This is a genomic window from Brachybacterium sacelli (genome assembly GCF_017876545.1).
Lineage (GTDB): Bacteria > Actinomycetota > Actinomycetes > Actinomycetales > Dermabacteraceae > Brachybacterium > Brachybacterium sacelli.
On record NZ_JAGIOD010000002.1, the window covers coordinates 1,136,510 to 1,192,631 of the forward strand.

Here is a 56,122-nt window from a genome sequence, read left to right on the forward strand (position 1 = left end):
GCGCTAGCCTGGGCGTATGACGACCTACGTGCTCACCGCCATCGGGGACGACCGGCCCGGACTCGTCGCCGCCCTCGCCGCAGCCGTCGACGAGCACGGCGGGAACTGGGTGGACAGCCAGCTCGCCCTGCTGGCCGGGAAGTTCGCCGGCATCGTCCAGGTCGACCTGCCCGATGCCGAGGTCGAGAACTTCCTCACGGCGCTGCCCGCCCTCGCCGATGCGGTGGGACTGGCCGTGGAGGCCACCGCTGCGGAGGCGGGGGCATCCCCGACGACCGGGGCCTCCGGGTCCGTGGGGCTCCCCTTCCAGCTGCGCCTGCTGGGCCAGGACCGCACCGGCATGGTCCGCGAGGTCACCTCCGCCCTGACTTCCCAGGGCGCCACCATCGACGCTCTGCGCAGCTGGACCCGCGAGGCTCCCGAGGGCGGTGGGATGCTGTTCGAGGCCGAGGCCGAGGTGCGTCTGCCCGGCGACGCCGCGGCCGAGAAGGTCCGTGAGGCGCTCGAGCGCATCGGCGCGGAGCTGATGGTCGACCTCGAGCTCGACGCCGCCGACTGAGCCGGCCAGGGGCGATGCCCCTCCCAATTATGGAACATCGACGTTTCGTAATGTGTTTTCCTTCGGTATTCCCCGGGACTCAGGTCCCGGAGTGCGGGGCGGGAGGAGAATCTGCGGGAGAATGCGTGCTTTCTGGGACCGAAGTCCTCTAGTGTGGGGCCACGGGTCCTGGATGCTGGCTCCAGCCGATCCCTGAGTCGCGCGGCGTCAGGATGTCCCGGGCCCCGCACTCGCCCCGAGCGTGGAGAACCGCCGATGACATCGCCCCTCTCGTCCTCGTCGACACCGACCACCGATCCTGCCGCTGTGCCTGCTGGCGCTTGGCGTGCATTGGTCCTGGTCACCATCGGGTTCGGCATCAATTTCTGGGCCTGGGCGCTGCTCAGCCCGCTGGGACCGGTCTACGTCGAGCGCGGTCTGACCGCGGATGCCTCGCTGATCGTCGCGATCCCCGTGCTGGTGGGATCCCTGGGCCGCATCCTCATGGGAGCGCTCTCGGACCGTTTCGGTGCGCACGCCATGTTCCCCCTGGTCTCCCTGATCACCGTCATTCCTGTGCTGTTCCTGGGGTTCGTCGGGCAATACACCTACCCCACCCTGCTGGTGGGCGGATTCTTCCTCGGAATCGCCGGGACCACCTTCGCGATCGGCGTCCCGTACGTGAACTCCTGGTTCCCGCCCGCCAATCGCGGGATGGCCACCGGCCTGTACGGCGTCGGCATGGGAGGCACCGCGATCAGCGCCTTCACCACCGTCCCGCTGGTCGGCGCGGTGGGGGACCGCACCCCCTTCGTCCTCACCGCCGCGGCGCTGATCGCCTTCGCCGTGGTCGGCTGGCTGATGATGCGCAACGCCCCCACCTGGGAGCCCTCGCACAAGTCCATCGTGGCCCAGTCCGTGGCGGTCATGAAGCTCACGGTGACCTGGCAGGCCTGCTACCTGTACGCACTGTCCTTCGGGGGATACGTCGCCTTCTCGGTCTTCCTGCCCACGATGCTGCAGAACTGGTACGGGCTGCAGGCCACCGACGCCTCCTTCCGGATGGCCGGGTTCGTGATCGTCGCGGTGATCATGCGCCCCCTCGGCGGCATCCTCTCCGATCGCCTCGGCGCCTCCCGGACGCTGCTGATCTCCTACAGCGTGGTCGCCCTGGCGGCCCTCATGCTCGCCTTCCAGCCCCCGCTGATGCCGGTGGGGACCGTCGACTTCATCGTCATGGCGGCAGGGCTCGGCCTCGGCTCCGGTGCCGTGTTCGCCCTGGTGTCCCAGACCAGTGATCCCTCGGTCGTCGGCTCGGTCACGGGCTTCGTCGGCGCCGCAGGCGGCCTGGGCGGATTCGTCCCGCCGCTGGCGATGGCCGCGGTCTACAGCTTCAGCGGCAGCTACTCCATCGGGATCCTGCTGCTGCTGGTGGCGACCCTCGGCGCCGTCGGCGTGACCGTCATGGTCTCGCGCGGTGCCCGGGCGTCCGTCACAGACGCGTCGAGCACCACCTAGCGCGCCCTCCGCTCGCGCCCGTCGCCCCGTCCCGCAGAGGAGATCACCCATGACAGTCCACGATCCCGACACCCGCCGGACACCGCAGGATGCCGACCAGGGGGAGAAGGCCGCTGCCGGGGTCGACTCCCCGTTGTTCGACGCCCTCATCGGCGCACGGAAGATGTTCAGCCGCTCGGAGAAGATCTCCGAGGACAGTCGCGAGACCCACCGCGTGGGCGGCCGCAGCGGGGACTCCTTCTACCGCGAGCGCTGGAGCCATGACAAGGTCGTGCGCTCCACCCACGGCGTGAACTGCACCGGCTCCTGCTCCTGGAAGGTCTACGTCAAGGACGGTGTGATCACCTGGGAGTCGCAGGAGACCGATTACCCCTCGGCCGGGCCGGACAAGCCGGAGTACGAGCCCCGCGGCTGCCCCCGCGGCGCCTCCTTCTCCTGGTACACCTACTCGCCGACGCGGGTGCGCTACCCGTACGTGCGCTCCGAGCTGCTGCGGCTGTTCCGCGAGGAGAAGGCGAAGGCTCCGGGGCACGACCCCGTCGAGGCGTGGAAGGCGATCGTCTCGGACCCCGGCAAGGCCATGCGCTACAAGCGGGCGCGCGGCAAGGGCGGCCTGGTGCGGGCCTCCTGGGACGAGGCGGTCGAGATGGTCGCCGCGGCCTACGTCCACACCGTCAAGGAGCACGGGCCCGACCGGGCCACCGGGTTCTCGCCGATCCCTGCGATGAGCCAGGTCTCCTTCTCCTCCGGCGCCCGCTTCCACCAGCTCATCGGCGCCTCGATGCTGTCCTTCTACGACTGGTACGCCGACCTGCCGCCCGCCTCCCCGCAGGTGTTCGGGGACCAGACCGACGTGCCGGAGTCCGGCGACTGGTGGGATGCCGCCTACCTGATCATGTGGGGCTCCAACGTCCCCCAGACGCGCACCCCCGACGCGCACTGGATGACCGAGGCGCGATATCGCGGGCAGAAGGTCATCTCGGTGGCCCCCGACTACGCCGAATCCGTCAAGTTCGCCGACGAGTGGCTCGCCCCGCACCCCGGGACCGACGCCGCGCTGGCGATGTCCATGGGGCACACGATCCTGCGCGAGTTCTACGTCGACTCTCCGGTGCCCTACTTCGTGGCGTACTCCACGCAGTACACCGACCTGCCCTTCCTGGTCCAGCTCGAGAGCCGTGAGGACGGCACGCTGGTGCCCGGGAAGTTCCTGGTCGCGACCGACCTCGGCAGCGGGCACACCCCGGAGGCCGATACCGAGCACGCCGACTTCAAGCCGATGCTCTATGACCTGGCCTCCCAGGCGGCCGCCGTGCCGAACGGGACCCTCGGACACCGCTTCTCGGCCGACGGCGAAGGCCGCTGGAACCTCGAACTGGGAGAGCTCGACCCGGCGCTGAGCCTGCTGGGCCATCACGAGGACGTCGCCGAGGTGCTGCTGCCCCGCTTCGACACGGCGGGCCAGGGCGGCCGCGGCGACGTCCCCCGCGGCGTGCCCGTACGCAGGATCGACGGGCACCTCGTCACCACCGTCTTCGACCTGCTGCTGGCCGAGTACGGTGTGGGACGCGAGGGTCTGCCGGGCCGGTGGGCGCGCGGCCTCGACGACGCCGACGCGCTCTACACGCCGGCCTGGCAGGAGGGCATCACGGGCGTCCCCGGTCCGGCCGCGGCCCGCATCGCCCGGGAGCTCGCCCAGAACGCGATCGACTCCGGCGGTCGCTCGATGATCATCATGGGCGCGGGGACCAACCACTGGTTCCACTCCGACACGATCTACCGCTCCTTCCTCACGCTGACCAACCTCTGCGGCACCCAGGGCGTCAACGGCGGCGGTTGGGCCCACTACGTCGGCCAGGAGAAGGTGCGCCCGATCACCGGTTGGTCGCACCTGGCCAATGCCCTGGACTGGTCGCGGCCGCCCCGGCAGATGTGCCAGACCACGTACTGGTACATGCATGCCGACCAGTGGCGGTACGACCGCTTCGGCGCGGACACCCTGGCCGCGACCACGGGCGCCGGCTCCTTCGCGGACATGACCTCCGCCGACGCCGTCGCGCTCTCGCAGCGGCTGGGCTGGCAGCCCTTCTACCCGCAGTTCGACATCAGCTCGCTGGACGTCGCCGACCGCGCGGCAGAGGCAGGGCGGGAGACGGTGCCGTGGCTCGTGGACTCCCTGAAGGACGGGACCGTCAGCTTCTCGGCCGAGGACCCCGACGCCCCGGAGAACTTCCCGCGGATCTGGTCGATCTGGCGCGCGAACACGCTGGGCTCCTCCGCGAAGGGCGATCAGTACTTCTTCCGCCATCTGCTGGGCGTGGACAGCGCCGCCGCGGAGGAGGAGACGCCCGAGCAGTTCCGCCCTCGCAGCGTGCGCTGGCGGGACGAGGCCCCGATCGGAAAGGTCGACCTGCTGCTCACCCTCGACTTCCGGATGACCAGCCACACGCTGCATTCCGACGTGGTGCTGCCGGCCTCCACCTGGTACGAGAAGCACGACCTCTCCACCACCGACATGCATCCCTTCGTGCACTCCTTCAACCCCGCCATCTCCAATCCGTGGGAGTCGCGCACCGACTGGGAGACGTGGTCGGCGATCGCGGAGCGCTTCAGCGCCCTCGCCGAGACCCACCTGGGCACGCGCACCGATGTTGTCGCCTATCCGCTGCAGCACGACTCCCCGGGGGCGATGGCCACGCCGCACGGGCGGGTGCGGGACTGGAAGAAAGGGGAGTGCGAGGCGATCCCTGGTCTCACCATGCCCGCCCTGGTGGAGGTCGAACGCGACTACACCCGGATCCACGCCAAGTACACCTCGATCGGCCCGCTCCTGGAGGAGAAGGGCATGGCCACCAAGGGGCTCACCTACGACGTGAAGGAGTTCGTCCAGGAGCTCGGCCGGCTCAACGGCGTCCACCGCACCGGGCCCGCCGCGGGCCGCCCGAAGCTGGAGACGGATCTGCAGGCCTGCGAATACATCCTGGGGCTGTCGGGGACGACCAACGGTCGCATGGCCACGGAGGGGTTCAAGACCCTCGAGAAGCGCACCGGCACCCGCCTGCACGACCTCGCGGCCGAGCACGAGGGCAAGCAGATCCACTTCGCCGACACCAAGGCGGCACCGGTCCCGGTGATCACCAGCCCCGAATGGTCGGGATCCGAGAGCGGAGGGCGCCGCTACAGCCCGTTCACGATCAACGTCGAGCGCAAGAAGCCCTGGCACACCCTCACCGGACGCCAGCACTACTACCTCGACCACGACTGGATGCTCGAGATGGGGGAGGCCCTGCCGGTCTTCCGCCCGCCGCTGGACATGACCGCGCTGTTCGGCGAGCAGCCGGTCGGTGCGAAGGACGAGGCGGGGACGTCCATCTCCGTGCGTTACCTGACTCCCCACAACAAGTGGGCGATCCACTCGATGTACATGGAGAACTTCTTCATGATGAACCTGTCCCGCGGCGGACAGACCATCTGGATGAGCGTCGAGGACGCGGAGTCCGTGGGCATCACGGACAACGACTGGATCGAGGCCGTCAACCGCAACGGCGTCGTCGCGGCCCGGGCGGTGGTCAGCCACCGCATGCCCCGGGGCACGGCGTTCATGCACCACGCCCAGGACCGCACGGTCAACGTGCCGCTGACCGAGCGGGACGGCAAGCGCGGAGGCATCCACAACTCGCTGACCAGGATCATGATCAAGCCCTCGCATCTGATCGGCGGGTACGCGCAGCTGTCGTTCGCCTTCAACTACTACGGACCGACGGGGAACCAGCGCGACGAGGTCACGATGATCCGTCGGCGCACCGCCCCCGTCGAGTACTGAGCCCCGGACCGAAGACGCTGAGAGAAGGAGAGCCGCGATGAGAGTCATGGCCCAGATGTCGATGGTGATGAACCTCGACAAGTGCATCGGCTGCCACACCTGCTCCGTCACCTGCAAGCAGGCATGGACCAACCGCTCCGGGACCGAGTACATCTGGTTCAACAACGTCGAGACGCGCCCCGGCCAGGGATATCCGCGCGGGTACGAGGACCAGGAGAAGTGGAAGGGTGGCTGGGAGCTCGGGAAGAACGGCCGGCTCAAGCTCAAGGCGGGCGGCCGCCTCACCAAGCTGATGCAGCTGTTCTCCAACCCGAAGCTGCCGGGCATCGAGGACTACTACGAGCCCTGGACCTACGAGTACGACAACCTGCTCCACGCCCCGGCGCAGCAGGACACCATCCCCACCGCGCCCCCGAAGTCCCTGATCACGGGCGAACGCACCCAGATCCAGTGGTCGGGGAACTGGGACGACGACCTCGGCGGCACCTATCTGCACAAGGACAAGGACCCGATGCTCAAGGGCATCGAGGAGAAGGTGCAGTTCGAGTTCGACCAGACCTTCATGTTCTACCTGCCGCGCATCTGCGAGCACTGCCTGAACCCCACCTGCGTCGCCTCCTGCCCCTCCGGCGCGATCTACAAGCGCGAGGAGGACGGGGTGGTCCTGGTCGATCAGGACGGATGCCGCGGCTGGCGCATGTGCATCACCGGCTGCCCGTACAAGAAGATCTACTTCAACCACCGCACCGGAAAGGCCGAGAAGTGCACCTTCTGCTACCCCCGCCTCGAGCAGGGGGAGCCGACGGTCTGCGCGGAGACCTGCGTGGGGCGCCTGCGCTACATCGGACTGGTGCTGTACGACGCCGACCGCGTCACCGAGGCGGCCTCGACCAGCGACGAGAAGGATCTCTACCGCGCCCAGCGCGACATCATCCTGGACCCGCATGACCCCGAGGTCGTGCGCGGGGCCGAGGCCGCAGGCATCCCGCACGACTGGATCCTGTCCGCGCAGAGATCCCCGACCTACCGGCTGATCAAGGACTACGAGGTCGCCCTCCCGCTGCACCCGGAGTACCGGACCATGCCGATGGTCTGGTACATCCCGCCGCTGTCGCCGGTGGTGGACGTGGTGCGGGACACCGGCTACGACGCGGAGGACGCCGAGAGCCTGTTCGCCGCGATCGACGCGCTGCGTATCCCCGTGGAGTACCTCGCGAACCTGTTCACCGCCGGGGACGTGCCCACCGTCGAACGGGTGCTGTACCGGATGGCGGCCATGCGCTCCTACATGCGCGACATCAACCTCGAGCGGGAGCCGAAGGAGGGTATCGCCAACGCCGTGGGCATGAGCGGCGAGGAGATGCAGGAGATGTACCGTCTGCTGGCGATCGCGAAGTACGAGGACCGCTACGTGATCCCGGTGGGGCATCACGAGTCCGCCCACGATCTCGAGTCCACCGGCACCGACTGCCCGCTGAACGAGCCGGGCGGGCCCGGGATGAACATGTCGCTGCCGGAGGAGTCGTTGGGGATGGCCGGGCCGGGGTACGCCACCAAGCGCCAGGAGGACGGGCCGGTCGACCGGCCCGAGGGCGTGCGCATCAACCTGCTGAACTGGGACGGCAAGGGCAGGCCCGAGGGGCTGTTCCCGGAGCCCTCCCCGGGGAGTGCGTGATGGGTGCGCTGGCCAGACTCCTCTCCCGGCGCTCCGACACCGAGGCGGGGCCGAGGAAGCCCGGTCCGCTCCGGGCGCGGGGCCCGCGTGACCTTCTGCACGCCTCGGGGATGACCACCGAGCAGCTGCGGGTCACGTGGATCGCCGTGTCCTGGCTGCTGACGTACCCCGACCCGGGCGCGCTCGAGCGCTACGGCGCGCTGCGGGAGCTCGCCGCCTCGCTGCCGGAGCCGGCGCGCTCCGGTGTGCGGGGCACCCTCGCGGCGCTCGAGGGGAGGGACGCGGTGAGCATCCAGGAGGACTACGTGGACACCTTCGACACCCGCCGCCGGGGATGCCTGCACCTGACCTACTTCAGCCACGGCGACACCCGCCGCCGCGGCATGGCTCTGCTGCGCATCAAGCAGGACTTCCGCGCCGCGGGCCTGGAGATCGGCGCCGACGAGCTGCCCGATCACCTGCCCGTGGTGCTCGAGTTCGCGGCCGGCCACGACGCCGAGCGCGGCGCGAAGATCCTGCGCGCGAACCGTCCCGGCGTGGAACTGCTGCGCCTGCACCTCGAGGAGATCGGCTCTCCCTGGCACGGGGCGCTGGTGGCCCTGTGCGCGACGCTGCCGCGACTGGACGCCGAGGACCGCGCTGCCGTGCTGAAGCTCGCCCAGGAGGGGCCCGAGGAGGAGACGGTGGGGCTGGACGGTTACGGCCTGGACAGCGACGCGGCGGACCTGGCCGGCCAGACCTCCGCCGCGTCCCCTCCCGATTCCTGCGGGTCCCATGCGGCGGCGCCCGGACCTGTGCCGGTGGACCTGATGAGAGGACGACCCTCATGAACGACGCGACGACCCTCCAGCTGCTGCTGTGGGTGGTGTATCCCTACATGGTGCTCGCCGTGTTCGTCCTCGGGCACGTCTGGCGCTTCCGCACCGACCGCTTCGGCTGGACCACCCGATCCAGCCAGATCTACGAGTCGAAGCTGCTGTCCATCGGATCGCCGATGTTCCACTACGGGATCATCGGGATCTTCGTCGGGCACGTCGTGGGGCTGGGGATCCCGAAGTCCTGGACCCGGTTCCTCGGGATCTCGGATCACATGTACCACCTGATGGCGGTGACCATCGGCCTGGCGGCGGCGGTGGCGTGCGTCGGCGGGCTGCTGATCCTGCTCTACCGGCGCCGCACCAACACCAGGGTGTTCGGAGCCACCACCGCCGGGGACAAGCTCATGTACCTGCTGCTGGCGCTGACCATCGTGTGCGGCGTGCTCGCCACGGTCGTGCACACCACCTTCGGCGCGTACGACTACCGCGAGGGCGTCTCGATCTGGTTCCGTCAGTTCTGGACCCTGCGGCCCTCCACCGAACTGATGTCTGCGGCCCCGATCTTCTTCCAGCTGCACATCCTGACCGCCCTGACACTGTTCGCGATCTGGCCGTTCACGCGCCTGGTGCACGTCTTCGCGGCACCGGTGGGCTACCTGACCCGGCCGTACATCGTCTACCGCAGCAAGGACCCCCGCAAGGAGGCCCAGCGCCGCGGCTGGGAGAAGGTGAAGTTCTGATGGCGGCCAAGCCCCCGGTGACTCTCCAGGACGACTGGGGGACCGCGCTGCTGCCCTGGCTGCGACGGGTCGCGGACGAGCTGGACGTCGGAGGCGTCGATCTGGACGTGGACCGGGTCCACGAGATGACCGGCGTCGTGGCCGAGGACCTGCAGCGCTCCATGGCCCCGATCTCGGCCTTCCTGGTCGGGGCCGCCGTGGCGCGCGGTGCCGGTCTCGAGGAGGCGTGCCGGGCAGTCGAACAGCTGACGCACGCGGACGTCGCCACCGGCCGCTGAGACAGCACCAGGAGGATCGTCATGACCGCACGCCGCTCCGAGGACGCCGACCGCGATCGCAGCCGGGACGGCGCCGACGCGGCGGCCTACTGGACGCCGCAGCGGCGCCGGGAGGCGCGGCCGGCCCCGTGGGAGAAGGTGCCCTCGCCCGAACCGGAGCACGAGGAGCCGGAGCAGGGCGAGGCAGGCACCAGCGGTGAAGCTTCGCGGAAGGAGCGCTCGCCCCGATCGAAGTGACCGGGAGGTCACCCGGTACTTTCGTCCCATGGTGTGAACGGGATCACTGCGCCTAGCGTGGCCCCCCGGTTCTTGAACCGCTCCCGTTCCCCTCCGAAAGGACCTCACGGTGATCCCTTCCCCGGAATCCCAGGACGACCGCACACCCCTCCTCGGCCGCTGCGCCCGGACCGTCGGCGGCGTCGCCTTCGTGGCGGCGCTGACGCTCGGCGGAGCCGGTCTCGCCACCGCCGAGCCCGCCGATGACGGCGATCTCGAGAGAACGACCCTGTCCTCCGGCGCACAGGAGGGCGCCGTCGAGTACTGGACGGCCGAGCGCATGGAATCGGCGACCCCGGCGGATGAGCTCATCGCCGACCAGGCGGCCCCGGACGGGCAGGTCGCCGCCTCCGCGACCGAGAGCATTCCTGCCGTCGGCGCCGACTCCGAGGTCCGGACCGCACAGCGCAGCGCCTCGGGAGCGGTCGACGCCGCTCAGCCCGCAGCGGGCACCGACCACATCGGCAAGGTCTTCTTCACCGTCGAAGGCGTCGACTACGTGTGCTCCGGCAATGCGGTGGCCTCCTCCAACGGCTCCACCGTCTCGACGGCAGGCCATTGCGTGCACGAGGCCGGCACCTGGGCGGACAACTGGGTCTTCGCCCCGGGCTACGCGCAGGGGTCGACCCCGTACGGCCTGTGGGGCGCCTCGGACCTCTACGCCACCGACCAATGGGTCGCCACGGAGGACATGAACTACGACGTGGCCTTCGCGATCGTCGAGCCGGAGAGCGGTGCCGCGACCCTGACCGAGGCCGTGGGCGGGTCCGGCATCGAGTTCAACACCGAACGCGGAGCGCTCTACACCTCCTACGGCTACCCGGCGGGGGCCCCCTTCGACGGCGAGAGCCTCGAGCAGTGTCAGGGCCAGGGTGTCGATGACACCATCGGCGGCACGGATGACCAGGGAATCGACTGCGACATGACCGGTGGCTCCTCGGGCGGCCCGTGGTTCGCGGGCGACGGCCCCTCCGGGATGCAGGTCTCGGTCAACAGCTTCGGCTACTCCTCGCAGCCGAACGTCATGTACGGGCCGTACCTGGGTGACGTGGCGCAGGAGATCTACGAGGCCGCCGCGGCCGCCTGAGCGGAATCATCCGGCTCCCGCCGCGCCCGGACCGACCGCGATGCGATGCCACTGGTGCGAACCGGACAAAAGCGGGTATTCTCGTCTCCGTTGGTGCTGGATCCGATACCAGGCCTGTGAAAGGTGCCGAAGATGTCCCCTCTGAGTGTGACCACGTCCCCCCGTTCCTCCGTCCCGACCCGGCTGAGCCGTAGCGCACGCGTCCTCGGCGGCGCTGCTCTCGCTGCCGGCCTGACCTTCGGTGGGGCGGGCCTGGCCTCCGCGGTGGAGGTGAATCCGCAGTCGGCCTCGCAGCGCTTCGTCGAGGTCACCCCGCAGGTCGAGGTGAACCCGCAGGTCGAGGTGAACCCGCAGTCCACCGTGACACCCATGGTGGAGGTGAACCCGCAGTAACCGGCCCCAGCCGTTCAGCGATCCGCGAGGTCACCGACGTGAGTGATGGCGAGCACCGGCTCGCCCGCCTCGTCGGTGGCCTCGAGGTCGAGTTCGGCCTCGATCGCCCAGTCGTGGTTGTCCTCGGGGTCGGCGAGCACCTGACGGATCCGCCAGAGCTTCGATTCCTCCGTGATCTGCAGGAGCTGCGGTGAACGCGCCGGGCCGTCGATGCCCACGTCGTCGTAGGTGTCGTAGTAGCTGTCCATGGCCTCCGCCCACCGCGCACGGTCCCAGCCGGCGGCGCCGTCGAGCTCGGCGAGGCGCTGCTCGCGCTCGAAGGCGAAGTGCTCCACGCGCTGCCACATGGCAGCCCTCACCATGGTGCGCAGCACCTTGGTCTGTGCCGACAGGCCGCGGGGAGAGCTCGGGCGGATCTCGCTCGCCCCGTCGGCCTCCACGTCCTCAGGATGGGAGAGGGCCTCCCACTCGTCCAGCAGCGAGGAGTCGATGCCGCGCACCAGCACGCCGAGCCATTCGATGAGGTCCTCGAGCTCCTCGGTGCGCAGGTCCTGGGGGATGGTGCGCCGCAGGGCCTGATAGGCGTCGGAGAGGTAGCGCAGCACGACGCCCTCGGAGCGCTGGAGCCCGTAGCGCTGGACGAACTCGCTGAAGGTCTGACCGGTCTCGTGGATCTCCCGGACCACCGACTTGGGGGAGAGGTCCTCGACCCTCACCCAGGGACGAGTGCGGGCGTAGATCTCCAACGCGGCCTCGAGGTCCTCCTCGAGGGGCTTGGGCCAGGTGACCTCGTCGAGCTGGGCCATGCGCTCGGTGTACTCGACCCCGTCGGCCTTCAGCTCGGCCAGCAGCTCGCCCTTGGCGGCATTCTGCTGGGCGAGCAGGATCTGTCGCGGGTCCTCCAGGATCGCCTCGAGGATCGAGACGGTGTCCATCGTGAGGGTGGAGGATTCCTCGTCGAGCGTGTCGATCATGGCGATCGCGAAGGGGGCCAGCGGCTGGTTCATGGTGAAATCGAGCTGCAGGTCCGAGGTCAGGACGATGCGTCGGCCGAGATGGTCCGGCTCCGCCAGCACCTCGATGATCTCGGCGTCCCGCAGGCCCTTGAGGATCGCGAGGGCGTCCCGCAGGAGCTTCAGCTTCTGGGTACGAGTCTGGTGGCTGGTCATGATCAGGTGGCGGCCCGCGGCGACCGCGTCGCCGGGCCGCGAGATCAGGGCCAGCGCCATGCCGGCGGTGATCTTCAGATGGGGCCGCAGTGCCTCGGGGCCGTTCTCGACCAGCTTGGTCATGTTCGCCTCGGACCAGGTGACCGCGCCGTCGGGGATCCGGGGCTTGGGCTCCTTCTTGCGCTTCTTCGCATTGTTGGGGGCCGCGCCGGCTTCTTCGCGCGCCCGGTGCTTGGCCCGCTCGCGCTCGAACTCGATGGTCCACGTCGGCGCCTGCACCACGACGTGGCCGATGGTGTCGAAGCCCGCGCGGCCCGCGCGGCCCGCGATCTGGTGGAACTCGCGGGCGTTGAGCAGCCGCGACCGGGAACCGTCGAACTTGACCAGCCCCGTCAGCAGCACGGTGCGGATGGGCACGTTGATGCCCACCCCGAGGGTGTCGGTCCCGCAGATGATCCTCAGCAGACCGGACTGGGCCAGCTTCTCGACCAGGCGGCGGTACTTGGGGAGCATGCCGGCGTGATGGACGCCGATGCCCTCGCGCACGAGCCTGGACAGGATCTGCCCGAAGCCCTTGGAGAAGCGGAAGTCGCCGATGATCTCGCGGATCCGCTCCTTCTCCTCGCCGCTCAGGATCTTCTGACCCAGCAGCGCCTGAGCCTGCTCGAGGGCGTCCTTCTGGGTGAAGTGGACGATGTAGACCGGGGAGTCACGGTCCTGCAGGATCGTGGAGATGGTGTCCGGCAGCGGTTCGAGCGACCAGCGGAAGTCCAAGGGGACCGGGCGGGGTGCGTCGTCGATGACCGACACGTCGCGCGCGGTCCTCTCGGTGAGGTCCTCGACGAAGAAGGACACGTCACCGAGGGTCGCGCTCATCAGCACGAACTGGCAGTCGGGCAGCTCGACGAGGGGGACCTGCCAGGCCCATCCGCGCTGGGGGTCGCCGTAGTAGTGGAACTCGTCCATCACCGCCAGGCCCACATCGGAGGCGGGCCCGTCGCGCAGCGCGTGGTTGGCGAGGATCTCCGCGGTGCACACGATGATCGGGGCATCGTGGTTCACGCTGGAGTCGCCGGTCATCATGCCCACGTTCTCGGCCCCGAACTGGCCGACCAGGTCGAAGAACTTCTCGGAGACCAGGGCCTTGATGGGCGCGGTGTAGTACGAGCGCTCCCCGCGGGCCATGGCGGCGAAGAGCGCGGCATAGGCGATCGTGGTCTTGCCGGAGCCGGTGGGGGTCGCCGCGATGACGTGGTCGCCGGCGGCGATCGCCAGTAGCGCTTCCTCCTGGTGCGGGTACAGCGCGCGCCCGACGGACTCCTGCGCCGCGACGAATCCTTCGACGATCGCGTCCTGTCCGTCAGCGGAAGCGGTCTCGGGCAGGAACGGCGTCAGGATCGGCATGGGTCCAGTCTGCCAGGGGGAGCCGACGCCCCGTGAGCGGACGCCGTCGGGCAGATGGGTAGTGCTCCCCATCGCGAAGGTGCACTCTGCACCATAGGCTCATCCCGAGAACCAGCGGCACGGGCCGCAGGACGGGGGACTTGACATGGCTTTCCTGGGGGCGGACACCTCCTTCGACCTCGCGCTGCTCGAGCTGTGCGAGAGCGGATTCAGGGGCGAGGAACCCCCGACTTATCAGTGACCTGGCTGCCGAGAGCCGGGCGTCCTCGCGGGAGAAGCCCTCGGGTCTGCTTTCGCGGGCGACTACCCAGGGCAGGTCGAAGCCCGCGCCGTTCTCGGTGAGGGCGAGGATCTCCTCGTCCGTGATGCTGAGGAGAGCTTGAGGGTCCCCCTCGGAGTGGGGCGCCAGAGCGGCTGCCGCGGCGAGCTGCCGGGGAGGGGTGGCAGATTCCATCGTGACCTCCGAGGTCGGATTCGCGGGTGATGCAGACCATCCTCACACGCGCCCGGTGTGAGCACTCGGGAAGTCGGGAGGGCGGTGACCGCGATGAAGGAACCATCTGTGCCCATCGATCGCGGCCACGGTGGGACGAGCCGGGCGCAGGAGATCGGGCCCGTGGTCGGCGGTTCGCTCCCCGCGCCTCAGTGCCGCCCGCGCCTGGGTGATGCCGGACCGGATGCGTCGACCGTCGGTGTGCACGAGGACGGTGCCGCCACGACCCACGGCACGACGGTCGACCTCCACGACGGCGACCTGCTCCCAGCGAATGTGCCGTGTTTGCAGGAACCCCCGCACTCGGACGCCTTCCGTGGACACGGTGAACCGCATCAAGTTCCCGAGCACGACGATCGTGGGTACTGCCGCCAGTGCGGGAAGCACGATAAGGACAGCGATCCAGGCTGGCTCCTTCCCACCGAACACTCCGATCGCCACGCTCGTGCCGAGCATCGCGGTGACGGCCGCGCCGATGACGATCGTGAGGATTCGGAACCAGAGAGCAGGGGCAGCTGTGTACAGGATCGTCGGTCTGCGGTCCGTGTCCATGGCAGAAGTCTGCCAGTCGGCCGTGCCCTGTGACGTCTCGATCGATACCACCGGATCGTCCGACGGTCCCACGTCGTAGGGTCTCGTCTCCCTATCAGGCGCGGTCGCGGGTGCATGCTTGCAGCATGACGGGTCCATCCCTACGTGCTGGTACGCGGATTGTCGCGGTCGATGTGCTGCTCCGTGTGAGCTGCAGCGCATCGCGCGGCCCGGATGCCGGAGTGAAAAGCGCAGCACGTCGAGGTGCTGGCACATCAGCTTCTCCCGCTCCTCACCACCGCGTACGTCTGGCACATGTCGCCGTACGCCCTCGCCGGCCTGCGCTCAGGCGAGGAGGCCCACGATCATCACCAGCGGGAGGGAGACGACGGAGCCGAGGGCGGTGACGACGGTCAGGGTCTTCAGCGTGCCCTGCGTCGTCAGTCCCACCAGTGACTTGAACATCCAGAAGAAGTTGCTGTTGACCTGGAGGGCGAACATGGCGCCCGAGGCGACCGCGAGGCCGATCGCGATGGGGGAGACGTCGATCGAGCCGAGCACCGGCCCGATGATCCCGGCCGCGGCGATGGCCGCCACCGACACGGAGCCGATCGCCAGGTGCAGCACGGCGGCGATCACCCAGGCCAGCAGAATGCTGATGAGCACCGGCGCACCGGCGTCGGCGGTGAACAGGCCCGCGAGGATCGCGTCGAGTCCGGTCTCCGCGATGACGGCCCCCAGGGAGCCGCCGATCCCGGTGATCAGCAGGATCTCGCCGGTGGTGTGGAAGCCCTCGCCGAGCGCTCGGTTCGTCCCCTCGGACCCCAGGGCGCGACGGCACAGAAGATAGGCGCCGAGCAGGCCGACGAAGAGCGCGACGTTCGCATCCCCGATGAAGGCGATGACGTCATGGGAGAACCCGAACAGCTTGGCGAAGGCTCCTCCGCCGATCATCACCAGCGGCACCAGGATCGGCAGCAGGCAGACCAGCAGTGGAGGCGTGGTGGTCCGTTCCCGCACGGTCGCGCCTTCCTCCCGCGCGTTCGCCTCCTGCTCGACGGGCTCGGCCTCGTCGATGGCCTCGTCGGCGGCGGGCTTCCAGTAGCCCGACCGGAGTATCTGGCGGAAGACCAGGGTGGTCAGGATCGCGGTCACAGGGCCCAGGACGATCCCGTACAGGATCCAGCTCCCCAGGGAAATGTTCATGAGCCCGGCGATGGAGACCGCGGCCAGGCCGGGGACGACGAAGACGTACCCGGCGAAGATCCCCGTGCCCAGGGCCCCGGCCATCAGCGGCAGGCCCCGTCGGCCGATCATCGGACCTGCCGAGCGCACCACCGGTGCCGCCAGCACGACCTGCACATCCACGTAGATCGCGGGGAAGATCGTGGACATCGCGGCCGTCAGGGCGTAGGGCAGACGACGTCCGCCGACGCCGTCGACGAGCAGCGTCACCATCTTCTGGAACGCTCCCATCGCGTGCAGGAGGGCTCCGATGAGGACCCCGAAGCCGATCAGCAGGCCGACCTCGGCCATGATGTCCCCGAAGCCGCCCGTGATCGCTGCGACGGTGCTGGTGAATCCGACACCCGTGGCGAGGCCGAGATAGAGCGAGCCGATGATCAGGGCGATCACCGGGTCGACCTTCGCCTTGAGGATGAGGGCCACGATCCCGACGATTGCGATCGTGGTGTGGAGGATGAGCACGGAGCGCTCCTGTTCTCTCGCGGGGCGACGGAGCGACCATGCCCCGACGCGATGACCACCACAGTGTGGAGTACGGGAGGTGTCGCTCACGGGACGTGTCCGGAATCTGTCGCAATAGTCGAGATCGTCCGGGACCCAGCGGACGGCGTGACCCGGCCGGGCCGACGCACGGAATCGGTCAGGAGGTCGCCGCCGGCAGGTTCTCCAGTATCCGCTGACGCAGGTCGTCGGCCGCTTCGGCCAGCGTCCGCTGCCGTCGCACGTACTCGGACTTGCCCTGTGCAGTCTCGATCGGCACCATGCCGTAACCCAGCGGCCGCACGTCGTACGGGCTTGCCTCCATGTCGAGAACTCGGGTGTCGCGGGCATGCTCGAAGCAGTCCAGCACCAGCTCGGACGGCAGCAGCGGGGTCAGCTTCATCGCCCATTTGTACAGGTCCATCCCCACGTGCAGGCACGCCGGGTTGTCGAGGTCGACCTGCTGGTCCCGTGTGGGCTCCAGGGCATTGCGCGGCGCGGCCGTGGGGGTGAAGAAGCGGAAGGCGTCCAGGTGCGAGCACACCAGCTTCTCCCGTTCGACCACCTCGTCGGTCTCGGACTGGGACAGCCGCAGCGGCAGATCCTCATGGCGCTGCCGGCCGGGCCGCAGCCGATGGACCATCGCCCATTCGTGCAGCCCGAAGCATCCGAATTCCGGGCGGCGGCTGCCGAGCGAGGACGCCGAGAGCAGACGCGTCATGAAGGAGAAGGCGTCGGCCCGCTCCGCCAGATACCTCTCGACATCGGCCCGCCGACTCGTCGGGGGCGCGCCGACGGACGTTCCCGCGGGAACGTCGCGGTACCAGGAGCGGCGCCCGGAGTCGTCGACGTCGGTGATCACGGGCCGTCCGTTCGGCTCGAGGTCGGCTGCAGCGTCGTAGGCCACCCGCCACCCCGGGTGCCAGCGGCGCAGCTTCGCGGGGGAGAAGGGGTAGTAGGTGAACAGGAAGTCCTCGACGGGGTGCTTCTGCCCGCGCTGCCTGCGCTCACGGTGACCCGCTGTGAGTGCGTCGGCTCGTTCCTCGTGATCCCGACGGGCGTGAGAGGCCTCCGTCTCCGACATCATCTGCACCGGGGCGTCCGGGCTCGGGATGCTCACGGCGGGCTCCTGGTGCGGGTCGGGGATCGGGCCGAACCATCCTACGAGGTGGCCTGTCCCTCCTCCCCACCGGGTACTCGTCCACAGCGGCGCCGAGCGTCCGGCGCTCGGCCCCTCCGCGTCCCTACGGTGAGGCGCACCAGAGAGCATGGACCGCCGCGACCGGTGAGGAGCATCAGAGATGGCCGGCATAGATTTCGACTGCGCGTACTGCGGAGAGCACCATCGCGACACCGACGGGAGTGCTTCCAGCCCGTGGCCCGCGCTCGCCTTCCGCCGCCCTGACCCGTACCTGGATCTTGACACGCACGCCCGCCGCTTCCACGCCCGGGCCACCGACGACCTGTGCGTGATCGACCGCGACCGGGGCCCCGACTGCTACGTGCGCGTGACCCTCTCGATACCGATCCGGGACGAGGAGATCACGCTCGAGTACGGTCCGTGGGCCTCGGTGGGCGAAGGCAGCTATCTCGATTACGTCGAGCACTACGAGGATCCCGACCATCGCGAGCACTACGCCGGGCAGCTGGCCACCGCGATCCCGGGGTACTCCCATCCCTTCTCCGTGCCGGTGCAGGTCATCACGCGCGGCATGCAGCGCCCCGTCATCGTGCCGGACTCGACCTTCGGTCATGCTCTGGTGCGCGACTTCTACGATGGGATCAGCCGGACGGAGGCAGAGCTGCGCATCCGCTCGATGCTCCTGCCCTCGACCCCGCTCTGACACCTGGCGGGCAGGACTCAGCCACGGCCGATGCGGCAGCCGTCATCCCGGTGTCATCCTGATCGCGCCGTCGAGACGGATGACCTCGCCGTTGAGCATCGGGTTCTCCACGATGTGCTGGACGAGCGCCGCGAACTCCGCGGGCCTGCCCAGTCGGCTCGGATGCGGCACCTGGGAGGCGAGGGAGGTGCGGACCTCATCGCTCATGCCGGCCATCATCGGGGTCTCGAAGGTGCCGGGGGCGATCGCCATGACCCGGATGCAGGACCGTGCCAGTTCCCTCGCTGCGGGGAGCGTGAGTCCGGCGACCGCGGCCTTCGACGCGGCGTAGGCGGTCTGTCCGATCTGTCCGTCGAACGCGGCCACCGACGCGGTGTTGACGATGACTCCCCGTTCCTCACCGTCGACGGGGACGTCCTGCATCACGTCGGCGGCGAGTCGCATCACGTTGACCGTTCCCAGCAGGTTGATGTGGAGGACCCGCTCGACGTCGGACAGCGGGATCGGGCCGCTCCGACCCACGAGCCGCTTGCCGACCACGATCCCGGCACAGTTCACGACGATGCGGAGATGACCGAGGGACGTGGCGAGCTCCACGGCCGCGCGGACATCGTCCTCGCTGGTGACGTCCGCGGACGCGAAGTGTGCCGTGCTGCCGAGAGCTGCGGCCGCTTCCCGTCCGTCGGACCGTGGCAGATCGAGGAGCACGACCTTCACCCCTGCCGCAGTGAGCCGGGTCGCGGTGGCCAGACCGAGCCCGGAGGCGCCGCCGGTGACGAGGGCGACCTCTCCCCGCGCGTCCATGTCTCTCAGAGCCTTTCGATGATGAGTGCGTTCGCCATGCCCTGGCCCTCGCAGATCGTCTCGAGCCCGAAGCGGGCGCCGGACTCCTCGAGCTGGGTGAGCAGGGTCGCCAGCAGTCGGGTGCCCGAGGAGCCGAGCGCATGTCCGAGGGCGATGGCGCCGCCGCGCTGATTGAGCAGCGCGGGATCCGCACCCGTCCCCCGCGCCCAGGCGAGTGGCACGGGCGCGAACGCCTCGTTCACCTCGTAGGCGTCCATGTCCCCGATGGTCAGGCCTGCCCGCTCCAGGACGCGCCGGGTGGCGGGGATGACACCGGTGAGCATCTCGATCGGGTCGGACCCGACGACGGCGTGGGAGACGATTCTCGCCCGCGGCCGCAGCCCGAGAGTGCCCGCGAGCTCCTCGCTCATGAGGAGTATCGCACTGGCGCCGTCGGTGAGCGGAGAGGAGTTTCCCGGCGTGATCACCCACCCCAGCTGCGGGAACCTGGCAACCATCTCGTCGGTGCGGAACACGGGCTCGAGCCCGGCGAGCGCGTCGACGCTCGTGCCCGGCCTGACCGTCTCGTCGGCGCGGTGCGCAGCCTCCGAGCCCGGCGCCGTCACCGGGATGATCTCGTCGTCGAAGGCCCCGCGCGCTGCGGCCGCGGCCGCGCGAGCGTGCGACCCGGCGGAGTACTCGTCCAGCGAGTCCCGGTCGAGGTTCCATCGCTGCGCGACGATCTCCGCGGAGACGCCCTGTCCGACGAGCCCTCCGGGGAACCTTTCTGCGACCTTCGAGCCGAAGGGGTCCTCGCCGAGAGTGGCGTGGTTGATCGGCACCTTGCTCATCATCTCGACGCCGCCGGCGATGACGGCGTCGTAGAGGCCGGCAGTGACGCCGGCGGCGGCGAAGCTCACGGCTTGCAGGCCGGAGCCGCACTGCCGATCGATCGTGACTCCCGCCGTGGTGACCGGGAGGCCGGCGGCGAGCGCGGCGTTGCGGGCGATGTTCACCGACTGCTCACCGACCTGGCCGAGGCAGCCGATCAGGACGTCGTCGATCGCTGCCGGGTCGAGGTCGTTGCGGTCCACGAGGGCGGTGATCGCTTCCGAGAGCAGGTCGACCGGGTGGAAGGTCGAGAGCGCGCCCCCGGGTTTCCCCTTGCCGGAGGCCGTCCGCACGACGTCGACGATGACCGGTGCGCTCATCGGCTGGTACGTCCTGCCCCTGCGGCGGCAGCGATCCCGGATACCTCGACTTCGTGCACGGCACGACCCCGTCCCTGCGGTGCGGTGTGCGCATCCCTGCGCACCCATCTCGTCCTGGATCCATGATATCTCTCCCCGGGGTCGGTGTCCCGGACTGCCCGAGGGTCTCGCCATCCGGGTCCACCGCGACAGCCACTGCGGGAGTAGATCGGAGAAGGCAGCGGTGTGCGGGCGCACGGTCGAGAACGGCGGGCCAGGTCGACGGCCTAGACTGCGTGCCATGCGTATCGCCCGATTCACCACCGGCGAAGATCCCATGTACGGCATCGTCCAGGAGAAGGACGGCCAGGACATGGTCTATGGGATCGCCGGTGACCCCCTGTACACCGAGATCCGTCCGACCGGCACCGTCGTCCCCCTCGAGGACGTTCGTCTGCTGGCCCCCGTCATCCCCCGCTCGAAGGTGGTGTGCGTCGGTCGCAACTACGCGGCGCACGCCGCGGAGATGGGCGGCGAGGTGCCCGAGCAGGCACTGTTCTTCCTCAAGCCCAACACGGCCGTCGTCGGCCCCGGCGACCCGGTGACGATCCCTCCCTACAGTCACGAGGTCAGCCTCGAGGCCGAGCTCGCCGTGGTCATGAAGCGGATGGCCAAGGACGTCGCCCCCGAGGACGTGCCCGAGGCGGTCCTCGGCTACACCTGCGCGAACGACCTCACCGCGCGCGACTCCCAGCGCGCGGAGGACCAGTGGTTCCGTGCCAAGGCCTTCGACACCTCCTGCCCCATCGGCCCCTGGATCGAGACCGATCTCGAGGTCGCGGCTCCCGCTGGGCTCTCGATCTCCTCCAGCGTCGACGGCGAAGTCGCCCAGGACGGCACCACGTCCGACATGGTCCGCTCCGTCGCCGAGCTGATCGCCGAGATCTCCACCGTGGTCACCCTCCTGCCCGGCGACCTGGTCCTGACCGGCACGCCCGCCGGGGTGCGCACCGTGGAGGCCGGCTCCAGCATCGACATCACCATCGAGGGGATCGGCACGCTGACCAATCCCGTCGTGCGGCGCTGAGGCGCCCGTCCCGAGCCTTCACCCCTTGCGATCCCAGGAGCATCCCGCGTGACCACCACCTCGAGCCCGACCACCACCCCTGCAGCACCTGCTGGTGAGGTCCGGGTGCGATTCTGCCCCAGCCCCACCGGCACCCCGCACGTGGGCCTGGTGCGCACCGCTCTGTTCAATTGGGCCCACGCCCGCCACCACGGCGGCAAGTTGATCTTCCGTATCGAGGACACTGACGCCGCGCGCGACAGCGAGGAGTCCTACCACCAGCTGCTCGAGGCCATGCGCTGGCTCGGCATCGACTGGGACGAGGGCGTCGAGGTCGGCGGCCCCCACGGTCCCTACCGCCAGTCCCAGCGCGCCGAGATCTATCAGGACGTCATCGCGACGCTGAAGGAAGCCGGCCACATCTACGAGTCCTTCTCCACCGCGGAGGAGATCTCGCAGCGTCATCGCGACGCCGGCCGCGACCCCCAGCTCGGCTACGACGGGTACGACCGTGATCTCACCGACCAGCAGAAGGCCGCTTTCCGCGCCGAGGGCCGCGAGCCCAGCTGGCGCCTGCGGATGCCCGATGCCGATCTCTCCTTCGACGACCTCGTGCGCGGGGAGATCACCTTCAAGGCCGGCTCCACCCCCGATTTCGTGGTGGTCCGCGCCAACGGTCAGCCGCTGTACACCCTGGTCAACCCCATCGACGATGCTCTCATGCGCATCACCCACGTGCTGCGTGGCGAGGACATCCTCTCCTCCACCCCCCGGCAGATCGCGCTGTACCGGGCCCTGATGGACATCGGCATCGCCGAGCGGATCCCCGCGTTCGGCCACCTGCCCTACGTGATGGGTGAGGGCAACAAGAAGCTCTCCAAGCGCGATCCTCAGGCGAACCTCTTCCTCTACCGGGATCAGGGTTTCCTGCCCGAGGGCATGGTCAACTACCTCGCCCTGCTGGGCTGGGGTTACAGCGCCGATGAAGACATCTTCAGCCGCGAGCAGCTCGTCGAGCGCTTCGATGCTTCGGACGTGAATCCCAATCCGGCGCGTGTGGATCTCAAGAAGGCCACCGCCATCAACGCCGATCACATCCGCCTGCTGCCGGAGGCGGAGCTGACCGAGCGTCTGATCCCGTACCTGCAGCAGGGCGGGGTGCTGGGGGAGGACGTCACCGAGGAGCAGCACGCCCTGGTCGCCGCCGCCACCGGGCTGATCCACACCCGGATGAACCTGCTCGGCGAGGCCGTGGACCTGCTGGGCTTCCTCTTCGTGGACGACGAGGACCTCGTCGTCGCCGACGATGCGCTGAAGAAGCTCGGCGAGGATCCCGTCGGGGTGCTCGATCGGGCGATCACGGAGGTCGAGGCCGTCCCGGAGGACTCCTTCGCGGCCGCTCGGCTCGAGGCTGTGCTGCGTGCGGCCATCGTCGAGGACATGGGGATCAAGCCCCGCCTGGCCTTCGGTCCGCTGCGCAGCGCCGTCTCCGGCCGCCGCATCTCCCCTCCGCTGTTCGAGTCCATGGAGCTGCTCGGCCGGGCCTCGAGCCTGGCCCGGCTGCGAGCGCTGCGAGACCGTCTGGCCGCTCAGGCGTGAGCGTTCGGAGCGCTGTGGGGCGAGGTGCTCAGCCTCACAGCGCTCCGGGCCCCTCTCGCTTTGTCATGGGCCCGCGGACCCGGTAGAGTCTTACCTCGGTACGGCAACCGCGGCTCAGCCCGAAAAGCCCTTGGAAACCACCGGGGAGCGATTTGGAAGAGACACGGAAAACGTACTGTCATCATGGGGTATGGTGTAATTGGCAACACAGCGGTTTCTGGTACCGTCGTTCTAGGTTCGAGTCCTGGTACCCCAGCGCTTCACGACTTCTCGGAAGTCGTGCGGTCCGCGCCCCGTTCGTCTAGCGGCCCAGGACGTCGCCCTCTCACGGCGGTAACACCGGTTCAAATCCGGTACGGGGTACGACGCAGGATCTCCGGATCGTGCGCAGGCCCCGTTCGTCTAGCGGCCTAGGACGTCGCCCTCTCACGGCGGTAACACCGGTTCAAATCCGGTACGGGGTACGGAGCAGGAGTCGATGCCAGCGGGCATCGACTCCTTTTCTGTTTCCTGGGCTTTCGGCCACCCGAGGGAGTATCGTCGTGACATGACGCACCTCACGCCGCAGATGCCGCAGAGCACGTCGCCGACCATCACCGTGGGTGTCTTCGACGCCGACGAGTCCGACCTCGCCGTCCGTTGGGCGGCCCGCCACGCGGAGCGCGTCGGCGGCACCCTCCATCTGATCCACGCCTTCATGTGGACCGAACTCGATGTGAACACCGACCCGATCCCCGGCATGACCGGCTCGGGCATCCGCAATGCGGCCCACAGGCTGGTCGAGGATGCCCGGGACCTCGCCCGCGAGGGCCATCCCGATCTGCCGATCACCTCCGAGATCGTCGACGGCAACGCCGTGCCGGTGCTGGTCGACGCCAGCGGCGCTTCCGACGTGATGGTGGTCGGAGGGCGGGGACTGGGCCGGCTGCTGACCCTCATCGTCGGCTCGAAATCCCTCGCGCTGGCCGCCCGCTCCCACTGTCCCGTGGTCGTGGTGCGCGGGGACATCGAGCATGAGGGGCCGATCGGCCTGGTCCATCACGAGACCGCCACCGAGGTGGTCACCCGGGCGGCGGACCTCGCCGTCGCCTACGAGCGGGACGTCCATCTGGTGGTCCGCGCCGACACCAGCCCCGACGAGGCCGAGGAGATCCGCGCGCGCACCGCGGAACGGATCGCGCTGTCCCATCCGAGCGTGGTCGTCGGCGATGTGAGGATCGCCGCCTCGGGCACCGCCAAGGAACTGGTCCACGCCAGCGAGGTGGCGAGCATGATGGTGGTCGCCGGGGAGCGGACGCACGGCCCGGACAAGTCCGTCTCCGCCCCGCGCCAACTGGTCACGGTGCTCCGTTTCGCCAACACCCCGGTCTGGATCGAACGGGACTGAGGCAGGTGGGGGAGCGCTTCAGGCGCCGGCGCGCCGCAGCAGCTCGGTGAGGTGGTTCGCCGAGCTCATGACGGAGGCCGCGTGCAGACGTCCGGGCTGGCGGGTGATGCGCTCGATCGGTCCGGAGATGCTCAGGGCCGCGACCACCCGGCCGTTGGGCCCACGCACGGGGGCGGAGACGGAGCCCACGCCCGGTTCTCGCTCCCCGATGGACTGCGCCCAGCCGCGGCGGCGCACCGCCGAGAGCTGGGTAGCGGTGAAGCGCGCGCCGAGCAGACCCCGGTGCAGGCGGTCCGGCTCCTCCCAGGCCAGCAGGATCTGGGCGGCGGACCCGGCGCGCATGGTCAGGGCCGAGCCCAGTGGCACGGAGTCGCGCAGGCCGATCGGACGCTCGGCGGCGGCCACGCAGATGCGGTGGTCGCCCTGGCGACGGTAGAGCTGGGCGGACTCGCCGGTGTGATCGCGCAGTGCGGCCAGCACGGGGCCGGCGGCGGCCAGGAGCCGGTCCTCACCCGCGGCGGCGGCGAGCTCCCCCAGGCGCGGGCCCAGGATGAACCGGCCCTGCATGTCGCGGGTGACCAGATGGTGGTACTCGAGCGCCACCGCCAGCCGATGGGCGGTGGGCCGGGCCAGGTCGGTCGACTGCACGAGCTGGGCCAGGGTCGCCGGCCCGGCCTCCAGGGCGCCGAGCACGACGGCCGCCTTGTCGAGCACGCCGACCCCGCTGCCGTTCTCCTCCGAGATCTTGTCCATGCTCCGATACTGCCGTCTTATTTAGTGAGACGCAAGTGCGTCGCATCGTGGACCGGCACACGATGGACCCGTGCTCGCACCCCGAGCGCGTTCAGCATGCAGACACGCGTTCCCGAACGGGACGCAGGGAAGGATCGACATGGCGGGGACCCTCGCGGAGAAGGTGTGGGCGGATCACGTGGTCCGCCGCGGTGAGAACGGCGAGCCGGACCTGCTGTACATCGATCTCCAGCTGCTGCACGAGGTGACCAGCCCGCAGGCCTTCGACGGTCTCCGTCAGGAGGGCCGCGCCCCGCGCCGTCTCGACCAGACCCTGGCCACCGAGGATCACAACACTCCCACGATCGACATCGACAAGCCGATCGCGGACATCACCTCGCGCACCCAGATCGACACCCTGCGCCGCAACGCCGAGGAGTTCGGCGTGCGCATCCACAGCCTGGGCGACAAGGATCAGGGCATCGTCCACGTCGTCGGCCCCCAGCTGGGACTGACGATGCCCGGCATCACCGTCGTGTGCGGCGACTCCCACACCTCGACCCACGGCGCCTTCGGCGCGCTGGCATTCGGCATCGGCACCAGCGAGGTCGAGCACGTGCTTGCCACCCAGACCCTGCCGCTGAACCCCTTCAAGACCATGGCGATCACGGTGAACGGGTCGCTGCGACCGGGCGTGACCGCGAAGGACATCATCCTCGCGGTGATCGCGAAGATCGGCACCGGTGGCGGCGCGGGCTATGTGCTCGAGTACCGCGGCGAGGCCATCCGCCGGCTCTCCATGGAGGGCCGGATGACGATCTGCAACATGTCCATCGAGGCCGGTGCGCGTGCGGGCATGATCGCGCCCGACGAGACCACCTTCGCGTACGTCGAGGGCCGCCCGCACGCGCCCGTCGGCGCGGACTGGGACGAGGCCGTCGCCCACTGGAGGACCCTGCGCAGCGAGGACGACGCGACTTTCGACGCCGAGGTCGTCATCGAAGCGGAGGAGCTCGAGCCCTTCGTCACCTGGGGCACCAACCCCGGTCAGGGTCTGCCGCTGTCCGCCGCCGTCCCCGCCCCCGAGGACTTCACCGACGACAACTCGCGGGTCGCTGCCGAGCGCGCCCTGGAGTACATGGACCTGGTGCCGGGCACCCCCCTCAAGGAGATCCCGGTCGACACCGTCTTCATGGGGTCGTGCACCAACGGCCGCATCGAGGACCTGCGGGCCTTTGCCTCCGTGCTGGAGGGGCGCCACAAGCATCCCGACGTGCGCGTCATGGTGGTGCCGGGCTCGGCCCGCGTGCGCCTGCAGGCCGAGCAGGAGGGTCTGGACCAGGTCTTCCTCGCCTTCGGCGCCGAGTGGCGCGAGGCCGGCTGCTCGATGTGCCTGGGGATGAACCCGGATCAGCTGGCACCCGGGGAGCGCGCCGCCTCCACCTCGAACCGCAATTTCGAGGGTCGCCAGGGCAAGGGCGGGCGCACCCACCTGGTCTCCCCGGTGGTGGCCGCCGCCACGGCCGTGCGCGGCACGCTGTCCTCCCCGTCGGACCTCGGCGTGCCCAGCGCACCCTCCGACCTCCAGCCCGTCGCCTGATCAGGAGCATCCCCATGGAAGCCTTCACCACTCACACCGGCATCGGCGTCCCGCTGCGGCGCAGCAACGTCGACACCGACCAGATCATCCCGGCCGTGTACCTCAAACGGGTCACCAAGACCGGCTTCGACGACGGCCTGTTCAACGCCTGGCGCACCAGCGATCCCGATTTCGTGCTGAACCGCCCCGCCTACTCGAAGGGCTCAGTGCTGGTCGCCGGCCCGGACTTCGGCACCGGCTCCTCCCGCGAGCACGCCGTCTGGGCGCTGCGCGACTACGGCTTCCAGGCGGTGCTCTCGAACCGCTTCGCGGACATCTTCCGCGGCAACGCGGGTAAGCAGGGCCTGGTCGCGGGCGTGCTCGCCCAGGACGACATCGAGCAGCTGTGGAAGATCCTCGAGGAGGCCCCGGGCACCGAGGTGACCATCGATCTCGAGAACCGCCAGGTGCACGCGGCCGATGCGACCTTCCGCTTCGACCTCGACGACTACACCCGCTGGCGGCTGATGGAGGGGCTCGACGACATCGGTCTCACCCTGCGCCACGAGCAGCAGATCACCGACTTCGAGGCGACGCGCCCGGGCTGGCTGCCCAAGACCCTGCCGGCCCGCACCGCCGACTCCCGCTGAGCAGGATCCCCGCAGGGTGCTCCGGTAAGGTGACCCGGTGTCAGCAGGCGCCCGACGTCTGTCCAGCGAGGCAAGGACACCATGAGCTCGACATTCCACGTGCGCGGAGGACGGCCCCTCGACGGTGAGATCACCGTCCGCGGGGCGAAGAACCTCGTCTCCAAGGCGATGGTCGCCTCTCTGCTGGGGGAGGGCCCGAGCGTGCTGCACTCGGTCCCGGACATTAGCGACGTGCGGATCGTCTCCGAGCTCCTGTCCATCCACGGGGTCAAGGTCGAGCGCGACGTCGCCGGCGGCACCCTGCGCATGGATCCTTCGAACGTCGAGCGTGCGCACGTGGCAGACATCGACGCCCATGCCGGCAGCTCCCGTATCCCGATCCTGTTCTGCGGCCCGCTGCTGCACCGTCTGGGCGAGGCGATCATCCCCGACCTCGGCGGCTGCCGGATCGGGGACCGCCCCATCAACTACCATCTCGACGTCCTGCGCAACTTCGGCGCCGTCGTCGACAAGCGCGAGATGGGCATCTACATCACCGCGCCCCACGGGCTGCGGGGCACCCGGATCCACCTGGAGTACCCGAGCGTCGGCACGACCGAGCAGGTGCTGCTGACCGCGGTGCGGGCGCAGGGCGTCACCGAGCTCACCAATGCCGCGGTCGAGCCCGAGATCGAGGACCTGATCGCGGTGCTGCAGAAGATGGGTGCGCTGATCTCGGTGCAGACCGACCGCACCATCACCATCGAGGGCGTCCAGGAGCTGGGCGGGTACGAGCACGTGGCGCTGCCCGACCGGATCGAGGCGGCCTCCTGGGCCTGCGCGGCGCTGGTCAGCAAGGGATCCGTCTTCGTGCGCGGCGCCCAGCAGAAGCCGATGGCGACCTTCCTGAACACCTTCCGCAAGATCGGCGGGGGGATGGACATCACCGAGGCCGGGATCCACTTCCACCATCCCGGCACTCCGCTGCGGGCGATCGCGGTCGAGACCGACGTCCACCCCGGGCTGATGACCGACTGGCAGCAGCCTCTGGTGGTCGCCCTCACCCAGGCCGACGGCATCTCCATCGTCCACGAGACCGTCTACGAGAACCGTCTGGGCTTCACCTCCGCGCTGAACGACATGGGCGCCCACACCCAGGTCTATCGGGAGTGCCTGGGCGGCTCGAGCTGCCGCTTCGGGCGCAGCAACTACAACCACTCCGCCGTGATCTCCGGCCCCAAGACGCTGCGCGCCGCGGACATCACCGTCCCCGATCTGCGCGGGGGCTTCTCGTACCTGATCGCGGCGCTCGGCGCCGAGGGGGTCTCCACCATCCGCGGCATCGATCTCATCGACCGCGGCTACGAGTCCTTCCGCGAGAAGCTCACGGCGCTCGGCGCCGAGTACTGGGAGGACTGAGGATGGCCGACGACATCTCGCCCCCGACCGTGGGCGGTTCCCTGGCCCTGCGCGACATCCCCATCCCGGACTACTGCGATGTGGTCATCGTCCCCACCGCCGGGGTCGAGGAGCCCGATCCGCGGGTGTGGGCCGACGCGATCTTCTCGCACGAGAATACGCCCCTGTCCAAGCGCGGGGCTCGTGCCCTGCGCGACGAGGCGATCCGGCTGTTCGACATGGTGCCGCCCCCGGAGAAGGAGTACGTGGCCGACGAGGTCGTGGGCTCCGAGGCGCTGATCATCGACGACGACGCGAACCTGCGCCTGCGCATCGGTGTTGCGCTGCTGCCCGGCGGGGAGCTGCTGCAGGTGACCACCGCCGTGAAGTACCGCTCCGTGCGCGGACGCCTCGCCTTCGCCCCGCGACGGCTGATGCACGCGGCCGCCGTCAACACCCTCGCCCGTCGCGCCCCCACGACGCTCCGCCGCCGCACCATGGTCGGCGGCACCTCGGGTGGGAGGTCCCTGACCGGCCAGGCCACCCGCCGGGCCCTCGGCCGCTCGTCCGACGCGCCACGGTGAGCACCGGGCTGCTGCGCAGCTGGGACGTGGGCACCGCGCGCCCTCCGTCCCGCCGCGCCGGGGCGGTGATCGGCCTCGCCCAGCTCCCGCTGCGCCCGCTGCTGAGCCTGCTGACCCGACCCACCTGGATCGGCACCGAGAACCTGCCCGCGACCGGAGCGGTGATCGCCTGCGGGAACCACCAGGGGCCCCTGGACGCCTTCGCCTACGGCCACCTGCTGCAGGCCTCGGGCCTCGCCCCGCGGTTCCTGGCCAAGGAGGCCATGTTCCGGGTGCCCGTCCTGGGCACGGCGCTGCGGCTGGCCCGCCAGATCCCGGTCCGTCGCGGTTCCTCGCGCGGCACGGACGCCCTGGACGACGCCCGGGAGGCGCTCGGCCGCGGCGAGCTGCTGATGCTCTTCCCCGAGGGCACCTATACCCGTGACCCGCAGCTGTGGCCGATGCAGGCCCGGCTCGGAGCGGCCCGCCTCGCCCTGGACACCGGGGCGCCGTTGCTGCCGCTCGCCGGTTGGGGCGGCCGCAGGCTGTGGCCCGTCGGCTCACCGCTGCCGCATCCCGGCCCGGGCCGCCGCTTCGAGATGCGGGTCGGGCAGCCGTACACCGTCGCGCACGAGGAGGGCGAGACCACCCACCAGGCCGCCCTCCGCGTCACCGCGGACCTCATGGCCCGCATCGCCGCGCTGCTGGGCGAGATCCGCGGCGAGCGGCCGCCGGCGGTCCTGCACGACGGGCGGCGCGACGACCACCGGCCCGAGATCGGCAGGCCGCAGCGCGGCTACCGGGCGGTGAGGCAACGATGACCCGTCTCGCCGTGCTGGGGGCCGGGAGCTGGGGCACCACCTTCGCGCAGGTCCTCGCCGACGGTGGCAACGAGGTCGTGCTCTGGGCGCGCCGCGAGGAGATCGCCCGCGAGATCCGCCGCGAGCATCGCAACAGCACCTATCTCGGCGACCGGATGCTGCCCGAGGCCGTCCACGCCACCTCCTCGCCGGAGGAGGCCCTCGAGGGGGCCGAGGGGATCGTCCTGGCGATCCCCGCCCAGTCGATGCGGGCCACCCTCAGCGCATGGCCGGCGCTGCCGCCCGTCCCGGTCCTCTCGCTGACCAAGGGCATCGAACGCGGCACCGACTCCCGCATCAGCCAGATCATCACAGAGGCCGGGGGAGTGGACCGCGAGCGCGTCGGGGCGCTGTCGGGACCGAACCTCTCGGCCGAGATCGCCGAGCGCCGCCCCTGCGCAAGTGTCGTCGCCGCCGAGACCGAGGGGCTGGCCTCCGCCCTGGCGACCTGGTGCGAGGCGCCCTACCTGCGCGCCTACACCTCCACCGACGTGGTCGGCGTCGAGATCGCGGGGGCCGTGAAGAACGTCATCGCGATCGCGGTGGGCGCTGCCACGGGACTCGGGCACGGGCACAACACGACCGCCAGCCTCATCACCCGGGGCCTGGCCGAGACCACCCGGCTCGGCGTCGCCCTCGGCGGCCGCCGCGAGACCTTCGCGGGACTCGCCGGGATGGGCGACCTGGTGGCCACCTGCGCCTCGCCGCTGAGCCGCAACCATCGTCTCGGCCTCGCCCTGGGCCACGGCCTGGACGTGCGCGAGGCCGCCGCCGAGGTGGGACAGACCGCCGAGGGCGTCGCGACCGCGCGGGCCGTGGCGGACCTCGCCGCCCGGCTCGGCGTGGACATGCCCATCACCGCCGCCGTGGTCGATGTCGTCGATCACGATGCCCGCATCGACGAGGTCACGACAGCGCTTCTGGCACGCGGCGTGCGGCCCGAATGACTACCCTGCGAGCATGAGAACCTCCGTCGCCCTCCTGTTCGGCGGCCGCAGCGGCGAGCACGGCATCTCGTGCGTCACCGCCGGCGGCATCCTGGCCGCGATCGACCGCGAGCGCTTCGACGTGACCGCCGTCGGCATCACTCGCGAGGGCCGCTGGGTGCACGTCTCCGACGACCCCTCGGACTGGACCCTGGTCGACGGCCGCACCCCCGAGGTGAGGGCGGAGGGCCCCGAGGTGCTGCTGCCCGCGACCCGGCACCGGGCGGGGGAGCGCAGCGTGCTCCGCCGGGTCGAGGACGGGGTCGTGACGGCGCTGGCGGAGATCGACGTCGTCCTGCCGCTGCTGCACGGCTCCTACGGGGAGGACGGCACCATCCAGGGCATGCTCGAGATGTTCGACATCCCCTACGTGGGCAGCGGGGTGCTCGCCTCGGCAACCTGCATGGACAAGGCCGCCACGAAGGCGGCCCTGCGCGCGGCCGGACTGGAGTGCGCGCCCGGGATCGTGGTCCACGAGGACCGCTGGGCCGAGGGCGCCGACGAGGTGCTGGCCCATCTGCGGCGCCATCATCGACCTCCCTGGTTCGTCAAGCCTGCCCGCGCCGGCTCCAGCCTCGGCGTCACCCGGGTCGACGACCCCGCAGAGCTCGAGCACGCGATGAAGTCCGCCTTCGTCGAGGACCCCAAGGTGCTGATCGAGGAGTCCGTTACGGGCCGGGAGGTCGAGTGCGGCGTGCTGCAGGGCGTCGACGACCGCGGACCGCGCACCACCCTGCCCGGGGAGGTCCTCGTCGGCGAGGACCTCGAGTTCTACGACTACGAGGCGAAGTACTTCGGCAAGGGCACGGTGAGCATCGACGTGCCCGCCGGGCTCCCGGACGCCGTGCTCGAGGAGGTGCGCGAGGTCGCCGCGCGGGCGTTCACGGTGCTGGGCCTGGAAGGCCTGGCAAGGGTGGACGTGTTCGTCACCGCCGAGGGGCGAGTGGTGGTCAACGAGGTCAACACGATGCCCGGCTTCACGCCCTACTCGATGTTCCCGGTGCTGTGGGAGAACATGGGGCTGCCCTACGCGGACCTCGTCGCCGATCTGCTCGAGCGGGCGCGCAGCCGCCGGCTCGGGCCCCGCTGAGGCGTTCCCCTCAGGACTGCTCGGCGTCCCCGGGGCCGACGCAGTGGTCCGTCGCCTCCAGATTGCGGTCGATGACCTGCGCGAGGTCGAGGGCGGCCGCCGACGGCTGGTCGGGGGCGGCGGACCGCGGCACGGTCACGTCGATCGCGGGCTCGCGCCCGTAGGTCGTGTACAGGAACGTGTCCCCCTCGAGCTCGCGGACGATCCAGTCGATCTGCACCCCGCTGCCGTCCTCGAGGGTGGTGCAGATGTCCGTGGTGGGTCCGGGCGGGGTGACGCCGCAGCGCATCACCACGGTGTCCTCGCCCTCGCCCCAGGCGGCCGTGCCCTGACTCGAGGTCTCGACCCGGTCCATGCCCAGCACCTGCGGCGGGGCACCCAGGATGATGTCGGCGCAGAGGGGATCGGTGGCCGCGGGGCCGGCGGGCACCTGCACGGTGCCGCAGGAGGCGAGCGTAAGCGTCATCAGGCCCGCGACGGCCAGGGCGGGAAGGCGGGAGCGGAGCACGCCAGCAGGGTACCGCCCGAACCTCCACCCGGAACCGAAGGGGTGCTCCGGCACACTGGGGGCATGATCGATGACGCGCCCCAGGGGGAGGCCGGGCTCCTGGCCCGCATGCTCCCGCACCTGTCCGCCTCCGACCGCCTCGAGGTCGGCCCCGGGGACGATGCGGCGGTGGTGCGCCTGCCCTCGCCGCGAGTGGTGGTCACCACCGACTCCCTCGTCGCGGGCCACGACTTCCTGCCCGCCACGACCACCCCGCGCTGGATCGGCCACAAGGCCGCCGTGCAGAACCTCGCCGATGTCGCCGCCATGGGCGCCCGCCCCCTCGCCCTCGTCGCCGCCCTCTCCGCGCCCGCCGAGACCCCGGCCTCCGTGTTCGAGGAGCTCACGATCGGTCTCGCACGACGGGCCGAGGCCGATGGCGCCCACGTCGTCGGCGGCGACCTGGGCCGCGCGGAGCAGCTCACGGTGACCGTCACCGCCCTCGGCACCCTCGAGGAAGGACAGGCGCCGGTGCTGCGCTCCGGCGCCCGCCCCGGCGACGTCCTCGCGATCGGTGCACCGCGCCTGGGCCGCTCCGCCGCGGGGCTCGCGCTCGTGCTGTCCGGGCGGGTCGAGGTCCGCGACGGCGCGGTCCACGGCGCCGGAGACCATGCGGACCTGGTGACCTGGCACGACGCCCCCGATCCGGTGCTGAGCCGGGGGTGGACCGTCGGCCGCACCGCGAGCGCCATGATGGACCTCTCCGACGGGCTGGTGCGTGACGGGACCCGGCTCGCGCGCGCCTCCGGAGTGCTGCTCGACCTGGACTCCGACGCCCTCGCCCCCGACGTGGAGCAGCTGGCCCCCGTTGCCCGCCTGCTCGCGACGGACCCCTGGCCGTGGGTGCTGCACGGCGGCGAGGAGCATGCGATGCTCGCGACCTTCGCCACCCGCGAGGTCCCGGCCGGCTTCCGCAGGATCGGGCGCGTGCTGCCCGCCGAGGGAGAGAAGGACCACCGCGTGCTCCTGGCCGGGGCGGGGATACCCGGAGCCGGCTTCGACCACTTCGAGGCGTCGGTCTAGGCTGGGGGCAACCCCCAGCTCCGAAGGAGATCCCCATGTCGATCACGGTCAAGGCACTGCAGAAGACCGGCCCGGACCAGCCGTTCCGTGTCGCCACCCTCGAGCGTCGGGACCCCCGGCCCGACGACGTCGTCATCGACATCAAGGCCGCCGGGATCTGCCACAGCGACATCCACACGATCCGCAACGAATGGGGCGAGGCGCACTTCCCGCTCACCGTGGGTCACGAGATCGCCGGCGTCGTCGAGGCCGTGGGCGAGGAGGTCACCGACTGGGCCGTCGGCGACCGCGTCGGCGTGGGCTGCCTGGTCGACTCGTGCGGGACCTGCGTGGAGTGCCGTGCGGGACAGGAGCAGAACTGCCTCAGCGGCAACGTCGGCACCTACAACGCCCCCGACGTCGACGGCTCGATCACCCAGGGCGGCTACGCCCAGAAGGTCGTGGTCAACGAGCGCTTCGTGTGCCGGATCCCCGACCAGCTCGACTTCGACGTCGCCGCTCCGCTGCTGTGCGCCGGGATCACCACCTACGCGCCGCTGGCTCGCTGGGGCGCCGCGGAGCCGAAGGACGGCTCCCCGAAGAAGGTCGCCGTGCTGGGCCTGGGCGGCCTCGGCCACATGGGGGTGCAGATCGCGGCCGCCATGGGGGCCGAGGTCACGGTCCTGTCCCGCTCCCGCAAGAAGGAGCAGCTGGCCATCGACCTCGGCGCGCAGCAGATGCTCGCCACCACCGAGGACGGCTTCTTCGCCGACCACCGCGGCGAGTTCGACCTCATCCTGAACACCATCAGCGCCGACATCCCCGTCGATCAGTACCTGCGCCTGCTGGCGCCCCGCGGCGTGCTGGCAGTGGTGGGCCTTCCCCCCGAGCAGCAGGGGCTGGGCTTCGGCTCGCTGATCGGCGGCGGCAAGGTCCTGGCGGGCTCGAACATCGGCGGCATCGCCGAGACCCAGGAGATGCTCGACTTCTGCGCCGAGCACGGCATCGCGGCGCAGATCGAGACCATCGGGATCGAGGAGGCCGACGCCGCCTACGAGCGTGTGGTCGCCGGCGAGGTGTTCTTCCGCGCGGTGATCGACACCTCTACCTTCGAGGGCGCCGAGGTCGCCTGAGCCTCAGGCCAGGGAACGCACCGGGAGCTCGCGCTCGACCACCTCGCCGGCGTGGTCGAGCGCGATCCGGGAGGCCTGCGCACCGTCCACCTCGGTGACCGCCTCCACCAGGTCGGTGCCCCGGTACAGCAGCCCTGCACCGTCGTCGGTGCAGACCGCCGGCCCGAGCGTGCCCTCGGCGACCAGCTCACGGATCAGCGGGCGTCGGCGCTCCTCGGAGTCCATGTGGACCCCGTTCGCGCCCGGGAGGAAGCCCAGGCCGTTGGTGACCGGCGCGAGGTGCGGTCCGAAGGAGTCCGTCACCCCCGCCTCGAACCAGCAGAGGGACCCCGCGGAGATGCCCGCGAGCACCACCCCGTCCTGCCAGAGACGATGCAGGATCTGGTCCAGCCCGTGGGCGCGCCAGATGGCCAGCAGGTTCACCACCGAACCGCCGCCCACCCAGATCACGTCGAAGCTGCGCAGATAGCTCTCCACGTCCGCCACGTTCGGCATGGAGAACAGGCTCAGGTGGTGCAGCTCGTAACGGGCGTCCCGCGCGGCTTCCCACATGTCCCGCTGGACACCGAGATGGTCACCGGAGGCGGTGCCGAGGTGGCAGGTCCGCGGCGGCCGGTCGAGGTCGCTGCCGAGCCCCTCCCGCCCGAGCTCGACGGCGAAGGCCATCATCGGCCCGAAACCGAAGCGCAGGCGCGGGTGGGGGAGGTACCCGGCACTGGTCGCCAGGATGGTCGGTGCCGATGCAGGCAAGGCATGCTCCTCAGGCCGTGGACCACACGGTGTGCACCGCGCCGTGCACAGAGACGTACCTGTTCTCGTGGCACCTTCCGAGACGCACGAGAGCCCCCACCCGAGGGGTGAGGGCTCTGTGGGGCGAGACTCGGCGGTCTCGTGGGGACCCGCTCAGGCGCCGAGCGCGCTGACCTTGCCTGCCTTGAGGCAGGAGGTGCACACGTTCACGCGCTTGCTGGTGCCGTTGATCACAGTGCGCACGGACTGGATGTTCGGGTTCCAGCGACGCGAGGTGCGGCGATGCGAGTGAGACACGTTCTTGCCGAAGCTCGGGCCCTTGGCGCAGATGTCACACGTGGAAGCCACTGTCGTCTCCTGAAAAGTCGAATTCTGGTCGAGTGCCCGCCCGTTCCCGCGACGTCACGTCGGAGGCGGTGACCGTGGGTGAGCGCGGGGGCGCCGGCCCCCGGAGGTCAGGGCAACCTCGGAATCATATCGCAGGTGGCCGTCGGCCTGAAGAGCGGGGACCGCCCGCGCCCTGTGGATTCCGACACAGCGTCGTACCCCGATGGCACCATGGTCCTCGGACCAGGGACGAGGAGGACGGACATGGCCAGGAGACGGGAATCCGCCCGAGGCTCGATGCCGCTGTCGGAACTGCTCGAGCGCCGCGAATCCCGTGCCATGGCGTCCTTCGGGGTCCGGGACCTCGACACCATGATGCGCTTCGCACCCCGGCGCTACACCACCCCCGCCCCGCTGCGCTCCCTGCACGAGGTCCACGAAGGTGAGGAGATGAGTGCGATCGTCTCCGTCCTGACGCTGCGCGAACGCCGTATGCGCAGCCGTCAGGGCACCATCCTCGAGGTCGATGTCTCCGATGCCGTCGAGGAGATCACCCTGACCTTCTTCCTGGCCAAGCAGCACCTGGTCGACTGGCACCGCAAGCATCTCCAGGTCGGCGCGCACATCGTGGTGCACGGCATCGTCAGCCGCAACAAGCACACCGATCAGCCGCAGATCACCCACCCCGCCTACGAGGCCTACGAGGACACCCCCGAGGGGCGCCTGCGCGCCCAGCGGCCCCTGCCCGTCTACCCGCTGCGCAAGAACATCGCCCAGCGCACCATGCGCTCGGCCACCGAGAAGGGGGTCGAGTTCGCCGACTCCCTGGCCCGTCCCGTGCCCGAGGAGATCGTCGCCGCCCGCGGCCTGGCACCCCTGCCGCAGGCGGTCACCGGCGTCCACCTGCCGACGACGGTGCAGGACACCCGCGAGGGCATGGCGCACCTCGTGTTCGAGGAGGCCTTCGTGCTGCAGGCGATCTTCGCCCAGCGCCGCGCCCTGGACGCCCGCACCCCCGCTCCTGTCCTGGGGGCCGAAGGGCCCCTCCAGGGCGCCTTCGAGCAGCGCCTGCCCTTCGAGCTCACCGCCGGTCAGCGCGAGATCGGCGACGGGATCATCGAGCGGGTGCGACGAGAGCATCCCACCAGCGTGCTGCTGCAGGGCGACGTCGGCTCCGGCAAGACCGTCATCGCCCTGCGCGCCATGCTGCGCGCGGTCGATTCCGGTCACCAGGCCGCTCTGCTGGCCCCCACCGAGGTCCTCGCCGAGCAGCATCACCGCACGGTCACCGGCCTGCTCGGGGACCTCGCCCGCGCCGGTCAGCTCGACGGGCACGCCGACGCCACCCGGGTGCGCCTGCTGACCGGCTCGCAGAAGACGTCCGAGCGCCGCGCGACGCTGCTGGATGTCACCTCCGGCGAGGCCGGGATCGTGATCGGCACCCACGCCCTGCTCACCGAGTCCGTCGAGTTCGCCTCCCTGGGCCTGGTCGTGGTCGACGAGCAGCACCGCTTCGGCGTCGACCACCGCCGCCGCCTGCGCACCAAAGGGCCCGCCGGCACCAGCCCGCACGTCGTGGTGATGACCGCGACCCCGATCCCGCGCACCGCGGCCCTGGCGACCGTCGGCGACCTCGACGTGCTCACCCTGCGCGAGAGCCCCGGCCGGAGGGCGGGCGTGACCAGCTTCGTGGTCCCCGAGACCCTCCGGAACTGGGAGACGCGCATGTGGGCACGAGCCGGCGAGGAGATCGCCGCGAGCCGACAGGTGTTCGTGGTCTGTGCCCGGATCGACGAGACCGACGAAGCTCCTCCCGCCCCCGCGGTCCTCGACGCCGACGGACAGGTCGCCGAGACCCGGCTCGAGGAGGCGCGCGGGGTCACCGCGACCGCCGAGCGCCTCGCGCTCCGACCCGAGCTGGCCGGAGCCCGGATCGGCGTGCTGCACGGCCGGATGGCCGCCGAGGAGAAGCAGCGGACCATGGACAGCGTGCTCGCCGGAGAGATCGACCTGCTGGTCTCCACCACGGTCATCGAGGTCGGGGTCGACGTCCCGAACGCCTCGGTGATGATCGTGCTGGACGCCGAGCGCTTCGGCGTCTCCCAGCTCCACCAGCTGCGCGGTCGCGTCGGGCGCGGCGAGCACGCAGGCATCGCCTTCCTGGACACCCGCCTCGCTCCGGGCAGCCCCGCGTTCACGCGCCTCGACGGCATCGCCGGAGCGGCCGACGGCTTCGCCCTGGCGGAGCTGGACCTGCAGGTGCGCGGCGCCGGGGACCTGGTGGGGGAGGAGCAGTCCGGCCTGCAGCGCACCCTGAGGTACCTCGACGTGATCCGTGACGCCCGTGTCATCGAGCAGGCCCGCGAGGACGCCTTCGCCGTGATCGCGGCGGACCCCGACCTCGACGGTCACCCCGATCTCTCCGGTGCCATCGACAATCGACTGCGCGACGCCGACCCCGACGTGGAGAGGAGCTGACATGCCGCGGATCATCGCCGGAGACCTCGGAGGGCGCACCGTCCCCGGACCCCCCGGGAAGGGGACGCGACCCACCTCCGAGCGCGTGCGGGAGGCGCTGTTCTCCCGCCTGGACGGCTGGGACGCTCTGGACGGGGCCCGGGTGCTGGACCTGTACGCGGGCACCGGGGCGCTCGCCCTCGAAGCGCTCTCGCGCGGCGCCGCGCACGCCCTCCTGGTCGAGCTGCACGGGCCGACCGCCAAGCAGCTGCGCCGCAACGCCGCGGACCTCGGCCTCGCGGACCGCTGCGAGGTGCGCGCCGGGAAGGCCGAGAACGTCGCCGCCCAGCTCGAGGGCCAGGAGTTCTCCCTGGCCTTCCTCGACCCGCCCTACGACGTGACCACCGAGGCCCTCGAGTCCCTCCTGCACACGCTGCATCCGGCGCTGACCGACGATGCGCTGGTCGTCGTCGAGCGCTCGCGCCGCTCCCGCCCGATCACCTGGCCCACCGACTGGGCCGACGACGGCACCAGGATCTACGGCGAGACCGTGCTCCAGTTCGGGGGGCCCGTCCGCGAGGAGGAGGCATGACCCCCACACTCGCCGACCTCGACTGGCCGCTGCGCACCGAGCACCTCGTGCTGCGCCCCGGACGCGTGGAGGACGCCGAGGCGGTCTGGCCCTGGTACCGCTTGCCGGAGGTCCAGGAGTGGACCACCACCCTCAGCCCCACCCTCGACGACCACCGTCAGAGGTGGGCGAGGGGCCTGGAGGACTGCGTCGTCGGCCTGTGCGGGGACCGGGTCGTGGCGGCCGGGAAGGTCGCACGGGGCACCGCCTGGTCACAGGCGGACATGGCCGCGCAGGCCCGCGGTCGCCAGGCCGAGCTGGGCTGGGTGCTCGACCCGGGCGTCCAGGGCCGGGGCCTGGGCACCGAGTTCGCCGCGGCCCTGCGCGATCTCGCCTTCGACGGGCTCGGGGTGCGTCGCGTCGAGGCGCAGTGCTTCGCCGACAACGTCGCCTCCCGGCGGGTGATGGAGAAGATCGGGCTGCGCCTGGAGGGCGTGTTCGTCGAGGAGTCCCTGCACCGCAGCGGACGGTGGCTGGACGGGATGAGCTGGGCCCTGCTGGAGCGCGAGCACCGCGCCCGCCGGGGCTGAGCGCTCAGCCCCAGGCGGCGGAGTCGGTGAGGCAGAAGGCGTGCCCGGCGGGGTCGCGCAGCACGATCCAGGTCTCCCCGGGCTGTGGTGCCACTCGTTCGGCGCCGAGCTCCACGCAGCGCGCGGCGGCGGCCTCGAGGTCCGCCACGGCGAGGTCGAGATGGAACTGCTTGCGGCCGTCGTCCGGCCACGAAGGCCGCTGATGATCACCGATCGCACCGATGCCGAGAGCGTGCGAAGGGCCCTGCAGCATCGCGTACTCCTCGCTCAGGTGCAGGATCGGCCAGCCCAGCACGGCGTGCCAGAAGCGTGCGATCGGCTCCGTCTCGGCGGCATCGAGGGTGATCATGGCCAGGCGGGCCACGGGGGCTGGGGCAGCTGAGGTGTCGGTCATGTCTGCCAGACTCCCCTCATGGACGAGGGTGGCGATAGGACGAACGCGACAGCCCCAGCCGCGCCTCGGCACATGTACGGGCACGTCCTGGACCCGGAGGAGTTCCTCACGCGCGCCCGCTACGACAGCGCCGCCCCGGAGCCTCGCCTGCGTCGCTGGGTGGAGCGGTACTGGTCCGTCTCCTGGGAGCTCGGCCCCGACCGGGCCTGCCAGGTCGCCACCCTCGATGAGCCCTCCGTGCACCTCACCCGGGAATGGGGAGGCATCCGCCGTGACGGCGTCGACGGTGCCGGCACCTGGATCACCGGACCGGTCACCCGCGGACGTTTCGACGTCACTCAGCTCGGTTCCGGAGGCGTCCTCGGCGTGAGGTTCCGCCCCGGCGGCACCACCGCCTTCGCCGACGCGGACCTCAGCGCCCTGCGCGATGCCGCGGTGCCCGCCGCCGCCTGGTTCGGCGACGACCTGCCCCCAGCAGATCTCCCCGGCACGGCCACACGCGCCGCCGGCGCGCTGGATGTCTGGCTGCTCGCCCGTGCCCCCCGCGAGGACCCCGGATACGCGGCCTTCTGCGACCTGCTCGCCCTGCTCGAGGAGCCCGAGATCACCGGCACCGCACTGCTCGAGCAACGCTCCGGTCTCAGCATCCGCTCCCTGCAGCGCAGGTTCCGCCGTTTCGTCGGCGTCGGCCCCAAGCACATGCTCCTGCGGTCACGGGTGATGGACGCCGTGGCCGCGATCGACGGCGGCGATCCCCGCGGGATCGGCGACCTGGCCCAGGACCTCGGCTGGTTCGACCAGTCCCATTTCCTGCGCGATTTCCGGGCGGTGACGGGACGCACCCCGTCCTCGTACGCCGGTTCCCGCGGGGACGGCGGAGCTGGGATACTGCTCCCATGACGAGCATCACCGCCGCTTTCACCGTCGACCTGCGTCCCGGCGAGGACCTGCCCGGGGCGGCCGGCCGCTTCGAGCTGACCAAGACCTGGACCGGCGCGCTGGAGGGGACCAGCCGCGGCACCATGCTCACGGCGGGCGATCCCGCCACCGGCGATGCCGGATACATCGCGAGCGAGGTCTTCGAGGGCACCCTCCAGGGCCGCTCCGGGACCGTCGCCCTCCAGCAGCTGGGCACCATGGCGGGCGGGGAGCCCGCTCTCGAGTACGTTCTCGTGCCCGGCTCCGGCACGGAGGCGCTCGCCGGGACCCGCGGCACCCTCACCATCGACGGCATCGACGACGACGGCGTGCATCGCGTGAGCATCTCGCTGGTCTGAGCCGCACTACAGTGGCGCCATGAGCACCGTCGTCCTGCCCGGCTCGTTCGACCCCTTCACCCTGGGCCACCTCGACCTCACCCGTCGGGCCGCCGCGCTCGGGCACCGGGTGATCATCGCGGTGTCCCACAACCCCTCCAAGCAGGGGACCCTCGATCTGGACACCCGGAAGGCCGCGATCTCCGCCAGCGTCGACCACGCGGGCCTGTCCGCGGACGTCGAGGTGCGCACCCTGCCCAAGGGCCTGCTGGTCGACTTCTGCCGGGAGATCGGGGCGGGCGCCGTGGTGCGAGGGCTGCGCTCCCAGCTCGACCTCGCCTACGAGGAGCCGATGTCGCGGATGAACCACCACCTCGCCGGTCTCGAGACCGTCTTCCTGCTCACCGATTCCGCCTACGCCCACATCTCCTCGTCCCTGGTGCGGGAGGTGCACGCCCTCGGCGGTGACGTCTCCGACATGCTCCCGTCACCGTCCCTGGACGCACTGCGCGCCGCCTCGCCCGTATCCTGAGCTCATGTCTGCCGACACCCCGCCCGTCTCCCCGCTCGATGTCGACCTGCGCGTCGACGCCGTCGACCTCATCGGCCGCACCGGTTCGCACCGGCATCTCGAGCGCACCGTCCCGGCCCCCGCCCGCGAGGTTGGCGGCGGCGCGATGCAGGCCCCCGAGGGCCAGCCGCTCGCCGTCGAGGTCGAGCTCGAATCGGTCGTCGAGGGCATCTTCGCCCACGGCACCGTGACCGCCCATCTCGAGGGGGAGTGCTCGCGCTGCCTCGACCCGGTCGAGCAGGACGTCACCGCGCGCCTGGACGAACTGTTCATGTACCCCGAGAAGGTCAAGGCCGACGAGCGCGAGGACACCATCATGCTCACCGGCGACGCCGTCGAGCTGGGCACGCTGGTGCGGGACGCGCTCGCCGAGGAGGCCGATGACCGGCCCCTGTGCCGCGAGGACTGCCCGGGACTGTGCGCCCAGTGCGGGTTCCGCATGGAGGACGACCCCGAGCATCACCACGACGTCATCGACGACCGCTTCGCCGCCCTGCAGGGCCTGTTCGAGGAGACCGAGGAGAGCTCCGAGCAGGGCGCCTCCGAGGACGAGGAGCGCTGATGGGTCGCCGGCGCCGCGCCACCGAGGCCACCGACCCCGCCGGCCTGCTCCGGGACCTTCCGCTGGACGGCGCCCAGGCCGAGGACCTGCGCTCCTCCGAGCTGCTCGATCTCGCCCTGACCCACCGCTCCTTCTCCTACGAGCACGACGGGATCGCGCACAACGAACGCCTCGAGTTCCTCGGGGACGCCGTGCTGCAGCTGGCGATCACCGAGCAGCTGTACGCCACCCACCCCACGCTGCCCGAGGGCGATCTGGCCCGTCGCCGTGCCGCGACCGTGAGCACCCGCGCGCTCGCCGTGATCGCCTCCAAGCTCGACCTGGGCGCCTACGTGAAGCTGGGGCGGGGAGAGGACCTCACCGGCGGCCGCGCCAAGGCCTCCATCCTCGCCGACACCACCGAGGCCGTGATCGGCGCCGTCCACCTCGCCCTCGGCCAGAGCATCTCGCGCCGCTTCGTGCTCGACCTCATGGCCCCGCTGCTGGATTCCGACGAGTTCCTCGAGACCAGCTACGACTTCAAGTCCCGCCTGCAGGAGATCGCCGCGGCCGCGGGCGCCCGCCCCACCTACCGCCTCACCGAGGACGGCCTCGAGCACGCGAAGGTCTTCACCGCGACCGTGAGCGTCGAGGGCGTGGTCACCGCGCAGGGCGAAGGGGCCTCCAAGAAGGACGCCGAGCTCGCCGCGGCCCAGTCCGCGGTGCGCACCGTCCTGGCCGAGCGCGGCGAGTCGCTCATCCCCCGGGGCTGACGGCGTGCCCGAGCTGCCCGAGGTCGAGGTGGTCCGGCGCGGCCTCGAGCCCCGCACCGTCGGCCGCCGGATCGAGGACCTCGAGGTGCTCGATCCTCGGATCCTGCGCCGCCAGAGCGGGGGCGTCGACCGTCTGCGAGGGGCGCTGGCCGGCACCCGCATGACCGCCGCGGTGCGGCGCGGGAAGTTCCTGTGGTGGCGGCTGGCCGACGAGACCGGTCAGGACACCGGCGAGGCGCTGATGGCCCACCTGGGCATGAGCGGCCAGCTGCGCGTGCGCACCCCCGCCGAGGCGACCGCACCCGCAGCCTCCGAGGGCCCCGCCCCGGACCCGCTGCGCCACCGCCGCCTCAGCCTCCACCTCGATGACGGCACCGCGATCGACCTGATCGACCAGCGGATCTTCGGCGGCCTGTGGGCCAGCCCGCTCGAACCCGGCGCCGACGGCGCCCCGGCCGGGCTCGGCAGCCCGGATGCGCTGCTCCCCGCCGCTGCTGCCGGCCTCGCCCGTGACCTCCTCGACCCGGCGGCGGACCTGCCCGCCGTCGCCCGTGCGCTGCGCACCCGCCGCGCCGGCGTGAAATCGCTGCTGCTCGCCCAGGACCTGGTCAGCGGCATCGGCAACATCTACGCCGACGAGGCGCTGTGGGAGGCGCGCACCCGCTTCGACACCCCCGGTACGGCGCTCAGCCAGCGCCGGGCGCTCGCGATCCTGCGCGCGGCCGGCGAGGTCATGGAGCGCGCCCTGGCCGTCGGCGGCACCAGCTTCGACGCCCTGTACGTCGACGCCGACGGACGCAGCGGGTATTTCGCCCGCTCGCTGGCCGCCTACGGGCGGGACGGGAGCCCGTGCACCCGCTGCGGTACGGTGCTTCGACGGGTCCTCCACCAGGGACGGAGCAGCCATTTCTGCCCCCGGTGTCAGCGTCCCGTCCCTCGATCCCGGAAGGATGTCCCGTGAGCGCGACGAAGGAGCCCGATGAGGTCCGCGTGATGCTGGTCGACGACCACGAGGTGGTCCGCCGCGGCATCGTCACGGTGATCGACGCCCAGGACGGCCTGAGCATCGTGGGGGAGGCGGCCTCGGTCGCGGAGGCGACCCGTCGCCTGCCCGCGATCCGCCCCGACGTGCTGGTGGTCGACCTGCAGCTGCCCGACGGCACCGGTCTCGACGTCATGAGGGCCGCCCGCAGCGCCGCCCCCGAGCAGCTGATGCTGGTGCTGACCAGCTTCGACGACGACGCCGCACTGGGTGAGTCCCGCGCGGCCGGCGCCGCCGGGCTGATGCTGAAGTCGGCCCGCTCGCAGGAGATCGTCGCCGCCATCCGCGCCGTGCACGAGGGCCGGTCGGTCTGGCCCGCCGATCATGTCGCCGAGGGCCCGGAGCTGTCGGAGTCCGATCAGCGCATCGTCGACCTGATCGGTGACGGTCACTCGAACCGGGAGATCGCCGAGGAGCTCGGCATCGCCGAGAAGACGGTCAAGAACCGCGTGACGGTGATCCTGCAGACCCTCGGCATGCAGCGCCGCACGCAGGTCGCGGCCATGGTGGCGGCACATCGCCGTGCCGGCTGGAAGCAGGGCCCTGCCTGATCACCGCTGGTCACACGGCCGGCAGGGTGACCCGCCAGGAGATCATCGTGCCCGGTTCGAGGGAGATCGCGTCGACCCAGCCGGAGTGACGCCGGGCCCGGCTGGACATGTTCGCCAGCCCGCTGCGCCGCTGCACCGACGGGTCGATCCCGCGCCCGTTGTCGGAGACGTTGATCTGCACCACCCGGTCCACGCCCTCGCTGTACACGCTCACCGAGACCGCGACCGCGCTGGCGTGCGCGTGCCTCGCTGCGTTGGCCAGGCCCTCGCGCACCACCGCGACCACGTCCTCGGCGATCTCGGCGGGCAGCTCCGCGTCCATCTCCGCAGGGTGCGGGGGCAGCCGCAGCGCCGGCACGAAGCCCAGACCCGCGGCGGCCAGTCCCACCTCGTGGCGCAGCTGCTCGGTCAGCGTCGCCTCGAGCCGTTCGCGGCGCAGCGACTGCACGATCTGCCGGATCTGGGCGACCGCGTTCTCCACCCCCTGCACGGAGGCGGCGACCGAGGTGCGGATACGGGTGTTCGAGGGCGGCTCGCCGGGGGCGGACAGCGCGTCGGTGAGGCCCTCGAGCTCCATCCCCACCGCGAACAGCTCCTGGATCGCGAGATCATGCAGGTCGCGCGCGATCCGGCTGCGCTCGTCGTCGAGCTCGCCGGAGACGCCGAGGGTCGGGGCGCGCAGGGTGAGGGCGATGAGGCCGGCCAGGGCGTCGAGGCGTTCGCGGTCGGCCGCGGTGAAGGGGGCCGACGGGTCCTCCGGCCTGCCGCGCAGCACAGCGAGCACCCCGACCCCGTGCTCGGCGGCGTCGATCACGGCCAGCAGCGCGCGATGCTCCTGCTCCCCGACCGCCAGGGACCCGATCTCCTCCAGGGCGTCGGCGTCGGCGTCCTCGAGCGCCCGGCCGGCGGGGGAGGAGGGGTCGATGCCGGCCCCGAGCAGCGCGGCGGCGTCGAGCCCGTCGACCAGCTCATGGGCCCAGACTCCCGGTGCGAGCGGGAGCACGAGGGAGGCGCTGCGAGCGTCGAGGTCGGTGCGGGCGGAGCGGACCAGCAGGTCCAGCAGGTCCTCCGTGTCCCCACCCGCGAGGACGGCGCCGGCGAGGTCCTGCACCCGCGGCCGGTCGGCCCGGGGCGGCGGGGTGGTCGTGGTCATCGGCCCTCCTCGAGACGGGTACGGGCATTCTCGCCGATGTGGAGCACCGGGGTGGCGGGGGGAATCGCCTCGGGTCGATGGGTGACCACCACGACGGTGCTGTCCGCGGGCACGAGGGTGGTCTCGGCCGGATCCAGCAGCGCCCGCAGCAGGGCGTCCCCGCGGGCGGTGTCCAGGTGCTCGGTGGGCTCGTCCAGCAGCAGCACGGGGCCGCGGCGGATCACCGCCCGGGCCAGCAGCAGCCGCCGCCGCTCGCCGCCGGAGACGGTGGTGCCGTCCGACCCCAGCAGGGTGTCCAGGCCACGGGGGAGGGTCGCGACCCAGTCGTCGAGGCCGACGGCGGACAGGGCCGCGGTGATCGTGCCGTCGTCGAGGTCGCTGCGGACCACCTTGAGGTTCTCCCGCAGCGTGGTGGCGAAGACGTGCGCGTCCTCGGCGAACAGGGTCACCGCCGAGCGCAGCGGGGCGTCGTCGGTGAGCTCGACGCGGCCCTCGAGCGGCTCGAGCAGCCCGGCGAGGGTGGCCAGCAGCGTCGACTTCCCGCTGCCGGAGGCCCCGACCACGGCCAGGCGCGCGCCCGGCGGCAGCTCGAGGTCGAGGTCCGCCACCCGCGGCGCCCCGGCGCTCCATCCCGCGCTCAGCCCCACCGCCCGCAGCGTCGGGGCAGTACTGCGCGCGGACGACCGGTGCACTTCCGGCGTCGGCTGCCCGACGATCTCCGAGAGGCGAGCGGCGGCGGCCCGGGAGCGCGCGTACTGCGAGGCGGCCGCGGGCAGGGCGCTGGCGGCCTCGAAGGAGGACAGCGGCAGCAGCAGGAGCACCCCGACCTGCCCGGCCGAGGCGCCGCCCTCCGTCCATGCCGCCCCCGCGGCCAGCAGCGAGCCGGCCACCGCCAGGACCATCGCCAGCGGCACCGCGGCGGAGGCCACCGCGGCCGGCAGCGCGGCCCGGTCGACCGCCTTATCGTGCGCGGCCTGACGGGTGCGCAGCTCCGCCAGCGCCTGCTCGAGACGCCCGTCGATCCGCAGCGCGGTGGCGTCGTCGAGGATCTCCAGAGCGCCGGCACCCACCGCCGCACGGGAGGTGACCACGGCCTGCTCGGTGAGGCGGGCGGCACGGTAGGCCGCGAGCGGGGCGAGCAGGCTCGCCACCGCCAGGGCCACCAGCATGGTCACGGCCGCCAGGAGGGACAGGGGAGTGATCGTGGCCAGCACGACCACGCCCATCACCACCGCGACCAGTCCCGGCACGAGCGCGGTGACGACGTGGTCGCCGAGCTCCTGGGCGTCGTCCCCGAGCCGCGAGAGCAGGTCGCCGCGGCGCAGCCGGGTCAGCGCGTCATCGGTGCGTGAGGCCAGCGCGGTGAACAGGTTCGTGCGCAGGGAGACCACCCCGCGCAGGGCGACGTCGTGGGCCAACATGCGGTCCAGCCAGCGGAACACGCCGCGGGCGATGCCGAGCGCGCGCACCATCACCACCGCGACGGTCAGGTCCAGCACCGGCGGCATCGTCCAGGCCCTCGTGACCAGGTACGCCGAGACGGCGGCCAGCGCGAAGGCCGCCGCGAGGGTCGCGCAGGAGGCGAGCACCGCGGCCAGCAGTCGGCCGCGGGGGATCTCCAGGGCGCGCTCGGCGCGGCGCAGAGGGGTGACGGGGGCGGTCATCGGGACACCTCCACGGCGGTGACGTCGTCGGCGACCTCGACCAGGCGGGACCGGTGGGCGATGACGAGAACGGTGCGTCCCTGCGCGCGCAGGGTGCGGATCAGCTCGAGCACCACCTGCTCGGTGGCGCCGTCGAGGTGCGCGGTGGGCTCGTCGAGCACCACCAGCGGGGCGGGGGACAGCAGCGCGCGGGCGAGCGCGAGTCGCTGGCGCTGACCCAGGGAGAGGCCGCTGCCGGCCCGCCCCAGATCTGCCTCCCAGCCGCGCTCGGCGACCACCGCGTCCAGACCGGTCGCCGCGGCGACACGCTCGAGCTCGGCGTCCGGGGCCCCGGGCCGGGCGGAGGCCAAGACCTCGCGCAGGGTCCCCGGCGGCAGCACCGGTCGCTGGGGGAGCAGCGAGACCTGATCCCACAGGCCGCGGCGCTCCAGCTCCCGCACGTCGGTGATGCTGCCGTCGGCCTCGATCACCTCGGCCCGGCCCTCGTCCGGCTCCAGCAGCCCCAGCAGCACCTGGACCGCGGTCGTCTTGCCGGCTCCCGAGGGACCGGTCAGGGCCAGCACCCGCCCGGGGCGCAGCACGAGCTCGGCGCCCGAGGGCGCCTGGCCGTGCCGGGACCGGACGGAGACCCCGCGCAGCGCGAGCGTCGCGGAGCGCAGGTCCGGCGCGGGGGCCGACCCGTCGGCCGGCGGCTGCTCGTCGAGCACCGCGAAGGAGGCGCTGACGGCCGCGAGCCCGTCGGTGGAGGCGTGGTACTGGGCGCCGACGTTGCGCAGCGGCTGGTACACCTCCGGCGCGAGCACGAGCACCGCGAGGGCGGGGGCGAGATCCATCTCGCCGTACACCAGGCGCATGCCGATGCTCACGGCGATCAGCGCGACGCAGAGGGTGGCCAGCAGCTCGAGCACCATGGAGGAGAGGAAGGCGAACCGCAGCGACCCCATCGCCGAGGCGCGGTGGCGGTCCCCGAGGGCGCGCACCATCGTCTCGGGCCCTCGCTCCCGGCCCAGCGCCCGCAGGGTCGGGAGTCCGTCGACGAGGTCCAACAGCTGGGTCCACAGCGCGCGCATGTCCGCCAGCAGCTTCTCGGACCGGCCGACGGTGAGCTTGCCGACCAGCACCATGAACAGGGGCACCAGCGGCAGGGTGACGACGGCGATGACGGCGCTGAGGGGGTCGAGGATCCCGATCGTCAGCAGGCACAGCGGGGTGACGGTCACCGAGAGCATCAGCTGGGGGACGTAGCCGACCAGGTAGGGCCGCAGCTGCTCCACGCCGGTGGTGGCCAGCGACGTGAGATCGGCGCCCCGACCGGCGCCGCCTCGGGGCCCCAGGGTCGCCGCATGGGAGACGATCCGGCCCCGCAGCTCACCGATCGCATCGGTCGCGGCCCGGTGCGCCGTGCGCTGCTCGACCAGGACCGCCCCGGCCCGCAGCGCCAGCGCCGCGACCAGGACCAGCAGCAGACCGGGAGCGTCCTGCGGGACCTCCCGCGCGACCAGCAGCTGCGCCCCGATCCGGGCGATCACCAGGGCGGTGACGATCACGCACGCGGTCTGGACCAGCCCCAGCACGACGGTGCGCAGCACATGGCGGCGGGCGGCGCGGACCTCCCGCACCAGGCGGGGGTCCACGGGGGCGCGACGGGTGCTCACTCCTGCTCGAACGCCTCGCGATAGCCCTTCTTGGCCTTCGCCAGCAGCTGCGAGCCCGGGGCGGGGCCCTCCTCGTCGGTGATCCGGTGGCGGAAGACCCGGTAGGTCCAGATCGAGTAGCCGATCACCACCGGCATGACCACGCACAGCGCCACCAGCATCACGGTCAGGGTGTGCTCGGTGGAGGAGGCGTTCATGACCGTCAGCGAATGCGCAGGATCGTTGGTGGCGGGCATGACCTCGGGGAAGAGCCCGCCGAAGAGGGTGATCGTGGCCGCGGCGATCGCGGTGGTGGATCCGAGGAACGCGAAGCCCTCCCGGCGCGCCCTGTTCAGCGGGAGTACGGCCACCAGCGCGAGCGCCGCGACCAGCAGCGGGATCCAGGTCAGCGCCGTGTTCGAGTGGGCCAGCTGGAACCACAGCAGGAAGGCGGCGGCGGCCGCGATCGTCGGCCACACCAGGATCCCCGCGAGGCGGTTCGCGTCCTCGCGCAGCGGGCCGTCGATCTTCAGGGCCAGGTATCCGGTGCCGTGCAGCCAGAACAGCAGCACGAACACCACCCCGCCCAGCAGGGCGAAGGGGTTCAGCAGTCCCGGCAGGGAGGTGATGACCCAGGACCGCTCGTCGATCGCGACACCGGCGACGATGTTGGAGATCGCCACGCCCCACAGCAGCGGGGGTGCGAAGCCGCCGAGCACGTGGACGAGGTCCCAGCTGCGGCGCCAGCGGGCGTCGTCGACCTTGTCGCGCCACTTGAAGGCGCACACCCGGACGATCAGCACCAGCAGCAGGGCCAGCAGGGCGAGGTAGAAGCCGGAGAACAACGTGGCGTACCACTCCGGGAAGGCCGCGAACAGCAGGGCGCCACCGGTGATGATCCAGACCTCGTTGCCGTCCCAGACGGGGCCGATGGTCGACAGGATCGTGCCGCGGGTCCGGTCACCGCGGCGCCAGAAGGCGGCCACGTTCATCTGGACCCCGAAGTCGAAGCCCTCGAGTACGAAGTAGCCGAGGAAGAAGAAGGCGATCAGGGCGAACCACAGGGTCTGCAGGACCGTGGGCTGGAGCAGGGCGTCCATGAGCGGTGGGGTCCCTTCTCAGTAGTCGAAGGAGAGCGTTGGGGTGTCGAGTTCCGCGGTGTCCGGGTCGCGCTGAGGCAAGGGCACGCCCTTCAGCGCGGCCTTGCGCATCATGAGGAACCAGATCACCGCGAGCACGCCGTAGACGAGGGTGAAGGCCGACAGCGACGTCGCGACCATCCAGGCGGGATGGCCGGAGACGGCCTGGGTCGTCATCAGCCGGATCGTGGGGTCGTCCGGGTTGGGATGGACGACCCAGGGCTGGCGGCCCATCTCGGTGAACACCCAGCCCGCAGCGTTGGCGAAGAAGGGCATCGGAATCGCCAGCACCGCGAACCACTGGAACAGCCGCGAGCCGGTGGTGCGGGCCTTCTCCCCGCGGCCGCGGGTGACCCACAGGGCCCAGAAGGCGAGGATCCCGCTGAAGGCCGCCAGTCCCATCATCAGCCGGAAGGACCAGTAGGTCACGAAGAGGTTGGGACGGTAGTCCGCGGCGGTCTCGTCGCCGTGCACGTCGGTGACGGTCTCGCCGAACTGCTCCTTGTACTGGGCGTTGAGGTCGTCCACGCCCTGCAGCTCGGCATCGAAGGTGTGGGTGGCGAGGAAGGAGGTGACGTACGGGACCTCGATGAGGTGGGTGACGCCGTCGCAGTCGGTCGAGAAGGCGTCGGGGCCGCCGACGGCGAGGATCGAGAAGGAGGCGCCCGTCTGGGTCTCGCACAGCGCCTCGGCCGAGGCCATCTTCATCGGCTGCTGCTTGAACATGATCTGGGCCTGGAAGTCGCCGGAGACGACCAGCGCGATCGCGGCGATGAACATCGCGATCACGCCGAAGCGCACGGTGGGGCGGAACAGGTCGCGGGCCGCATGGTGATGGTCCTGCCCCTCCTCGGTCGCCAGGCCGATCGCGCGGGCCTTGTTGTGGTGGCGGACCATGTGCCAGGAGGCGATGCCGGTGACGAAGGCGGCCGCGACCAGCCAGGCCCCGGCGACGACGTGGGGGAAGGCCGCGAGGGTGGTGACATTGGTGAGCACCGCGAGCAGCGAGCCCTGCGAGGGGTCGAGCTCGGCGCGCCCGGTCTCCGGGTTCAGCGCCGCGCCGACGGGATGCTGCATGAAGGAGTTGGCGGCGACGATGAAGTACGCCGAGGCGGTGGTGCCGGCGGCCACGGCCCAGATCGTCAGCAGATGGATCTTCTCGGACATCCGGCCCCAGCCGAAGATCCACAGCCCCAGGAACACCGATTCGAGGAAGAAGGCCACCAGGCCCTCCAGCGCGAGCGGCGCGCCGAACACGTCGCCGACGTAGCGGGCGTACTCGGACCAGTTCATGCCGAACTGGAACTCCTGGACGATGCCGGTGGCGATCCCGATGCCGAAGTTGACGATCAGCATGGAGCCGAAGAACTTCGTCATCCGCGTCCAGGCGTCCTTGCGCCCGGGGTCCTTCGAGAACAGTGCGGTGGTCTGCATCATCGCCACTAGCAGCGACAGACCGATGGTCAGCGGCACGAAGATGAAGTGGTACACGGTGGTGATGCCGAACTGCCACCGTGCGATGTCCAGGGCTTCCATGGATCCTCCTGGGTGTACGACACGCCGTCATGAAACCTAGACGGTCCCGTCACTGCTTCCCGGGGACCATGGTCCCCGCCGTCCACCGCGCAGCGCCTCCGGGGCCGGAGGAACGTGCTGTGCCATACTGACGGCGGCACTCTCCTGCTCCGTACCGGGCGGGGGAACCTCCCGGCGTCGTCACGTCGGAGCACCGGCAACGCGTGTCCGCGACCGCTGTGCTCCCGCGATCGACATCGCAGCGCTTCCTTCCAGGGAGCTGCGCGACGGTGAGGGCCTCAGACTTCCGTCCCCAGGGACGATGACCATGCGGGACCAGGGTGCGATGGTTTCCCGGAAGGAGACGGCCCTATGGCTGACAGCACCCATCATCCCGAGAACGACTCCTCGGAGCCGACGAACACACCACCCCCCGCCCGGCGCCGACGTCGGGCCGGCGCCCCCGCCGGCGCCCCGGCCGGAGCCCCGGCTCCCCTCGCGGCGCCGGAGCCCACCGCGCCGCGGACCGTCGTCGCCCCGCAGTCCGAGACCGCGCCCGAGCCCGCGCCGGCGCCCACGACGACGCGCACCCGGCGCCGCGCCGGTGCCCCCGCCGGGGCGCCGGTGGTCCCCGCCGAGCCCGACCCCCAGGACGCCGTGACCCCCGAGGAGGTCGAGCCCGAGGACGTCACCGAGGAGGTCGAGCCCGCCGAGGATGCCGGTAACCCTGTCGTCGACGACCTGCGCGCTCTCGCCTCCGCCCGCGGTGCGAGCGACGGCGAGGACGAGGCCGACGAGGACCGCAGCCGCCGCCGCGAGCAGGTCCAGATGGACTTCGCCTCGCTGCTGTTCCAGGCGCCTACCCCGCAGCCCCGCACCACGGTCGGGGCGCACGACGCCCCCGTGGGCTCCGCGGAGCTGTCCTTCGAGGCCGCCGAGGAGTCGGAGGCGGAGACGACGGACGAGGAGGAGCCCACCGGGCGCTCCCGCTCCCGCCGTCGGACCGCGCGCCGCTCCGCGCCGCGCGAGGAGGACGCCCCGCAGGACGGTACCGACACCGCCGAGGACTCCACCGAGCAGGACGAGGAGGACGGCTCCGAGCGCGACTCCGGCGGCTCGGGCGGCTCCCGTCGCCGCCGTCGGCGCGGCGGCCGCGGCCGCCGCGGTCGGGGACGCGGAGAGGACGAGGAGTCCGGCTCCTCGGACGAGGACGACTCCGACGAGGGCGAGAAGGACACCGCCGACCACGGCGAGGACAAGGGCGAGAAGAACGACGAGGACAACGCCGGCGGCTCCTCGAACTCTCCCGGTTCGCGTCGCCGTCGCCGTCGCCGCCGCTCCGGCAGCAGCGGCAACGACAGCTCCTCCTCGACGGACGATCCGCCGAACACCGTGGTCAAGGTCCGCGAGGCGCGCGACGAGGTCAAGGCCGTCAAGGGGTCGACCCGTCTCGAGGCCAAGCGCCAGCGTCGGCGCGAGGGCCGCGACAACGGCCGCAAGCGAAACGTCATCACCGAGGCCGAGTTCCTCGCCCGCCGCGAGTCCGTCAAGCGCTCGATGGTGGTCCGCGAGCGCCCCGGCCGCACCCAGATCGCCGTGCTCGAGGACGACGTGCTGGTCGAGCACTACGTCGCCCAGAAGTCGCAGACCTCGATGGTCGGCAACGTCTACCTGGGCAAGGTCCAGAACGTGCTGCCCTCGATGGAGGCCGCCTTCGTCGACATCGGCAAGGGTCGCAACGCCGTGCTGTACGCCGGCGAGGTCAACTGGGACGCCGTCGGGCTCGAGGGTCAGCCGCGCCGCATCGAGCTCGCGCTCAAGAGCGGCGATCCGGTGCTGGTGCAGGTCACCAAGGACCCGATCGGTCACAAGGGCGCCCGCCTGACCAGTCAGATCTCCCTGCCGGGCCGCTATGTCGTGTTCGTGCCCGGCGGCTCCATGACGGGCATCTCCCGCAAGCTGCCGGACACCGAGCGCTCGCGGCTGAAGAAGCTCATGCGCCAGCTCATCCCCGAGGACGCGGGCGTCATCGTGCGCACCGCCGCCGAGGGCGCGAGCGAGGCGGAGCTGACCCACGACGTCGAGCGTCTGCGCGGGCAGTGGGAGAAGATCCAGAAGGCGCAGAAGGCCAAGTCCGCGCCGGTGGCCCTCTCCCAGGAGCCCGACATCGCCATCAAGGTGGTGCGCGACGTCTTCAACGAGGACTTCACCTCCCTGATCGTCGAGGGCGGCAAGGTCTACGACGACGTCCACGCCTATGTCTCGGAGGTCGCCCCCGATCTGCTCGAGCGGGTCACCAAGCACGTCGGCGAGAAGGACGTGTTCGCCAAGCACCGCATCGACGAGCAGTTGCTGAAGGCCATGGACCGCAAGGTCTACCTGCCCTCCGGCGGGTCGCTGGTCATCGACCGCACCGAGGCCATGACCGTGGTCGACGTGAACACGGGCAAGTTCACAGGGTCCGGCGGCTCCCTCGAGGAGACGGTCACCAAGAACAACCTCGAGGCGGCCGAGGAGATCGTCCGCCAGCTGCGGCTGCGCGACATCGGCGGCATCATCGTCATCGACTTCATCGACATGGTGCTCGAGGCCAATCGTGACCTGGTGCTGCGACGGCTCGTCGAGTGCCTGGGCCGGGACCGCACCAAGCACCAGGTCGCCGAGGTCACCTCGCTGGGCCTGGTGCAGATGACCCGCAAGCGCGTGGGACAGGGCCTGCTGGAGACCTTCTCCACCACCTGCGAGCACTGCAACGGCCGGGGCCATCACGTCGACATCGACGGGGACCACGGCAACGGCAACGGCGGCGGCGGTAACGGCGGTTCTGAGGACGCCTCCTCGAAGTCCTCCAAGCGTCGCAACCGGCGCTCGCGGGGCAACGGCGGCAGCGGCTCCTCGAAGGAGGACTCGGGTTCCGAGGAGACCTCGGGCGAGGACTCCGGCCAGGACGTCCACCGCCTCGAGGACGACGAGAACAGCCGGGCCCAGGCCCGCGCCACGATCGCGTCGATCGCGGCGGCCTCCGGCAACCACACGCCGAGCGAGGAGCAGGACCCCTCGCAGGCCTGAGTGCGGGCGGGGTGATGCGTTCCACAGCGTGTGACCGCGTTCTCGCAGGTCGGACCGCTTCTGGTGGTTGACCCGGGGTGCCGGGGATCGTAAGCTGTTCCTTGGCGCAGAACGCGCCGCCGTCGTGTTCCCGGTGAGGATCGCGCGACCGCATCTCCCGCCTGCACAGGGCCGGTTGACGGTCGCAGGTCCGCGGTCCCACCGAGCAGGGCGCACGGCTCAAGGGCAGATCCGATTCACAAGATGGAGCAGTGACGTGGTGTACGCAATCGTCCGCGCAGGCGGTCGTCAGGAGAAGGTGTCGGTCGGTGACACCATCGTGATCAACCGCGTGGCAGGCGAGGCGGGCGACAGCATCGATCTCGCTCCCGTGCTGCTGGTCGACGGTGACACGGTGACCTCCGCCCAGGCCGAGCTGGCCAAGGTGAAGGTCTCCGCCGAGAAGGTCGAGGACCTCCGCGGCGACAAGATCCGTATCCTCCGCTACAAGAACAAGACCGGGTACAAGAAGCGCCAGGGCCACCGCCAGGAGCTCACCCGGCTGAAGATCACGGGCATCGCCTGAGCGATCCCTTCGGACACAGAGAAGGATTGATTCCAGATGGCATCAAAGAAGGGCGTCAGCTCCTCCAAGAACGGGCGTGACTCCAACGCCCAGCGCCTCGGCGTCAAGCGCTTCGGCGGCCAGGTCGTCGGTGCGGGCGAGATCCTCGTGCGCCAGCGCGGCACCAAGGTCCACCCGGGCGACGGCGTGGGCCGCGGCAACGACGACACCCTGTTCGCGCTCACCGCGGGCACGGTCGAGTTCGGCCGCAAGCGCGATCGCCGCGTGGTCAGCGTCGTCGAGACGGTCTGAGCACCCGCCCCGGGCTCCCCGGGGCACCAGCTGCCTTCGAGGGGCGGAGCAGACTGCTCCGCCCCTCGATGCATATCTCAACCCCCTGGAGGGATCCCATGGCCACATTCGTCGACCGCGTCGAGCTGCAGGTCGCCGGCGGAGCGGGCGGCCACGGTGCCGCCTCCATCCGGCGCGAGAAGTTCAAGCCGCTCGCCGGGCCCGACGGGGCCAACGGCGGCCGTGGCGGGGATGTGATCCTCGAGGTCGACTCCTCGACCACCACGCTGCTGACCTATCACCACAAGCCGCACCAGAGGGCCACCAGCGGCGGCTTCGGCAAGGGGGACTTGCGTCACGGCGCCCGCGGCGAGGACCTCGTGCTGTCGGTGCCCGACGGCACCGTGGTCACCGCCCAGGACGGCACCGTGCTG

At 71.0% G+C, this 56,122-nt stretch carries 54 protein-coding genes and 3 tRNA genes (1 of these 57 only partly in view); 40 read left to right on the plus strand and 17 right to left on the minus strand.

What is annotated here, in order from left to right:
• Positions 1–16: 16 nt before the first annotated feature.
• The 10 genes from JOF43_RS19510 to JOF43_RS19555 all read left to right on the plus strand — a co-directional run bounded on the left by JOF43_RS19510 (position 17) and on the right by JOF43_RS19555 (position 11,146).
• Positions 17–559 (plus strand): glycine cleavage system transcriptional repressor, encoded by a 543-nt coding sequence (locus JOF43_RS19510; protein WP_209904822.1) that lies wholly within the window; start codon positions 17–19, stop codon positions 557–559.
• A 255-nt stretch (positions 560–814) separates the two neighbouring features.
• Positions 815–2,056 (plus strand): MFS transporter, encoded by a 1,242-nt coding sequence (locus JOF43_RS19515; protein ID WP_209904823.1) that lies wholly within the window; start codon positions 815–817, stop codon positions 2,054–2,056.
• Between the two features lie 49 nt (positions 2,057–2,105).
• Entirely contained in the window at positions 2,106–5,879 is a 3,774-nt protein-coding gene (locus JOF43_RS19520) for a nitrate reductase subunit alpha (RefSeq protein WP_377782496.1), read from the plus strand.
• 37 nt (positions 5,880–5,916) lie between these two features.
• Entirely contained in the window at positions 5,917–7,554 is a 1,638-nt protein-coding gene (gene narH, locus JOF43_RS19525) for a nitrate reductase subunit beta (RefSeq protein ID WP_209904824.1), read from the plus strand.
• Positions 7,555–7,664: 110 nt separating this feature from the next.
• On the plus strand, positions 7,665–8,384 hold the full coding sequence (narJ, locus tag JOF43_RS19530) for a nitrate reductase molybdenum cofactor assembly chaperone (protein WP_245354618.1): 720 nt from the start codon (positions 7,665–7,667) through the stop codon (positions 8,382–8,384).
• Positions 8,381–9,112, plus strand: coding sequence for a respiratory nitrate reductase subunit gamma (narI, locus tag JOF43_RS19535; protein WP_209904826.1), 732 nt, complete (start codon positions 8,381–8,383; stop codon positions 9,110–9,112). The genes narJ and narI overlap by 4 nt, the downstream gene beginning before the upstream one ends.
• The gene (locus JOF43_RS19540) at positions 9,112–9,390 is read left to right on the plus strand and encodes a DUF6457 domain-containing protein (protein ID WP_209904827.1); all 279 of its coding nucleotides are present in this window, start codon (positions 9,112–9,114) and stop codon (positions 9,388–9,390) included. Before narI ends, JOF43_RS19540 begins: the two co-directional genes overlap by 1 nt.
• Positions 9,391–9,411: 21 nt before the next feature.
• On the plus strand, positions 9,412–9,627 hold the full coding sequence (locus JOF43_RS19545) for a hypothetical protein (protein ID WP_209904828.1): 216 nt from the start codon (positions 9,412–9,414) through the stop codon (positions 9,625–9,627).
• Between the two features lie 109 nt (positions 9,628–9,736).
• Positions 9,737–10,753, plus strand: coding sequence for a trypsin-like serine peptidase (locus tag JOF43_RS19550; RefSeq protein ID WP_245354619.1), 1,017 nt, complete (start codon positions 9,737–9,739; stop codon positions 10,751–10,753).
• 147 nt (positions 10,754–10,900) lie between these two features.
• Positions 10,901–11,146 carry a hypothetical protein gene (locus JOF43_RS19555; protein WP_209904829.1) on the plus strand — a complete coding sequence of 82 codons (246 nt, stop codon included), beginning with the start codon at positions 10,901–10,903 and terminating at the stop codon, positions 11,144–11,146.
• 14 nt (positions 11,147–11,160) lie between these two features.
• Here the strand turns inward: JOF43_RS19555 and JOF43_RS19560 are convergent, their stop codons facing one another.
• The 5 genes from JOF43_RS19560 to JOF43_RS19580 all read right to left on the minus strand — a co-directional run bounded on the left by JOF43_RS19560 (position 11,161) and on the right by JOF43_RS19580 (position 17,588).
• Complete coding sequence (locus tag JOF43_RS19560) at positions 11,161–13,719, minus strand: DEAD/DEAH box helicase (RefSeq protein WP_209904830.1); 2,559 nt, start codon at positions 13,717–13,719, stop codon at positions 11,161–11,163.
• Positions 13,676–14,173: a hypothetical protein gene (locus tag JOF43_RS19565; RefSeq protein ID WP_209904831.1), complete on the minus strand. Its 498-nt coding sequence runs from the start codon at positions 14,171–14,173 to the stop codon at positions 13,676–13,678. Before JOF43_RS19565 ends, JOF43_RS19560 begins: the two co-directional genes overlap by 44 nt.
• A 42-nt stretch (positions 14,174–14,215) precedes the next feature.
• Positions 14,216–14,764, minus strand: coding sequence for a PH domain-containing protein (locus JOF43_RS19570; RefSeq protein ID WP_209904832.1), 549 nt, complete (start codon positions 14,762–14,764; stop codon positions 14,216–14,218).
• Positions 14,765–15,088: 324 nt separating this feature from the next.
• Positions 15,089–16,450, minus strand: coding sequence for a GntP family permease (locus JOF43_RS19575; RefSeq protein ID WP_209904833.1), 1,362 nt, complete (start codon positions 16,448–16,450; stop codon positions 15,089–15,091).
• A gap of 178 nt (positions 16,451–16,628) precedes the next feature.
• Positions 16,629–17,588 (minus strand): 3-methyladenine DNA glycosylase, encoded by a 960-nt coding sequence (locus tag JOF43_RS19580; RefSeq protein WP_209904834.1) that lies wholly within the window; start codon positions 17,586–17,588, stop codon positions 16,629–16,631.
• A gap of 181 nt (positions 17,589–17,769) precedes the next feature.
• On the opposite strand from JOF43_RS19580, the gene JOF43_RS19585 reads away from it, so the two are divergent.
• A complete protein-coding gene (locus tag JOF43_RS19585; RefSeq protein WP_209904835.1) occupies positions 17,770–18,312 on the plus strand; it encodes a DUF2199 domain-containing protein in 543 nt (180 codons plus the stop codon).
• Between the two features lie 42 nt (positions 18,313–18,354).
• Here JOF43_RS19585 and JOF43_RS19590 read toward each other — a convergent pair whose 3' ends face one another.
• Positions 18,355–19,116, minus strand: coding sequence for an SDR family NAD(P)-dependent oxidoreductase (locus JOF43_RS19590; RefSeq protein ID WP_209904836.1), 762 nt, complete (start codon positions 19,114–19,116; stop codon positions 18,355–18,357).
• A gap of 5 nt (positions 19,117–19,121) precedes the next feature.
• Positions 19,122–20,306, minus strand: a complete 1,185-nt coding sequence (locus tag JOF43_RS19595; RefSeq protein ID WP_209904837.1) for a thiolase family protein — start codon at positions 20,304–20,306, stop codon at positions 19,122–19,124.
• A 280-nt stretch (positions 20,307–20,586) separates the two neighbouring features.
• Between JOF43_RS19595 and JOF43_RS19600 the strand changes: the two genes are divergently transcribed.
• The 6 genes from JOF43_RS19600 to JOF43_RS19625 all read left to right on the plus strand — a co-directional run bounded on the left by JOF43_RS19600 (position 20,587) and on the right by JOF43_RS19625 (position 24,337).
• Complete coding sequence (locus JOF43_RS19600; protein WP_209904838.1) at positions 20,587–21,372, plus strand: fumarylacetoacetate hydrolase family protein; 786 nt, start codon at positions 20,587–20,589, stop codon at positions 21,370–21,372.
• Positions 21,373–21,420: 48 nt separating this feature from the next.
• Positions 21,421–22,950 (plus strand): glutamate--tRNA ligase, encoded by a 1,530-nt coding sequence (gltX, locus tag JOF43_RS19605; protein ID WP_209904839.1) that lies wholly within the window; start codon positions 21,421–21,423, stop codon positions 22,948–22,950.
• A gap of 184 nt (positions 22,951–23,134) precedes the next feature.
• Positions 23,135–23,206, plus strand: a tRNA-Gln gene (locus tag JOF43_RS19610).
• A 34-nt stretch (positions 23,207–23,240) separates the two neighbouring features.
• Positions 23,241–23,313 (plus strand) — tRNA-Glu (locus tag JOF43_RS19615).
• 28 nt (positions 23,314–23,341) lie between these two features.
• Positions 23,342–23,414, plus strand: a tRNA-Glu gene (locus JOF43_RS19620).
• 83 nt (positions 23,415–23,497) lie between these two features.
• On the plus strand, positions 23,498–24,337 hold the full coding sequence (locus JOF43_RS19625) for a universal stress protein (RefSeq protein WP_245354620.1): 840 nt from the start codon (positions 23,498–23,500) through the stop codon (positions 24,335–24,337).
• 18 nt (positions 24,338–24,355) lie between these two features.
• Here the strand turns inward: JOF43_RS19625 and JOF43_RS19630 are convergent, their stop codons facing one another.
• A complete protein-coding gene (locus JOF43_RS19630; RefSeq protein WP_209904840.1) occupies positions 24,356–25,090 on the minus strand; it encodes an IclR family transcriptional regulator in 735 nt (244 codons plus the stop codon).
• Positions 25,091–25,229: 139 nt separating this feature from the next.
• Here JOF43_RS19630 and leuC point away from each other — a divergent pair, with 139 nt between their 5' ends.
• The 7 genes from leuC to JOF43_RS19665 all read left to right on the plus strand — a co-directional run bounded on the left by leuC (position 25,230) and on the right by JOF43_RS19665 (position 32,174).
• A complete protein-coding gene (gene leuC / locus JOF43_RS19635; RefSeq protein ID WP_209904841.1) occupies positions 25,230–26,669 on the plus strand; it encodes a 3-isopropylmalate dehydratase large subunit in 1,440 nt (479 codons plus the stop codon).
• Positions 26,670–26,683: 14 nt separating this feature from the next.
• On the plus strand, positions 26,684–27,298 hold the full coding sequence (leuD, locus tag JOF43_RS19640) for a 3-isopropylmalate dehydratase small subunit (protein WP_209904842.1): 615 nt from the start codon (positions 26,684–26,686) through the stop codon (positions 27,296–27,298).
• A gap of 81 nt (positions 27,299–27,379) precedes the next feature.
• A complete protein-coding gene (gene murA / locus JOF43_RS19645) occupies positions 27,380–28,696 on the plus strand; it encodes a UDP-N-acetylglucosamine 1-carboxyvinyltransferase (protein WP_209904843.1) in 1,317 nt (438 codons plus the stop codon).
• Positions 28,697–28,698: 2 nt separating this feature from the next.
• Positions 28,699–29,259, plus strand: coding sequence for a DUF2867 domain-containing protein (locus JOF43_RS19650; RefSeq protein WP_209904844.1), 561 nt, complete (start codon positions 28,699–28,701; stop codon positions 29,257–29,259).
• Positions 29,256–30,059, plus strand: a complete 804-nt coding sequence (locus tag JOF43_RS19655) for a lysophospholipid acyltransferase family protein (RefSeq protein ID WP_209904845.1) — start codon at positions 29,256–29,258, stop codon at positions 30,057–30,059. Before JOF43_RS19650 ends, JOF43_RS19655 begins: the two co-directional genes overlap by 4 nt.
• Entirely contained in the window at positions 30,056–31,045 is a 990-nt protein-coding gene (locus JOF43_RS19660; protein ID WP_209904846.1) for an NAD(P)H-dependent glycerol-3-phosphate dehydrogenase, read from the plus strand. Before JOF43_RS19655 ends, JOF43_RS19660 begins: the two co-directional genes overlap by 4 nt.
• A 13-nt stretch (positions 31,046–31,058) precedes the next feature.
• A complete protein-coding gene (locus tag JOF43_RS19665; RefSeq protein WP_209904847.1) occupies positions 31,059–32,174 on the plus strand; it encodes a D-alanine--D-alanine ligase family protein in 1,116 nt (371 codons plus the stop codon).
• A 10-nt stretch (positions 32,175–32,184) separates the two neighbouring features.
• On the opposite strand, the gene JOF43_RS19670 is transcribed toward JOF43_RS19665, so the two are convergent.
• Entirely contained in the window at positions 32,185–32,682 is a 498-nt protein-coding gene (locus JOF43_RS19670; protein WP_342592240.1) for a DUF3515 domain-containing protein, read from the minus strand.
• Positions 32,683–32,745: 63 nt separating this feature from the next.
• Here JOF43_RS19670 and thiL point away from each other — a divergent pair, with 63 nt between their 5' ends.
• Both thiL and JOF43_RS19680 read left to right on the plus strand, forming a co-directional pair.
• On the plus strand, positions 32,746–33,744 hold the full coding sequence (gene thiL, locus JOF43_RS19675) for a thiamine-phosphate kinase (protein ID WP_209904848.1): 999 nt from the start codon (positions 32,746–32,748) through the stop codon (positions 33,742–33,744).
• A gap of 35 nt (positions 33,745–33,779) precedes the next feature.
• Positions 33,780–34,856 carry an NAD(P)-dependent alcohol dehydrogenase gene (locus tag JOF43_RS19680; RefSeq protein WP_209904849.1) on the plus strand — a complete coding sequence of 359 codons (1,077 nt, stop codon included), beginning with the start codon at positions 33,780–33,782 and terminating at the stop codon, positions 34,854–34,856.
• Positions 34,857–34,859: 3 nt separating this feature from the next.
• Here the strand turns inward: JOF43_RS19680 and JOF43_RS19685 are convergent, their stop codons facing one another.
• Both JOF43_RS19685 and rpmB read right to left on the minus strand, forming a co-directional pair.
• Positions 34,860–35,606, minus strand: coding sequence for a Type 1 glutamine amidotransferase-like domain-containing protein (locus tag JOF43_RS19685; protein ID WP_209904850.1), 747 nt, complete (start codon positions 35,604–35,606; stop codon positions 34,860–34,862).
• A 153-nt stretch (positions 35,607–35,759) separates the two neighbouring features.
• Positions 35,760–35,954: a 50S ribosomal protein L28 gene (gene rpmB / locus JOF43_RS19690; RefSeq protein WP_209904851.1), complete on the minus strand. Its 195-nt coding sequence runs from the start codon at positions 35,952–35,954 to the stop codon at positions 35,760–35,762.
• A 243-nt stretch (positions 35,955–36,197) separates the two neighbouring features.
• On the opposite strand from rpmB, the gene JOF43_RS19695 reads away from it, so the two are divergent.
• The 3 genes from JOF43_RS19695 to JOF43_RS19705 are packed head-to-tail and all read left to right on the plus strand — an operon-like array spanning position 36,198 to position 39,551.
• A complete protein-coding gene (locus JOF43_RS19695; protein ID WP_209904852.1) occupies positions 36,198–38,411 on the plus strand; it encodes an ATP-dependent DNA helicase RecG in 2,214 nt (737 codons plus the stop codon).
• A gap of 1 nt (position 38,412) precedes the next feature.
• On the plus strand, positions 38,413–38,982 hold the full coding sequence (rsmD, locus tag JOF43_RS19700; RefSeq protein ID WP_209904853.1) for a 16S rRNA (guanine(966)-N(2))-methyltransferase RsmD: 570 nt from the start codon (positions 38,413–38,415) through the stop codon (positions 38,980–38,982).
• A complete protein-coding gene (locus tag JOF43_RS19705; protein WP_209904854.1) occupies positions 38,979–39,551 on the plus strand; it encodes a GNAT family N-acetyltransferase in 573 nt (190 codons plus the stop codon). The genes rsmD and JOF43_RS19705 overlap by 4 nt, the downstream gene beginning before the upstream one ends.
• Before the next feature lie 4 nt (positions 39,552–39,555).
• Here the strand turns inward: JOF43_RS19705 and JOF43_RS19710 are convergent, their stop codons facing one another.
• Complete coding sequence (locus JOF43_RS19710) at positions 39,556–39,945, minus strand: VOC family protein (RefSeq protein WP_209904855.1); 390 nt, start codon at positions 39,943–39,945, stop codon at positions 39,556–39,558.
• A gap of 72 nt (positions 39,946–40,017) precedes the next feature.
• Here JOF43_RS19710 and JOF43_RS19715 point away from each other — a divergent pair, with 72 nt between their 5' ends.
• From JOF43_RS19715 to JOF43_RS19745, 7 genes are read left to right on the plus strand one after another with little or no spacing between them, the layout of a single operon-like run.
• Positions 40,018–40,845: a helix-turn-helix domain-containing protein gene (locus tag JOF43_RS19715; RefSeq protein WP_209904856.1), complete on the plus strand. Its 828-nt coding sequence runs from the start codon at positions 40,018–40,020 to the stop codon at positions 40,843–40,845.
• Positions 40,842–41,222, plus strand: coding sequence for a DUF3224 domain-containing protein (locus tag JOF43_RS19720; protein ID WP_209904857.1), 381 nt, complete (start codon positions 40,842–40,844; stop codon positions 41,220–41,222). The genes JOF43_RS19715 and JOF43_RS19720 overlap by 4 nt, the downstream gene beginning before the upstream one ends.
• Before the next feature lie 19 nt (positions 41,223–41,241).
• Positions 41,242–41,733, plus strand: a complete 492-nt coding sequence (gene coaD, locus JOF43_RS19725) for a pantetheine-phosphate adenylyltransferase (protein WP_209904858.1) — start codon at positions 41,242–41,244, stop codon at positions 41,731–41,733.
• A 4-nt stretch (positions 41,734–41,737) separates the two neighbouring features.
• Positions 41,738–42,334, plus strand: a complete 597-nt coding sequence (locus JOF43_RS19730) for a YceD family protein (protein WP_209904859.1) — start codon at positions 41,738–41,740, stop codon at positions 42,332–42,334.
• Positions 42,334–43,086 carry a ribonuclease III gene (rnc, locus tag JOF43_RS19735; RefSeq protein WP_209904860.1) on the plus strand — a complete coding sequence of 251 codons (753 nt, stop codon included), beginning with the start codon at positions 42,334–42,336 and terminating at the stop codon, positions 43,084–43,086. Before JOF43_RS19730 ends, rnc begins: the two co-directional genes overlap by 1 nt.
• Before the next feature lie 4 nt (positions 43,087–43,090).
• The gene (gene mutM, locus JOF43_RS19740; RefSeq protein ID WP_209904861.1) at positions 43,091–44,047 is read left to right on the plus strand and encodes a bifunctional DNA-formamidopyrimidine glycosylase/DNA-(apurinic or apyrimidinic site) lyase; all 957 of its coding nucleotides are present in this window, start codon (positions 43,091–43,093) and stop codon (positions 44,045–44,047) included.
• 32 nt (positions 44,048–44,079) lie between these two features.
• The gene (locus JOF43_RS19745; RefSeq protein ID WP_209905410.1) at positions 44,080–44,679 is read left to right on the plus strand and encodes a response regulator; all 600 of its coding nucleotides are present in this window, start codon (positions 44,080–44,082) and stop codon (positions 44,677–44,679) included.
• Positions 44,680–44,689: 10 nt separating this feature from the next.
• On the opposite strand, the gene JOF43_RS19750 is transcribed toward JOF43_RS19745, so the two are convergent.
• Genes JOF43_RS19750 through JOF43_RS19770 form a run of 5 tightly spaced genes read right to left on the minus strand, consistent with a single transcriptional unit; the run spans position 44,690 to position 51,805 of the window.
• A complete protein-coding gene (locus tag JOF43_RS19750; protein ID WP_209904862.1) occupies positions 44,690–45,832 on the minus strand; it encodes a GAF domain-containing sensor histidine kinase in 1,143 nt (380 codons plus the stop codon).
• Positions 45,829–47,496 (minus strand): thiol reductant ABC exporter subunit CydC, encoded by a 1,668-nt coding sequence (gene cydC / locus JOF43_RS19755; protein WP_209904863.1) that lies wholly within the window; start codon positions 47,494–47,496, stop codon positions 45,829–45,831. Before cydC ends, JOF43_RS19750 begins: the two co-directional genes overlap by 4 nt.
• Positions 47,493–49,151, minus strand: a complete 1,659-nt coding sequence (cydD, locus tag JOF43_RS19760) for a thiol reductant ABC exporter subunit CydD (protein ID WP_209904864.1) — start codon at positions 49,149–49,151, stop codon at positions 47,493–47,495. Before cydD ends, cydC begins: the two co-directional genes overlap by 4 nt.
• Entirely contained in the window at positions 49,148–50,230 is a 1,083-nt protein-coding gene (gene cydB, locus JOF43_RS19765; protein WP_209904865.1) for a cytochrome d ubiquinol oxidase subunit II, read from the minus strand. Before cydB ends, cydD begins: the two co-directional genes overlap by 4 nt.
• A gap of 18 nt (positions 50,231–50,248) precedes the next feature.
• Positions 50,249–51,805 carry a cytochrome ubiquinol oxidase subunit I gene (locus tag JOF43_RS19770; protein ID WP_209904866.1) on the minus strand — a complete coding sequence of 519 codons (1,557 nt, stop codon included), beginning with the start codon at positions 51,803–51,805 and terminating at the stop codon, positions 50,249–50,251.
• Positions 51,806–52,156: 351 nt separating this feature from the next.
• Here JOF43_RS19770 and JOF43_RS19775 point away from each other — a divergent pair, with 351 nt between their 5' ends.
• From JOF43_RS19775 to obgE, 4 genes are all read left to right on the plus strand, one after another.
• Positions 52,157–54,853 carry an Rne/Rng family ribonuclease gene (locus JOF43_RS19775; RefSeq protein WP_209904867.1) on the plus strand — a complete coding sequence of 899 codons (2,697 nt, stop codon included), beginning with the start codon at positions 52,157–52,159 and terminating at the stop codon, positions 54,851–54,853.
• A 256-nt stretch (positions 54,854–55,109) separates the two neighbouring features.
• Positions 55,110–55,418 (plus strand): 50S ribosomal protein L21, encoded by a 309-nt coding sequence (rplU, locus tag JOF43_RS19780; RefSeq protein ID WP_209904868.1) that lies wholly within the window; start codon positions 55,110–55,112, stop codon positions 55,416–55,418.
• A 36-nt stretch (positions 55,419–55,454) separates the two neighbouring features.
• Positions 55,455–55,709, plus strand: coding sequence for a 50S ribosomal protein L27 (gene rpmA / locus JOF43_RS19785; RefSeq protein WP_209904869.1), 255 nt, complete (start codon positions 55,455–55,457; stop codon positions 55,707–55,709).
• 98 nt (positions 55,710–55,807) lie between these two features.
• A protein-coding gene (gene obgE, locus JOF43_RS19790) for a GTPase ObgE (RefSeq protein WP_209904870.1) crosses the window boundary here: on the plus strand, positions 55,808–56,122 show its start. The gene runs 1,218 nt beyond the window's last position; 315 of the gene's 1,533 nt are visible here — the first part of the coding sequence; it begins with the start codon at positions 55,808–55,810; its stop codon lies off the right edge, out of view.

Bases quoted from the DNA above. Each gene is read 5' to 3' on its own strand.
- JOF43_RS19510 (WP_209904822.1), top strand. From the start codon at position 17: ATGACGACCTACGTGCTCACCGCCATCGGGGACGACCGGCCCGGACTC.
- JOF43_RS19515 (WP_209904823.1), top strand. From the start codon at position 815: ATGACATCGCCCCTCTCGTCCTCGTCGACACCGACCACCGATCCTGCC.
- JOF43_RS19520 (WP_377782496.1), top strand. From the start codon at position 2,106: ATGACAGTCCACGATCCCGACACCCGCCGGACACCGCAGGATGCCGAC.
- narH (WP_209904824.1), top strand. From the start codon at position 5,917: ATGAGAGTCATGGCCCAGATGTCGATGGTGATGAACCTCGACAAGTGC.
- narJ (WP_245354618.1), top strand. From the start codon at position 7,665: ATGACCACCGAGCAGCTGCGGGTCACGTGGATCGCCGTGTCCTGGCTG.
- narI (WP_209904826.1), top strand. From the start codon at position 8,381: ATGAACGACGCGACGACCCTCCAGCTGCTGCTGTGGGTGGTGTATCCC.
- JOF43_RS19540 (WP_209904827.1), top strand. From the start codon at position 9,112: ATGGCGGCCAAGCCCCCGGTGACTCTCCAGGACGACTGGGGGACCGCG.
- JOF43_RS19545 (WP_209904828.1), top strand. From the start codon at position 9,412: ATGACCGCACGCCGCTCCGAGGACGCCGACCGCGATCGCAGCCGGGAC.
- JOF43_RS19560 (WP_209904830.1), bottom strand. From the start codon at position 13,719: ATGCCGATCCTGACGCCGTTCCTGCCCGAGACCGCTTCCGCTGACGGA.
- JOF43_RS19565 (WP_209904831.1), bottom strand. From the start codon at position 14,173: ATGGAATCTGCCACCCCTCCCCGGCAGCTCGCCGCGGCAGCCGCTCTG.
- JOF43_RS19570 (WP_209904832.1), bottom strand. From the start codon at position 14,764: ATGGACACGGACCGCAGACCGACGATCCTGTACACAGCTGCCCCTGCT.
- JOF43_RS19585 (WP_209904835.1), top strand. From the start codon at position 17,770: ATGGCCGGCATAGATTTCGACTGCGCGTACTGCGGAGAGCACCATCGC.
- JOF43_RS19590 (WP_209904836.1), bottom strand. From the start codon at position 19,116: ATGGACGCGCGGGGAGAGGTCGCCCTCGTCACCGGCGGCGCCTCCGGG.
- JOF43_RS19595 (WP_209904837.1), bottom strand. From the start codon at position 20,306: ATGAGCGCACCGGTCATCGTCGACGTCGTGCGGACGGCCTCCGGCAAG.
- JOF43_RS19600 (WP_209904838.1), top strand. From the start codon at position 20,587: ATGCGTATCGCCCGATTCACCACCGGCGAAGATCCCATGTACGGCATC.
- JOF43_RS19625 (WP_245354620.1), top strand. From the start codon at position 23,498: ATGACGCACCTCACGCCGCAGATGCCGCAGAGCACGTCGCCGACCATC.
- JOF43_RS19630 (WP_209904840.1), bottom strand. From the start codon at position 25,090: ATGGACAAGATCTCGGAGGAGAACGGCAGCGGGGTCGGCGTGCTCGAC.
- leuC (WP_209904841.1), top strand. From the start codon at position 25,230: ATGGCGGGGACCCTCGCGGAGAAGGTGTGGGCGGATCACGTGGTCCGC.
- leuD (WP_209904842.1), top strand. From the start codon at position 26,684: ATGGAAGCCTTCACCACTCACACCGGCATCGGCGTCCCGCTGCGGCGC.
- murA (WP_209904843.1), top strand. From the start codon at position 27,380: ATGAGCTCGACATTCCACGTGCGCGGAGGACGGCCCCTCGACGGTGAG.
- JOF43_RS19650 (WP_209904844.1), top strand. From the start codon at position 28,699: ATGGCCGACGACATCTCGCCCCCGACCGTGGGCGGTTCCCTGGCCCTG.
- JOF43_RS19660 (WP_209904846.1), top strand. From the start codon at position 30,056: ATGACCCGTCTCGCCGTGCTGGGGGCCGGGAGCTGGGGCACCACCTTC.
- JOF43_RS19665 (WP_209904847.1), top strand. From the start codon at position 31,059: ATGAGAACCTCCGTCGCCCTCCTGTTCGGCGGCCGCAGCGGCGAGCAC.
- thiL (WP_209904848.1), top strand. From the start codon at position 32,746: ATGATCGATGACGCGCCCCAGGGGGAGGCCGGGCTCCTGGCCCGCATG.
- JOF43_RS19680 (WP_209904849.1), top strand. From the start codon at position 33,780: ATGTCGATCACGGTCAAGGCACTGCAGAAGACCGGCCCGGACCAGCCG.
- JOF43_RS19695 (WP_209904852.1), top strand. From the start codon at position 36,198: ATGGCCAGGAGACGGGAATCCGCCCGAGGCTCGATGCCGCTGTCGGAA.
- rsmD (WP_209904853.1), top strand. From the start codon at position 38,413: ATGCCGCGGATCATCGCCGGAGACCTCGGAGGGCGCACCGTCCCCGGA.
- JOF43_RS19705 (WP_209904854.1), top strand. From the start codon at position 38,979: ATGACCCCCACACTCGCCGACCTCGACTGGCCGCTGCGCACCGAGCAC.
- JOF43_RS19710 (WP_209904855.1), bottom strand. From the start codon at position 39,945: ATGACCGACACCTCAGCTGCCCCAGCCCCCGTGGCCCGCCTGGCCATG.
- JOF43_RS19715 (WP_209904856.1), top strand. From the start codon at position 40,018: ATGTACGGGCACGTCCTGGACCCGGAGGAGTTCCTCACGCGCGCCCGC.
- JOF43_RS19720 (WP_209904857.1), top strand. From the start codon at position 40,842: ATGACGAGCATCACCGCCGCTTTCACCGTCGACCTGCGTCCCGGCGAG.
- coaD (WP_209904858.1), top strand. From the start codon at position 41,242: ATGAGCACCGTCGTCCTGCCCGGCTCGTTCGACCCCTTCACCCTGGGC.
- JOF43_RS19730 (WP_209904859.1), top strand. From the start codon at position 41,738: ATGTCTGCCGACACCCCGCCCGTCTCCCCGCTCGATGTCGACCTGCGC.
- rnc (WP_209904860.1), top strand. From the start codon at position 42,334: ATGGGTCGCCGGCGCCGCGCCACCGAGGCCACCGACCCCGCCGGCCTG.
- JOF43_RS19745 (WP_209905410.1), top strand. From the start codon at position 44,080: ATGCTGGTCGACGACCACGAGGTGGTCCGCCGCGGCATCGTCACGGTG.
- JOF43_RS19750 (WP_209904862.1), bottom strand. From the start codon at position 45,832: ATGACCACGACCACCCCGCCGCCCCGGGCCGACCGGCCGCGGGTGCAG.
- cydC (WP_209904863.1), bottom strand. From the start codon at position 47,496: ATGACCGCCCCCGTCACCCCTCTGCGCCGCGCCGAGCGCGCCCTGGAG.
- cydB (WP_209904865.1), bottom strand. From the start codon at position 50,230: ATGGACGCCCTGCTCCAGCCCACGGTCCTGCAGACCCTGTGGTTCGCC.
- JOF43_RS19770 (WP_209904866.1), bottom strand. From the start codon at position 51,805: ATGGAAGCCCTGGACATCGCACGGTGGCAGTTCGGCATCACCACCGTG.
- JOF43_RS19775 (WP_209904867.1), top strand. From the start codon at position 52,157: ATGGCTGACAGCACCCATCATCCCGAGAACGACTCCTCGGAGCCGACG.
- rpmA (WP_209904869.1), top strand. From the start codon at position 55,455: ATGGCATCAAAGAAGGGCGTCAGCTCCTCCAAGAACGGGCGTGACTCC.